The following is a 57,671-nucleotide window of genomic DNA, read 5'->3' as shown; positions in this document are numbered from 1 at the left end:
CGAAAGAGCTTTTCTATTGTGGTGAATGAAAGGATGAGAACCATGGGGCATTCGGCTTGGGAAGGTTCAAATGCCGCATACTGCTCAACCTGTTTCATTTCCCACATGTCCTAGCCTACTATTTCGCAAGCTTTAAATTCAGTTTACTTTCTTTTAGAACCAGTTTCAACCACGGATTTTTTTAATTTTTAAAATTCCACATATTGTTCACTGAATTGTGTGATATTTCTTATAAAATCTAGAATTCAGTAAAGAATGCAGTCTTATGCTAAATCCTGTCTCAATTTTTCTTCACTGTTATTCCACATTTCTTCATTGTGGCTTTTCAGGAAGTCGGACAGTATTTTCTTTGATGGTTCATCCATGTGGTCCACAATAATGTGGCGCTTCATCGATTTATCCATTTTGTTCACATGGTCCGCCAAAATCTTATAGCCACGGCGTTTTTCACGGTTTACGACCATTTCACATGCCGTAACACCGGCAAAATAGGCACCGGATTCTTTATGGTCAATTGTGACCCAGACAAGCCAGTAATCTTTTCCGCCTGCTGAGTCTTCACGGTTCATCGTAAACTTAATACCACGCTCTACTTCACTTTTCGCATGCATTGCTCCAATGTCAACAACTGCTGTTCCTTCTGCGACGTCGACAATGACCGGCGAAACGTTTTCCAGGGAAAGTGAACCGATACCGAATCCTTTATGCCCATCGGTAGGATCATTTTTTATTATTGTAAAACCCATTTTCGGTTTCGGTTTTTCTTCATTTGCCATTGTAAATCCCTCCAAATACGCTAATATAAATACTATACACTATATTTTAACTAGGAGGCGACTATATGCCAATCGTTACAATTAAAATGGTTGAGGGCCGTACTGATGACCAAAAACGCGCGCTCGTTGAAGAAGTTACACAAGCTGTTATTAAAGCAGTTGACGCACCAGCAGAAAACGTATCAGTCATTATTGAAGAAATGTCTAAAAACCACTTTGCAAAAGGTGGCGTACGCTACAGCGACCAATAATGGTTCAATAGCGCTGAATGTCGGTTAATTAATAAATATGAAACACCTCAATCTTCTCCAGGGAAAGAAGATTGAGGTGTTTTTAATTTCGCGCTATCAATTTTTGTAACTCTGCGGAATTTTCCCGTGTATCCTGATGCATGGTCTCCTGCTTATATTACACTTCCTCAATGAGCTGCTTAATTTCGTTGCGCAATGCGGCTGGAATCCGCCCGTCTGTAAATAGCTCTTCGGGATAATACACTTTATGGTCCACTTTAATGCGACCGGCAATCGCTTCAACGATCTGGCTTTCCTCCGATAGTTCACGCTGCATCCCATCCTGCATAAGCAGATAAATCGGCTTCTTCGTCCCTTCAATACCTGGGCGATAGAAGTCATACGGTAAATCCGATGTAGAATCATGCACTAAATAATATTCCGGGTCAATGCCAGCCTGTAAAAATAATCGTTGCAGCTGTGCATATACTTCGGGCTGTTTATATGGATTCAAATTCGTATATTGGAACAGTTTCCGGTTGACGAATCTCTTGCACAAATCCCGTAAAATCTCATCGTCCTCTTCCATCCAAAATTGGAAATACGCCAGCATGATACTTTCATCAAGTGCAATATAGTCTTCCAATGTAACATTTCCTTTGAAAAAAGATATAAATGGCGTCGGTTCGAATTTAAATGGATAATCATTTTTGCACAGCACTTTCACCCGTTTCAAAATATGGTTCAGCACAACTTCCGCACTTCTTGATACCGGATGGAAATATATTTGCAAATACATTTGGTAGCGGCTCATAATGTAGTGCTCGACCGCATGCATTCCGCTTTCTTTTATTACGACGCCATTCTCGCGCGGACGCATAACACGCATGATGCGCTCCATATCAAAATGGCCGTAGCTGACACCTGTATAATACGCATCACGTTGCAGGTAATCCATACGGTCGGCATCGATCTGACTGGAAATCAGGCTGACAACCAGTTCATTTGGATACGTTTTTTCAATCACTTGCGCAACTTTTTCCGGGAAGTCATCTGCCACACGACGGAGTACGGCATTTACCTCTGTATCCCCCAGCAGAATCTGGCGTGTAAAATATTCATGGTCTGTTTCAAATACATTTTCAAATGCATGGGAGAACGGGCCGTGCCCTAAATCATGCAGTAATGCGGAACATAATACGAGTAAACGCTCGGACTCATCCCATTCTTTTCTTCCTTTAAATACATCATCCACAATACGGCGGACAATTTCATAAACGCCCAACGAGTGATTGAACCGGCTATGTTCAGCTCCGTGGAACACTAAATACGTCGTACCAAGCTGCTTGATACGGCGCAGTCTTTGAAATTCTCTTGTTTTGACCAAATCCCAGATGACTTGATCCCGTACGTGAATATAGCGATGGACAGGGTCTTTAAAAACTTTTTCCTCTTGCAGTTTCGTTTTTGCATATGTCGTCAACACAGCTGGCCCACCTCCTTATCTCTTAACATCATTATAAGTGAGTTATCATGGAAATAGAAATGAATCTGCCAAAAACGCAAAAAGGACGTGTTCTGAAATATTTCAGAACGCGTCCTTTTTACGCTGTTACTTTTTCAATTTGTCGAGTACCTTTACCATTAACTCCTCTTCAGTTAATGCGGCAACTGGACGGTTATTTACAAATGTAAATGTTTTTTTGCGGCCGGGGCCACAATATGAATGACAGCCAATTTCAATCGTTGCTTCTGGATCAATTTCCTTTAATTTTGGAATTAACGTCTTTAAATTAACGGCCTGACATTCATCGCAAACGTGGAATAAGTTTGCCATAGTGTCAACACCTCTCTATGAGCTATTTTCGCTGTTTTAACCTATTTGTTATTGTATCTCATTTAGCTTATTTCATTCAAGCATTATCCTAGCAATTCCCGTCAAACTTCTGCTAGGAACATATTTCTCATCATTCTAGCAACAATTTACGATATATTGAATAAATGTTTTCCCCTTTGGACATGATAGATTTACAACAACAAAACTATTATTAATTCAGGGGGAGTTTTTGATGACAAAAACAAGACAAGATGCATGGGTGAAAGAGAATGATGAGCTGTTAGCAGAGGCTGTTTTACGCCATGTAAAAGAAGGAAGTACACAATTAAATGCATTTGAAGAAGCTGGAGATTTACTGAACCGAACAGCAGCAGCTTGCGGTTTTCGCTGGAACGCCGTAGTACGACGTATTTATGAAGAAGAACTGGCACAGGCGAAAAAGGAACGTAAAGAACGTATGCGCATGATGAATACAGCTACAAAACGCAGAACAACACCAGTATACTTACTGCCGTCAAATGAAAATCAGCCAACTTCGATTCCATTATCGGCATTATCACTCGATATCGTCATTGCATACTTAGTACAACTGCAGCATACGAATTCAAATGAGCAGGACTTGTTGAAATGGCGCAAATTGACATCACTATTAACGGAACAGAAAAACCAGCTTGAGCAACAGCTGGCAGCACTACAAAAGGAAAATAAAGCGATTAAAGAAGATTACGAGCAGTTTGTTTCTATTATGAACCGCGCAAGACGACTTGTAGCACTAGAAACAGATACTGAGGCTACTCCTACATTCAAAATGGAGCGTAACGGCAACTTGATTTCCCAAACATCGTTAAATGATTCAGGCGAAGCGCTATATTAGCACCTCGCCTTCTTTTTATTTATTTGCTTATTTATTTGCTTAGCATCGATTCATTGCGCTTGAACACGCGGTCTAAATAATAGTTATACAATTCCATTTCCTCTTGCTGCAATGGCAGTTCAAACAGCTGGCCATTCTTTTGGCTCAATAGATTGCGCAGTCTTTCATTCACTTCGAATACTGTCAGGTTTTGCCCTGTCAGCTGTTGAAGTGAAGCCATCACTTCCGGCTTGATATCCGGATACTCGAATTTCGTTTTCTCGCCTTGCAGACCACTTTCATAAAAACGTTTAATCAGTTCCGCACGCTCACTGCCGCTGCCTTCTACACATAAATAAATTTGAACGGCAATCCCGTTTTTCATACGACGCTGTGAAATACCGGCAAACTTTTGACCACCGATACTTAAATCATATGAACCAGGACAATAAGAACCAACAATTTCATATGCTTCTATTTTCGTTGCAATCTCGGGGAATAACTGACGAATCAATGCAACCATCATTTCAAACGCATTATTAATACTTAACGGCTTGTCCTCATTTATGACAATCGAAATATTTAAAACTCCCGCATCCAATACGACCGCCAGTCCTCCAGAATTGCGGACAATCGGCTCATAACCGCTGTTCTTCAATGTATCCATCCCCTGCTCAATATAAGGCAATCGGTGATCCTGGATTCCGAGAACGACTGCGTCATGATGAACCCACGTACGTATTGTCGAATTGGTCATTTTCTGACCGACAAGATGACAAAGTGTATCATCCATCGCAAAGGACTCTAATGGCGAGCGTTTATTTGCGCTAATCGACTGGTCGATAAAACGCCACATTGTTTGCTGCAAAATATCATTCATATTTTATACTCCTAGCCTAATTTTTCCTCACTTTAGCATACCGTATTTTAAAGTCATGTCAAATTGGTGAATTGACAGAATTTGCAGCTTTGAAATGATATTTTTTATTGAAACTATGCTACACTAATTGTGAATCATTTTCATTTACAAGGAGTGTTTGAACAGATGAATGAAGCAGCAATTACATTAGATGGCTGGTACGCATTACATGATTTCCGCTCAATGGACTGGGCATCATGGAAATTGGTTTCGGCTGAAGAACGCGAAGCCGCTACAAAAGAATTTATCGCATTTTTAGAAGACTTAAATAAAGATACAGGTTCGAATGCTTTTTACTCAATCATTGGCCAAAAAGCGGATTTCATGATTATGACTTTACGTGAAACACCTGAAGAACTGAATGAAATCGAAACAAAATTCGCGAAATTGGCAATTGCCGATTTTACAATTCCAACGTATTCTTACGTTTCTGTTGTCGAATTATCGAACTATTTAGCAGGTAAATCAGATGAAGATCCATATCAGAACCCGCATGTTCGTGCGCGTTTATATCCTGAACTGCCAAAGTCAAAATACGTATGCTTCTATCCAATGGACAAAAAACGCGAAGGCAATGACAACTGGTACATGCTTTCAATGGAAGATCGTAAAAAATTGATGTATGACCACGGTATGATCGGCCGCAGCTATGCAGGTAAAATCAAACAGATCATTACAGGTTCTGTCGGTTTGGATGATCACGAGTGGGGCGTTACATTATTCTCTGATGATATGCTTCAGTTCAAGAAAATCGTTTACGAAATGCGCTTTGATGAAGTTTCAGCACGCTACGGCGAATTCGGCGAGTTCCTGGTCGGAAACTTGCTGGACAATGAAAAACTTGAAAAACTGTTAGCGATTTAAAGACTTATACACCCGTTTCTCCTTGATGTTTGGCTTACCCAAACGACCGAGGTTAAACGGGTTTATTTTTTCTCTGAACATAAAAAGATGAACCGATTGATTTCGGCTCATCTTTTACGTATGATCATCCTGCATTTTTAAAATTATTATAATTGTATTAATAAATAAACCGATGACGATTAGTAGAACCAATAAATACCAATGTATCGGCTGTTCATAAAGAATTGCAACCGCAAAGGACAGTAATGCGCTAATTATTATGCCTAACCAAACCCCTATATTCATGATGTTCCACTCCCGCGCTTTTCGTCAACACCGGCAACAATCTCTCGTATATTTACTTTATTATTACCCTTTTTATTGAAATTTATTACATACCCAACTAATAATCCTATTGTATGTTGCATAGTCAAAAAACAACACTGTTTCGGTGTTCATTTTTTTTATTTATGCATATACTAAATCGAAAAAGGAGGTCACATCGAACGCCTAAACTTCAAATAAAAGGTTTACATGCCGCCCTTCTTTCTCGGTTACAGTGCGGCAGAAGGTGATGCAAGTGCCCTGCTTAGTGTGAAAACAGAGAAACAGCAGCTATTTCTTCGTTTACTGTTTCTTGCACCGACAATTGTAGTATATTAAATTTTTTTATGAAAGGATGCAAAATTGACTTACTATTGGACGTCTCCAATGCAACAGATGAGTCCTGCGACAGTTCCGATGCCTACAACTATGCAAGGTATGCAAGGAGTAGGCTTTCCACGTGAGGAATCCTATATCGAGAATATTTTACGATTAAACAGAGGAAAACCGGGTACGTTTTATTTTTCATTTGATAATGCGGTAGCTGGCAGTAATACACGGGCGGTTCGCGGAGTTGTGGAAGCTGCCGGTCGTGACCATGTAATTTTACGCGATTTAAAAAATAACCATCGCTTCCTGTTCCCGATGATTTACTTCGACTATGCGGAGTTCGATGAAGAATTGAGTTACTTTACACAGCAACCATAAAAAAGTAAGGCGCCTCATCAAGCGCCTTTTTTTGTTGGCGAAATACTTAGGGGGAAAAGTCTTGCTGGGAATATGTATATATAATTGTGTAAAAGTGAAAAGTCATATCAATTCCAGGGTAAATGTATTGTGCTACCAAAACATTAGGAGGAATTAATATGACTCAACTTAATCTTAACCTAAATCTAGAAGAAATTGAAGCAGCGATACTCGGATCTGATATGGACAACATCATTAAATCTTCGGTTATTTTAATGTTAAATCAATACATGGAACATGAACGTGACGCCTATCTTCAAGCAGAAGCCTATGAACGAAACGATACACGGGTAACACAGCGCAATGGTTATTACGAACGTGACTATACTTTGGCGATTGGTAAGATTTCATTAAAGGTTCCTCGTACACGTGACGGAAAGTTTTCGACGACTTTATTTGAACGTCATCAACGGATGGATAAAGCCTTTATTCAGTCGATGATGGAAATGGTTGTACAGGGCGTTTCCACACGTCGCGTGACAAAAATCGTAGAGGAACTCATTGGCGAAACGGTATCCGCCTCTTTTATTTCTACACTAACGAAGCGTTTGGATCCGCTCATTAAAGAGTGGGCCAGCCGTAAACTTGACCATTGTCACTTTGCGTTTTTATATGTAGATGCCATGTATATCAAAGTGCGGGAAAACCGCAAAATTGTGTCAAAGGCGGTTTATATAGCGGCGGGATTAAGAGCGGATGGAAAGACAGAAATCATTGGGTTTAAAGTGGCGAGCGTGGAGAGTTATACAGCCTGGAAAGGCTTTTTCCAAGAGCTTCTGGAGCGTGGACTGAACAAGCCTGAACTGGTTATTTCGGATGCGCATGTAGGCTTGAAGAAAGCCATTTCTGAATGCTTTTTAGGGACAGGCTGGCAACGCTGCCTCTTCCATTTTACACGAAATATTTTTACAAAACTTCCGAAAAAAGATACCCGAGCTTTTCGTCGTAAAGTAGCTGCTATTTTCCGGGAAGATACATTAAAAGATGCCAAGTTAAAATACCAGGCTCTCCAAGATGAATACAGTGAAGTGGATAAATATGAAAAAGCGATGGATGTATTGGAACAAGGTTTCGATGAAGTGACACAATACTATCAGTTTAAACCGGCGATTCACCGCTTTATCCGAACAACGAACCGGGTAGAAAATATTAATCAACAAATTAGACGGAGAGAAAAAGTAATTAGAATCTTTCCGAATCATGACTCGGCAACCCGTCTAATCGGCGCAGTATTAATGGATATTGATGATGAGATAAAGAAGAAATCACCTATGTTTAGTTATAAAAACGTGTATGTAGAAGAATAAAAAAGTGAATAGTAAAGCGCGAAATATAGGATTTCTAGGAAAGGGCTAGCCCTTTCCTAGAAATCCTATATCAACTAACAAAGAGCACATACAAAAACCCAAAAAGCATTTTACACAAGATTCTGCACTTGACTCTTGCTGGAATTTTATTAGAACAAATGTGGGGGTTATTAGAAGATTCGTGTGTGATATTAGAAGAAATTAGTGTGTTATTAGAAGAAACGGGGCGGATATTAGAAGATGGCTGAAATGGCATTGAATTGGAGCTGAACTTGCCCGAATTTGAGGCAGGAAAAGTCTTGCGGGAATTTTATTAGAACAATTGAGTGGTTTATTAGAAGATTCGTACGTGATATTAGAAGAAGTTAATGTGTTATTAGAAGAAACGGGGCGGATATTAGAAGATGGCTGAAATGGTATTAAATTGGAGCTGAACTTGCCCGAATTTGAGGCAGGAAAAGTCTTGCGGGAATTTTATTAGAACAATTGAGTGGTTTATTAGAACTTTGGAGCGTGATATTAGAAGATTGGGCACCGATATTTGAACATTTCGAAGTGATATTAGAACAACTGCACGATATATTAGAAAATCGCAATTTTATTAGAAGAATTCAATTTATATTAGAAGAAAAAACTTTTTATTAGAAGAATTACCTTCTTGTTAGAAATTAACAGCCTTCTCTAGAACGGATCAGCTTTTATTGCCCCGCCCTCCCTTCTCCACAGCGCTTTTTTTATTGCAGTAAAACGTGCAGCAGCAAAAACGGCACCTTTATAAGGTACCGTTTTGAAGAATCATACTTTAAACTGCTGAATTTCCTGCTGGAGTGTTTGTGCATTGTCGCTTAGTGAGACGGCTACTGCATTTACCTGTTGCATTGTAGCGGTCTGTTCCTCTACTGCTGCTGCAATCATTTCCAAGTTGCCGCTTGACTCATTAGAGCTATGGGCAATTTCATTTACCGATGCCGTCACCTGCTCAGCGCTTGCAGAAAGCTCTTCGGAAGTAGCTGAAATTTCCTGGATTTGCATCGACATTTGTGTCACTGCATCTACAATTGTTGTAAATGATTCACCGGCATGCGAAATAATCTTCACGCCGTCTTCCACAGATACTAACGAGTCCGATACAGCACGTTCAACGTTTTCCGTATCTGCTTTAATTTCAAGTGTTAAGTTAACGATAGAATTGGCCGATGATTTCGATTGTTCAGCCAGCTTCCGCACTTCATCTGCTACGACAGCGAACCCTTTTCCATGTTCTCCGGCGCGCGCGGCTTCAATTGCTGCATTCAATGCCAATAAATTCGTCTGATCAGTAATCGAAGTGATTAATTGGGAAATGTTATTAATTTCTTCTGTTTGTTGCGCCAGTTTTTGCACTAGAGCATTTACAGAATTTGTCGATGAACTGATAATGCTCATTTGCTGTTGGGCATCATAAATAATTTGCCCGCCATCTTTAGCTGTCTGTGTCGCATCAACTGAATTTCCAAGTAATTTTTGCGTTGATTCCGCAATTCGTTGTACACCTGCTGCTGTTTCTTCCATTGCACGGGCACTTTCATTTGATGCCTGGGCAGAAATTTGTGCTCTTTCGGCTGTATCATTTACACGAACCGTAACATCTTCCGTCGTCGCCGATATTTCTTCGGTACTTGCCGAAAGTTCCTGCGCTGCCGCATTTACTTGCTCTGAATTAACCTGAATATTTTTAATTAGGTTCGACAAATTGTTTTTCATCGAATTGAACGCATTGCCTAACTGGCCAATTTCATCCTTTGTTTTCACTTGAATATCTTGCTGCGATAAATCTCCTGCTGCAATAATATTGGCCTCATTTACAATACCATTCAATGGAGAAATGATTGTTTTACGAATATATATCATTACAAGTATGCCGATAAGAACACTGATCGCTAATGCGATAGCGGCAACTAAAACAGAAAAGGCAATTGCATCATCGGCTTTCTTGTTGATCGCATCGAGCTGATTTTCCTGATATTCGACCATCTGAGCCGTTGCATCGAACATACCGTCATTTGCCGTGCGCAGCTTCGTATTTATAAAACCGTTTGCGAGTATTTGATCTCCCCGTTCAAAAGCATCCATCATATCAAGATAACCGTAATTAAAGTCATCCCGGTACTTGATGATTTGCTCCATCAGTTCTTTCATCGTTGCGCTTGATACTAGTTCACTTAAATATTCAATCTCCTGATCCAATAATTCGTTATACTGCTTAAAGCTTTCGGCGGATTCCTCTTTTCCGTCAAAAACAAGTGCACGTACATACATTCCTTGCATCGCCACATTAAAACGGATTTTGTCCACGGAACGAATCTGCTCTACCCGGTAGTCGAGTGCTTCATCCATATTTCCCTGTATATTTTTCAAACTTATATAGTTAAGTGCTACTGTAATCATAATTAATATGATCATTATGACTAATGCAGCATTTAACCTTTTTCCTACACTCATGATGATTCCTCTTCTCGTTGTTCATTTAATAAAAATTCTAATGTTGCCTGTCCAAGAACTTTTGCAGCGATAAGCATTGCCCGTTCATCAAAATCAAACCGGGCATGATGATGCGGATATACCGTTTCCCACTCCGGATTCTTTGCTCCCGTAAAGAAGAAAGTCCCTGGAACATGCTGCATATAGTAGCCGTAATCCTCCCCGATCATAAACGGAGGACAAACCGTGACCTTTTCAACACCTGGTGTTTCAGTTGCTATTTGTGAAATAAATTGTGTTTCGGTTGCATGATTGATGACAGGCGGATATCCATCGAAATACTCAAAACTGTAGTCAGCATGCATGCCTAAACATGTCGCTTTCAATAATAATTCGATTTCCTCTTTCATCTGTTTTCGCACCTGTTCATCAAAGGCACGTACAGTCCCTTGAATTTTCACTGTATCCGCGATGACATTGAACGGATTGACCGCTTCAAATTGTCCGACCGTCACCACACCTGATTCAAGTGGTGCAACACGGCGTGAAACAATTGTCTGTAATTGTGTGACAAAATGTGCACCAACTACGATTGCATCAACCGAATGCTGAGGTTCTGCACCATGTCCGCCCTTACCTTGGATGACAATTTCAAAACGGTCTGCTGCTGCCATAATGGCGCCTTCTCGCACAAGCACTTCTCCTAAAGGAGTCGGTGCCCATAAATGAGTTCCAAAAATTGCGTCCACACCATCCAAACAGCCGTCTTCAATCATTGCCTTTGCCCCTCCAGGAGCAAGCTCTTCTGCATGCTGATGGATAAATACAATATTGCCGGATAGATGTTCCCGCATTTCTGCCAAAACTTTCGCCAAAACGAGTAATGTTGCCGTATGACCATCATGACCGCAAGCATGCATTACTCCATCATTTTTCGATTTATAGGGAAAATCATTCAGTTCCTGAATTGCCAAAGCGTCAAAATCCGCACGTAAAGCTACAGTCTTTCCTTGTTTTGCCCCTTTTAATGTGGCTACGACACCACGCCCTCCAACATATTCTCGCACTTCCAAACCTAGTTCACGGTGGAAATTGGCAATATATGCCGGTGTATGTACTTCATGATGAGATAGTTCCGGATGCTCATGTAAATAGCGTCGAATAATTACCATCTCTTCAAAATTTTCTTCTAACTTCAATAATAATTGGTTCATTTTCCTTACCCCTTTACTCTCTTACTTTATAACTATACAATAAATTCAAATAATTTAGATAAAAGTTTTGACTTTCCTAATAAAATAATAAAAAAAGCATATACTTCCATTTCAAGAAGTATATGCTACGAAATTCACTGAGTCTTTTTTACTACTGCTGTTATAATCATAATCCAGCCCACTAAGAAGAATACCCCGCCAATAGGAGTAATAGCCCCTAGTATGCCGATTCCTGTTAACGCTAATACCATTAAGCTCCCCGCGAAGATTATGATACCTGCATTAAAGCAGAACATAGCAATCTTCAACTGCTTCACTTCACCGAAAATAGCTTTCGACATTAAAATACCGACCAAAATAAGGGCTGTTGCATGAAACATTTGATACTGGATAGCTGTATCCCAAATGCCGGCACTGTAATCATCGAGCAAATCTTCCAGTGCATGTGCTGCAAAGGCGCCTAATGCAACTGCCAAAAATCCGTGGATCGCACCGGATATAATTGAACCTTTCATTTCTTTTACCTCTTTCTTTTTCTAATACAGATTTCATCCCGATAATAGGAGGATTCCATTCCGACGGGCATATCTCTCTGTTAAAAATCAAATAACGAGTCACCGTTTGCATCGTCTTCTTCAAGCTTTTGTGCTGGAACTGCGACCGGCTGCGTGTACACGGGTGACGAGATTGTTGCACTCATGCTATTTATGGAAGCAGGTTTTGGCGAACTGATTTTTTCGTCTAAAACGACATCACATAGTGCACGAATTGCCGCAAGTTTTTCACGGGCTTGTTGTTCTGTTGCTGCCTGTGCTGCTTCTGTTGTCAATATTCCAATTTGCTTAACAATCGATTCATACGTAATCATCGCTTTTGCCCACCTTCTCTATTTTTTGGTACAAACTTCAAGCAGTCCATTCCCGAAGACTGTTTTACAACGAGAGATGGCAGCTGTTTTGTTTTAAAGCCGTATGCTGTGCAACCGCGCGGATTAAACTGATCCCATGTCACACGAAAATGCTGGCATTTAAAGCAATCTACTTTCATTTGCCGTTCCCTCTCTTTCTATAAATACTTTACCATGCTTTCAGGCAAAAGTTTAGCTTGTTTCCCCTATTTCTTCGTTAAGCACCAGTCAATCGGCTGTTGACCTAACGACAGGAGTGCTTCGTTTGCTTTTGAATAGGGTCTGCTTCCGAAAAAGCCGCGGTGTGCGCTTAACGGACTCGGATGTGGCGATTGCAAAATAATATGTTTATCTGAAATTCGTTCTATTAACATCCGTTTACTTTGCGCCGGTTTTCCCCATAATAAAAATACAATTGGCTGATCACGTTTTGCGAGATGTTCAATAATAGCATTCGTCAACTGTTCCCAACCTTGCCCTTTATGGGAATTGGCTTTGCCTGCCTGTACAGTTAAAACAGTGTTCAGTAATAATACGCCCTGCTTTGCCCACGACGTTAAATCCCCATGTTCCGGGATTTCACAGCCAATGTCCTGCTGCAGTTCCTTCATCATATTTTTTAGACTCGGCGGCAATTTTTGCCCTTTTTCAACCGAAAAACTTAATCCATGTGCCTGATTCGGACCATGATATGGATCTTGCCCCAATATGACTACTTTTACATCATTGTAATCCGTTAGCTGGAGGGCATTGAAAATATTCTCCTTCTCCGGATACACTGTTGCTTCGTTGTATTGTCTTACTAAAAATGTCTCAAGAAGTTTATAATACGGCTCCTCCGCTTCACGGGCCAATAAATCTTTCCAACTATTCGTTAACTGTTCCATCATAATTTCCACCTCATTTTAAACACTATTGAATTTGCTGCTGAAGTTCAAGCGATGCTCTGGCATTATAGATTTTTCGTTTTCTGACTATTTTTATATAGTCAGCTAGACGTTATACTTAACCTAATTATAATTCGAATATTCACTTTAAGGAGATATGCTATATGACACTTAAAAAAACTTTAACAATTGCCGGTTCTGATACTTCTGCAGGCGCGGGCATGCAAGCCGATTTAAAAGCTTTCCAGGAACATGGCACATACGGAATGGTCGCACTGACAGTTGTTGTGACAATGGATCCGAAAACTTGGAGCCACTCAGTGACACCACTGCCGACAGAATTATTGCAAAAGCAAATCGATACTGCCCTTTCAACTGGTGTTGATGCCATTAAGACAGGCATGCTTTCAACTGAAGAAATTATTCAAATGGCTTCAAAAGCGATTCAGGCTTCAGGTACAGATAAAATTGTCATCGATCCAGTTATGGTCTGCAAAGGCGAAGATGAAGTATTGAACCCTGGCAACACAACTGCAATGATTAAATATTTATTACCCTATGCGACAGTTGTAACACCTAACCTTTTCGAAGCAGGACAGCTGGCAGGCACAACAACGCCGAAAACAATCGAGCAAATGCAAGCTGCCGCTGTGAAAATCCATGAACTTGGCGCAAAAAATGTTGTAATTAAAGGTGGAAAAGCCTTAGTACATGATAAAGCAGTTGATTTGTTCTATAATGGAGTAGAATTTAAATTATTAGAAACAGAAAAAGTTTCTTCTACTTATAATCATGGGGCAGGCTGTACTTTTGCAGCGAGTATTTGTGCAAACTTAGCAAATGGTCTTTCTGTTGAGGAATCGGTTATTGAAGCGAAAGAATTCGTTTCAGCGGCGATTAAACATGGATGGGCTTTAAATGAACATGTTGGACCAGTAATGCACGGGGCAAAACCACGCTTCGGTGCACCTGAAGTTACTGTTACAACAATTCCAAACTATCTACATGCATAAAAACTTCTACAAGTAGAAGTTTGCCTCCGGCGGATGTCACACATTCGGTAATGAGGTCTTTGCGTCAGTGCAAAACCGAATCCGGACGCAATTACGCTAAGGTGTAATTGATTTGGCGTCACACAAGAACTCGATTCTTGTGTGACTTTTTCGTTTCCCCGTCGAATATATTTGACTATACTAATAATAGAAAGATTCGAAAGGAGTTAATAAGAGTGATGAAGGAAGTAAATACTAACGAGCTCCAAGAGTTAATTAATTCTTTTGCGAACAAAGACGTTTTTATCCATCTTGAAACTACAAACGGCTCTTATGCAACACATTACAATGAAAGCTTTTTCAATGCAGGCGCATTTATCCGCAATGTACAAATACGCTATGAATTAGGAAAAGTTGTAGGAGACGCACCGCACCGTGTCGGCCTTAAAATGCCGCATGGCTGGGTTTACGCGCAAGGAATTACACATTTTGAACTGGACGATCAAGGTCGATTACTAATGGCCGGATTAGATAATACTGGAAAGCTGGCGGTTGCATTAGAAATCAGCGAAACGCCATTTGCTTATTAAGGAGGTTGCTTATATGACATTACAAGAAGAACGTCACGTTTTAGTCGTTTATCCGCACCCGGATGATGAAGCCTTTTCAGTTGCAGGTACTTTACGTTTATTCCACAACATGGGAGTTCCAGTTACATATGCCTGTTTAACTTTGGGCGAGATGGGACGAAACTTAGGAAATCCGCCATTTGCAACGCGTGAATCATTGCCGGAAATCCGCCGAAAAGAGCTGATGGAAGCATGTGAAGCAATGGGTATCGGTGATTTGCGTATGATGGGTTTACGTGACAAAACAGTTGAATTTGAAGATGATGAGAAAATGGTCAAGCTCGTTAATGATTTAATTGTCGAGCTGAATCCATCACTAATCTTTACATTTTTACCTGGCTTTGCTGTCCACCCCGATCATGAAGCAACTGGACGCGCTGTGCTGGAAGCCGTACGTCGTATCGATAAAAAGTACCGCCCACGTATTTTAGCTTGTGCGTTTGCGAATGATACGGTCGAAAAAAACGGCGAGCCGGATGTTACAATCGACATCCAGTCTGTCAAAGCAGACAAATTAAAAGCTTTAAAAGCCCATGCTTCTCAAACTGCCTGGATGATTCAAGACGCAGAAAAACGGGTAGATACTGGTGATGTGTCACTGGATAACTGGTTAAATCACGAACAGTTTTATACTGTCACATTTAATGATTAATGCATATTTATAATTTCAAGGACGTTTGCATATTTTTTGATTTGCAGACGTCTTTTTTTCTCTTATTCATCTTTTGCATTTTTATTCGGTTCAATTTTAGCTTATTTCTTCAAAAATATGATGTTTATTACATCTAAACCTTTCGCCCACCTAATTATATTCATTTTTTAATCAGTATAGTTTTCAGAAATATTAATCTTTATGTAAAACAGTAGACAAATGAATAATCACGTTTTATAGTGTATAAATATTCAAACTAACAATCAAAGAGGTTATCATAAATGAAAACAAAATTTTCTTTCTATACTTGGTTTCTTTTTATTGCCCTTTCTGCTCTTGGTGTCTTTCTATTTATTACACCGATTAATACAGAAGACGGCATAAAAGTACCGATTGCAATCCTAGCGAACTTTTTGGCAGGTAGAGTAGAACCGTTCATTCATTGGTTCGCACTTATTGTCTTTATTATTGGTGCAGTGGGATCTATTGTGATGCACTTCATTCCCAAAAAAGAGAAACGTACACTAGTCGATTCTTTATTCAGAGTACATTGGTTCTGGACAGCAATGCGTGTATTTGCAGTTGTATTTGCAAGTATGTATGTTTTCCAGTTCGGACCTGAGAGTTTAACAAGCGACGTTACAACAGGCGTACTACTTGATCCGGCAGCCGGTCTTGTAACTTTCATGTTTGTCCTGTTTTTATTTGCAGGTTTATTATTGCCTTTATTAACAGATTTCGGTTTACTCGAATTTTTCGGTTCGATGATGGTGAAAATTATGCGTCCCCTATTCAAAATTCCAGGTCGCTCTGCCATTGACTGTCTCGCTTCTTGGGTTGGCGATGGCACAATCGGCGTATTGCTTACAAGCAAGCAATACGAAGAGAAAAATTATACAGGCCGCGAAGCCGCAACAATTGCGACAACGTTCTCGGTCGTGTCGATTACATTCTGTTTAGTTGTAGTAGAAACAATCGGCATTGGTGATTACTTTATCGAGTTTTATGCTTCTGTCATTATTTGCGGATTAATTTTAGCATTCATTATGCCTCGTATTTACCCGTTAAAACAAAAAGCGGATACTTTAATTGATGGCAGTGAAGCCCCTGAAAACCGTGAAGATGTACAAGATGGTTTCAATGTAGTAACTTTCGGTTTACACAATGCATTAAATAAAGCCGATTCCAACCGTAACTTAGGTAAAATGATCAAAAACGGTTTTATTAATGTACTGGAAATGTGGTTTGCGGTTACACCGATTATTATGGCATTCGCAACAATTGCCTTAGTGTTAGCCGAGTTTACTAGCTTCTTCCGTATATTAGGAATGCCATTTGAGCCGATTTTAGCGCTTCTGCAAATTCCTGAAGCCGGTGAAGCTGCACAAACGATGATTGTCGGTTTTGCGGACATGCTGTTACCTTCCGTTTTAGGGGCAGGCATTGAATCTGAAATGACACGCTTCTTCATCGCGACAGTATCGGTTACACAGTTAATCTACATGTCGGAAGTCGGCGGACTGATTTTAGGTACGAAGCTTCCATTAAAGCTTTGGGATCTGTTCATAATCTTCTTAATCCGTACAATCATTTCGATTCCAATTATCGCAGCAATCGCACATCTTTTATTTTAATTAAACAATAAAGGGCTGCCGGAAAGTCAGATTTACTACTGACTTTCCGGCAGCCCTTGTTATTTTTATTTCGTGCTCGTGAAGCCGCCGTCGATACGGATGACTTCCCCGTTAATATACTCTGCTTTTGAAGTTAGCAGGAAGGTTACAAGTTCTGCTACTTCCTCTGGTGTACCTAAACGTTTTTGCGGGATTCCGCCTGTAGCATTTTCCTTCATTTGAGGATTTGCTTCATAAAAGGCTTTTACCATCGGTGTTTCGGTAGGTCCTGGTGCGATTGCATTCACGCGCAGCCCGTCTTTCGCATATTCCGCTACCATACTTCTCGTTAACCCGACAATTCCATGTTTCGTTGCCGAATAGGTAACAACGGAGTCCTGTCCAATTACACCGGCACTTGATGCAGTGTTTACAATGGAACCGCCGCCGTTTTTCAGCATTACTTCCGCTACATAACGTACGCCATAAAGTGCCCCAAGCAAGTTGATGCCGATAATCTGTTCAATTTCCTCTATTGTAGTATCTAAATAGAACTTCCCGCTGCCGGATATCCCCGCATTGTTAAAGAAGTAATCAATCGAACCAAAATGCTTCACTGTTTGATCGACATAGTTTTTTACTTCTTCAGCTTTTGATACATCCGCTTTAATGAAAATAGCATCTACGTCATGTGCTTTTACCCGTTCAACTGTTTCGTTTCCGCCTTTATCATTGACATCCACTATTGCAATGTTAATGCCTTCCTGTGCCATACGGAGTGCTGTCGCCTGCCCTAATCCGCTGCCTCCACCTGTAATAATCGCTGTTTTACTCATCGTGTTACCTCCTGAAAATAAGTTTTTGGATGTTGCCAATAAGTTTTCTCTATACGCAAAATTGCCTTGCCGCAATAATTTATTTTTCCCCTTTGTTTTTCAAATAAACATTGAAGGCGATTTACGACTTGATTCACACATAAGCTTTCCCCTCTTTCATTCATCGATATACACTTCAAAGAGATTTAGTAAGGTTTCAGTTTGAAGGCATTCTTGTCTAAATCAATGTCTGATTTCTCTATTAAAACGCTTTCATTATGGCATATTAGTGAATTATCATAATTTACAGAATTTTTACGCCATTACGACATAAATTTATGATAGAATAATATAATCTTTAATCAGATGACGGAGGTTACATGAAAATGGGAGTTACTCAGCCAACTACGATTGCAGTTGAAAACGTATTAATCGCACATCATTTTTTAAAAGATGTTGTTGTACATACACCCCTGCAATTAAATGAATATTTATCAGAAAAATATGGGGCAAAAATTTACTTTAAGCGTGAAGATTTGCAGCATGTTCGCTCATTTAAATTACGTGGTGCCTATTATAAAATTAAAAAAATCGAAACTGAGGCCCGTGAATCGGGCGTCGTTTGTGCAAGTGCCGGAAATCATGCACAGGGTGTTGCGTATGCGTGTGCAAAGCTGGAAATAAAAGCGACGATCTTTATGCCGAAAACAACACCGAAACAAAAGATCGATCAGGTCCGTATGTTTGGCAGAAGCTTCGTGGAGATTGTACTTGCAGGAGATACTTTTGACGATTCTGCGGAAAGCGCACTTGCCTATTGTGAGCAGGAGAACCGCATTTTCATCCATCCATTCGATGATGCAGATGTAATGGCTGGCCAAGGAACAGTGGCAGTCGAAATTATGAATGACATCGAAGAACCGATCGATTATGTATTTGGCAGTATCGGCGGTGGCGGCTTAATGTCAGGCGTTTCTTCCTACATTAAAAACTTATCCCCTTCGAGTAAAGTTATCGGTGTAGAGCCTGCAGGTGCGGCAAGTATGAAATCTGCTTTCCAAAATGGAGCAGTGGTTTCACTGGATACGATCGATAAATTCGTTGATGGGGCTGCTGTTAAATGTGTTGGGCATGATACATATGAAGTATGCCGTCACTATTTGGATGATATTATCGCCGTTCCTGAAGGCAAAGTATGTACGACGATTTTAGATCTTTATAATAAACATGCGATTATTGCCGAGCCTGCAGGAGCATTGTCGGTGGCAGCACTCGACTTTTATGCAGAGCAAATTCGCGGGAAGTCAGTTGTCATCATTATTTCGGGAGGAAATAATGATATCGGACGAATGCAGGAAATTAAAGAGCGTTCACTGATTTATGAAGGGCTGCTGCATTATTTCATCGTAAGTTTCCCGCAGCGTTCAGGAGCATTACGCCAATTCTTAACGGAAGTACTTGGTCCGAATGATGATATTACAACATTTGAGTATACGAAGAAAAACAACAAGGAAAGTGGTCCCGCATTGGTCGGCATTGAGCTTGCACATCGCGAAGACCATGCCGGATTGATTGAACGTATGTGCATGAACGGTTTTGAGTATAAAGAAGTAAATAACGACAGTACGCTGTTTGCTTTGCTTGTGTAAAATAATTTAGCCATTATGCATTAAGGTCGACATAGGAACTGTACGAAAGGAAAAACGGCTCCACTTTGGTTAAAAAGAAAATAGTGGCGCGAAGTGCAGGCGGCAGACTCCTGCGGGAATAGCATGCGCGGAAAATCCAATGACCGGTGCCGCCGTCTAGGCACCGGTCATTTAGTTGGAGCCATGCCCGCGGAAAGCGTCCGCCGAAACGGAGCAGAACGGCTCACAAAGAAAATTTTTTATCATCCCCAACTTTCGGTGAAGAGCCAAAATATAAAAACTCGATTCTCTCAGAGAAAATCGAGTTTTTTTTCTGTCTAAAATTTATCATTTATCCTAATAACGCGCGGTCTGAATTCATTTTTTCACCGCGGATTTGTTCGAACTCGTGCATTAGATCCGGAATCGTCAAGTCCTGTTTACGGTCTTCGCCGACTTCCAGAATGATTTGACCTTTATCCATCATAATGAGGCGATTCCCCAAATCGAGCGCTTGCTGCATATTGTGCGTGACCATCAGTGTTGTCAGCCTGCTTTCTTCGACAAGCTCTTTTGTCAGCTTTGTAATAAGTTCAGCGCGTGACGGGTCAAGTGCTGCTGTATGTTCATCAAGCAGTAAAATCGAAGGCTTCGTAAATGTCGCCATTAGTAAACTCAATGCCTGGCGTTCCCCGCCTGATAATAATCCGACTTTAGCGGATAAACGATTTTCCAGATTCAAATGCAGTTTTTCCAATGACGTTTTAAAAAACTCGCGACGCTTTTTATCGACACCGAAGCGCAGTGAACGCTTTGTGTTACGTGAATAGGCAATCGCCAAGTTTTCTTCAATTGTCATCGTTGGTGCTGTACCTGCCATCGGATCTTGGAAAACACGGCCGATATGGACAGCACGCTTATATTCCGGCAAGCGGGTTAAATCATTGCCGTTAATTTCGACAGAGCCGAAATCCGGTGTTAGCGCTCCGGAAATCATATTCATCATTGTCGATTTTCCGGCACCGTTACTGCCGATAATTGTAACAAAATCACCAGGCGCCAAATGCAAGTTGATATTATCCAGCGCAATTTTCTCATCTGGTGTTCCTTCGTTAAATACTTTATTAATGCCATCTAATTTAAGCAAGGCTCTTCCCTCCCTGCTCAATCTCTACTTTTGCCTGCTGTAATGCGAGACGTTCTTCCAAACGTTTTGCTTTTCTCTTTTTCTCTTTATATTTCCCTACGATTTGCGGAATTACCAGCGCTAAAATAACGATAACCGCCGTAATTAATTTCATATCACCTGAGTCAAGCCATTTTACACGTAACGCCAATGCGTAAATCATTCGGTAAATTATTGCCCCGGCAATAACTGCAAATGTGACACGAACAATCGACTTCGTTCCGAAAATTGCTTCACCGATAATTACCGATGCCAAACCGACAACAATCATACCAATACCCAATCCGACATCGGCAAATTTTGTATACTGGGCAATTAATGCGCCCGATAATGCCACCATACCGTTTGAAATTCCAAGTCCTAAAATGACTAATGAATCGGTATTTGCCGAAAAGCTGCGGATCATTCGTTTATTATCGCCTGTTGCACGGATTGCCAGACCAATTTCCGTTTTTAAGAACCAGTCTACTACTAGTTTAATAATTGCCGTCACAACAACCATTAAAATTAAAACGCCCCAAGTTGTCGGAACAGAAGCTAGACCCATTGATTTCAGTACGTTCGTGATGGCTGTATCAATACCTAGATTCTCCCAGAAAGAACCGAACTTCGAAAAAACTGTTTCTGAATTTAATAGTGGAATATTTGGTCGTGTTACACCAGTATCTGAGCTTAACCCCATAATTCGTAGATTGATCGAATAGAGGGCAATCATCATTAAAATCCCTGCAAGCAGCGGATTGATCTTCCCTTTTGTGTGTAAAATACCTGTCATACATCCAGCAATAAATCCAGCAACTGTTGCGACTAATGTAGCAAGCAGCGGGTTATAGCCGAGCACGATCATCATCGCTGCCGTACCTGCCCCCGTTACAAAGCTTCCATCAACCGTTAAATCCGGAAAATCAAGCACACGGAATGTTAAATAAACCCCAAGTGCCATAATTGCATAGATGATCCCTTGCTCCACTGACCCAAACATAGCTGTAAACATCTCGAATCATCTCCTGACTTTTTTAAAAGTTTTAAGCAAGTCAGCCTAAACATTTTATACCTGTTTAGGCTGACTTGCTTTTTGTATAAATAAATCGATTATTGTACTTCTGCTTCCCATTCAGGCTTGATTTCCAAGCCTAAGTTTTCGGCAGTAGCTTTATTGATTACTAGTTTTAAGTTAGCCGGATACGCAGCCGGAACTTCTGAAGGTGTTTTGCCTTCCAATAAAATTTGTGCTGCCATTTGCCCTGCTTCATAGCCGATATCGTAGTATTCGAAACCGTATGCCGCTAAACCGCCGCGCTCTACTGAATCAAGCTCACCTACAACAAGCGGTAATTTGTTTGCATCTGCCACTTCGATTACAGATTCCAGTGCCGATACGACCGTATTATCTGTGATGATGTAAAATGCATCTACATTTCCTACTAAAGATTCTGCCGCCTGGCGTACTTCAGATGAAGCAGATACTGCTGCTTCCACAATTGTTACGCCTTCTTTTGCAGCAATTTCTTTTACTGCCGCAATTTGTGCCACTGAGTTTTGCTCACCAGCGTTATATACCATCCCGACATTTTTTGCTCCCAATTCCTTTAGGAAAGCAACTGTTTTCGGCATTGTTTCCGGATGTAAATCAATCGTACCTGTTACGTTAGCGCCAGGTGTTGCCATTGAATCGATCAACTCTGCACCAACTGCATCCGTTACCGAAGTAAAAATAACCGGAATATCAGAAGTTGCACTTTTTGCAGCCTGTGCTGAAGGTGTTGAGTTCGCGAAAATCAGATCTACATTTTCCCCGACTAACTGCTGGGCGATTGTCATGTTCGCACTGTTATCATTGTTTGCTGATTTGTCTACATACTCTGCTTTAATACCTGCATCTTCAATTGCCTTTTTAAAACCATCTTTTGCTGCATCTAATGATGGATGCTCAACAATTTGTGTTGTTCCGATCTTAAAAGTTTTATCGCTATCTGCTTTCGCTGTATCTACAGCCTCGCCATTTGACGTGTCGTTCGAAGACGTCTCGCTCTCTTCCCCGCCACAAGCGGCTAATAATAAAAGAAGCCCGAATAATAAAAAGGACAGCTTCATTAAATTTTTTTTCATCTTATTTCCCCCTAGTTAACTTTATCGGTTTAAAGCGCCGAACTTCATTTGGATGAAGTGTTGAAATAATATTACCGCGTCATATTTAGATAGTCAATAACATTTAGAATGTTCTGAATTTATTCTAGGTAATGTGCCTCATTTTGGAATTTTGTTGACCCACTTCAAACCGCTAAGCAACGCGGTTTGTTGAACTTTTTACTCGTGGTAAATTTTTTGATGTTTTATTGAAAAAAAAGTCCTATAAATCTTTACTTTTATTTTCAATATTGCTATGATTGCAGTTGCTTTGCGTGGTTCGTAACCATCCCACGTTAAAAAACTAGGAGGAATTTCATATGAAGGTAAAGTTTATTGCAGCGAGTGCCATTATTGCAGCATTATATATTGCTGTTACAATGCTTGTTGCACCAATTAGCTTTGGGCAAGTACAGTTCCGTATTGCCGAAATCTTTAACCATTTAGTCGCATTCAACCCGCGCTATATGTTAGGTGTTGTTTTAGGTGTATTTATTTCCAATTTCCTGATGTCTTCAATCGGTCCCATCGATTTAGTATTTGGTGTCGGACATACGATTATTACACTTGGAATTTTCATATTCATTTGTAAGTTTGTGAAAAACATTTGGGCTCGTCTGATCATTAATACAACGCTCTTTACGTTTACAATGTTTATCATTGCAGCACAGCTGAATATCGTGCTTGGCTTCCCGTTCTGGGAAACTTGGCTGTTTGTAGCATTTGGCGAATTTGTTGTATTGGCGGTTGGGGCACCGATTATGTACACTTTAAATAAACGATTGGATTTCAAAAAATTAATCTAATATCGATTGTTTCACCAGCTGACTTTTTTATGTCAGCTGGTTTTTTATTTAGCGAAAACAGTTTAGAATTGTTTGACATTTCATTTTTCAGTGTTAGAATAAAGCATAATTCAAATGTTATTTACGGTAGCAGGTTGCGGGAGCGTGACCACCGTTTCGTTTAGTTGAGCTTAGTTGAGTAAATTGTTGAATAAGAAGAGTAGCATTTATCGTTTTGTCCAGAGAGCGTATGGGTGGTGAAAATACGCCAAAAGGTAAATGTGAATGGGCCTTATGAAAGCTGCTGGCGTTAGTCGGCGGACGGTACCCTGCCGTTATCAGGTTTAAGTGGAAGCAAGTTTTTTGGGTTTGCTTCAAACGAGGTGGCAACGCGGTGAAAATCGTCCTTTCGCAAAAGTTAATTCTTTTGCTGAGGGCGATTTTTTTATTCGATAAAGCTTTAAATTCATTACAAGCTTGCTAAATAATCCGAATCGTAAAGGCGTAGATTATTTCAAAAAAGGAGTGTTTCAAATGGTAGTTCAGCAACATTTTCGTACATCAATGAAAAAAGTAAATGGGGATTTACTGACACCGATTTCTATTTTCCAGCGACTGCAAGGTGAACGGAAGTTTTTATTGGAAAGTTCCTCTAAATATGATGGCAATGGACGCTATTCGTTCATCGGTGTCAATCCGCGGAAAACGTATATCGGAACAGATGAACAGCTTTTAGATCATGCGCATCATTCCAATAAAGCCTACACGTATGAAGGCGAGCTGATCCAACTATTAAAGCAAGTGATGCCTCGTGTTTCATCACATACGGAATATCCGTTTACAGGCGGCGGCATCGGCTATATTCACGCATTGCAAAAGCCCTTGCCTGAACTGCAGTTTCATGTATACGACACACTCGTAATTTTTGATCATTTAACAGATGAAATCGCTGTTTTCCATACAAATATTGAAGCAGAGCAAGTAGAACCAAACATTGATCAATTGATTGAACAGCTGTTTACAACACCGACACCTGAACAGTCTTCCTATACATTACAACATGTCGAAAAAGAGGAAAATGGACGTTATCGCGCACAATTTACTGGGGAGGCCCTTTCCCTTTATCGAAAAATGCGTGTCGAACACGCTGCACCATATATGTACTATGTCGAATTTGATGATTGCACAGTAATCGGCACATCAAAATCAAACTACATGCAAGTAAGGGACGGGAATATTTCCGTTACAAATGACGTATCGTCAATCGAACGTTTTAGTACGGAAAATTCGGTACAGCAATTTGCCAATACTACAACGGGTACGTTAAGCCCTACCCTTCATGCAATCGATGTCGTGAAAGGGCTATTACCCGCACAGGGCCTGATTGGTTATATCGGCTTTAATGGTCAGGTCGATTTCACAACACCTGAACAAACGATAATAATTCAAGGAAATGTCGCACAGCTTCACTCGGAAGCAGACGAAGAAGCGCCATTCCACTCTTTACTGAAAGGATGATGAACATGTCTTTACTCCCATACATTGAACAGATTGAACGGAAAGAGCACTTAGTTTTTGAGGAAATGCAGCAGGCGGCACAGCTTATTTTTAATGAGCAAACACCGAAAGAACAGATCGCCTCTTTTTTAACGGCAATGAGTGCAAAAGGAGAAACAGCACATGAAGTTGCAGGCTTAGCTTCTGTTATGAAATCACATGCAGTTGCTGTCGACGTACCCGAAGGTATCTATATCGATAACTGCGGCACAGGCGGCGATGGACTTCAAAGCTTCAATATTAGTACGACTTCCGCATTTGTCTTGGCAGGTGGCGGCATTCTAGTAGCAAAACACGGTAACCGAAAAGTATCGAGCGCTTCAGGAAGTTCGGATGTATTGGAGGCGCTTGGCATTACGCTATTGCCGAATATCGAGCAAACATCCGAGCTGCTCAAACAGCACGGCATCGCCTTTTTACATGCTCCGAACATGCATCCGAAGTTAAAACGGATTGGTGAAGTACGACAGGCAATCGGCAAACCGACGATTTTCAATTTAGTCGGCCCCCTGACAAACCCTGTTCCTTTAAAAACACAATTTGTCGGCATTAACCGACCGAACTTCACGACCGATTATGCGGAAGTGCTTCATATGCTGGGACGTGAACGTGCAATCGTCGTTTCAGGTGCACAAGGAATGGATGAAGCATCACTTGATGGTGAGAATACTTTTGTCCTGTTAGACCGCGGGGACATGATTCCATTTAAACTGCGTGCTGAAGATGTAGGTTTGGCCGCACAGCCCCTTTCTGCAATTCGCGGCGGCACTCCTGCAGAAAATGCGGATATTATGCGCGACCTGCTGAAAGGAAAACAAAGCGTGTATTTTGATACGGTTCTTTTAAATGCCGGCATTGGCTTCTTCGCATATGGGCTTGCCGAAACGATGAAAGAAGGCATCGATATGGCGAAGGACAGCATTATGTCAGGACGCGCTTATGAAAAGTTAGAAAATATCGTTGCTTACAGCGAAAAACAGATGCAGGAGGAACCCGTAAAATGACGATTTTAGACCGTATTATTGACCAAAAAAAGACTGAGCTGCCACAATTGCTCTCGACAAAGCCTGTGTTTTCAACAATTGATAAGGCTCGCCCTTCTTTATACGAAACATTGATATCAGCAAATTCATTGCAAGTAATTTCGGAAATGAAACGTGCTTCCCCTTCCAAAGGCGATATTGCGACAAATGTCGACCCTGTTGAGCAAGCTTTACAATATGAAGAAGCAGGTGCTGCCTGTATTTCCGTTTTGACAGAACGAGCGTTTTTCAAAGGAAGCTATACGGATTTAAATGCAGTTGCAAATGCTGTGAACATACCGGTTTTATGTAAAGACTTCATCATTCATGAAGTGCAGATCGACTATGCGAAGGCTGCCGGCGCATCGGTTGTCCTGTTGATTGTCGCAGCATTAACAGATGATCAGCTGAAATCCCTTTATGAATATGCAACAGAACAACAGTTGGAAGTGCTTGTTGAAGTACATGATGCCGATGAATTAAAGCGTGCCCTTGCCATTGGGGCAAATATTATCGGAGTGAATAACCGGAACCTGAAAACATTCGAAGTTTCATTGTCAGCAACACTAGAAATTGCGCAGCTTCTTCCCCCATCACCGATAGCATTTATTAGTGAAAGCGGAATTTTAGGTCCGGAAGATGCACAGTTTGTGGCGAATGCTGGCGCAAAAGGAATATTGGTCGGCGAAGCATTGATGCGCAGCGGGGATGTCAAAAATTCACTTAAAGCACTACAAATCGACATAACAGCAAAGGTTGGCGAAAATCGATGACAAAAGTAAAAATTTGCGGTTTAAAAGAAATCGAACATGTAGAAACAGCGGTCAAAGCAGGTGCTGATTTTATCGGATTTATGTTTGCGCCCAGTAAACGACGCATTACGGTAGAGGAAGCAGTGGAACTGGCAAAGGCAATTCCGGGGACAGTCAAAAAAGTCGGGGTTTTTGTCAATGAAGATCCGGCCACTATTCGTCAAATTGCAAAAGAAGTCGGACTCGATTATATCCAGTATCACGGGGATGAAACACCCGAACAGATTCAGGAAATCGGGCTGCCGGCAATTAAAGCGTTCTCGATTCGAAGTGAAGAGGATGTGACACGTGCAGCGACATATGATGTGGACTACTATTTGTTCGATGCGCCTGGAACTGACTTCCGGGGAGGAAGCGGAAAGTCCTTTGACTGGATGCTGCTTGATAAAGTGAAAATCCCGCTTGAAAAGGTCATTTTGGCAGGTGGACTAAATGAAGAAAATGTTGGACTGGCGATTATGCTTGTCGAGCCATTTGCAGTAGATGTTTCAAGTGGTGTAGAAGTAGATGGTCGAAAAAGTTCAGCCGCGATTAAGAATTTTATTGAAACAGCAAAAGGAGAGTTGATTTTATGACGACAGTAAAAGGACGATTCGGGCGATTCGGCGGTCAATTTGTGCCCGAGACATTGATGACTTCACTTGAGGAATTGGAACTTGCGTATGAGGAAGCAAAAAAAGACTCCTCTTTCCAGGAAGAACTTGATTATTATTTAAAGCAATATGTCGGACGTGAAACTCCCCTTTATTTTGCGGAGCGTTTAACGAAAAAAGTCGGCGGTGCAAAAATCTATTTAAAGCGTGAAGATTTAAATCACACTGGCGCACATAAAATAAATAACGCGATCGGCCAGGCACTTTTGGCAAAGCGTATGGGGAAGAAAAAAATTGTTGCTGAAACAGGTGCAGGTCAGCATGGTGTCGCAACGGCAACCGCGTGTGCATTGCTTGATATGGAATGTATCGTTTATATGGGAGCAGAAGATGTACGCCGTCAGCAGCTGAACGTTTTCCGTATGGAGCTGCTTGGGACAAAAGTTGTTGCGGTCGAAAAAGGCTCCGCTACATTGAAAGATGCGGTTAATGAAGCATTGCGTCACTGGGTTACTCATATTGAAGATACGCATTATATTTTAGGTTCGGCACTTGGACCACACCCCTTCCCTACAATTGTCCGTGATTTCCAGCGTGTCATCGGGGATGAAACACGTGCCCAAATTTTACAGCAGGAAGGACGTCTTCCGGATACAGTTATTGCTTGTATCGGTGGCGGAAGTAATGCAATCGGAATGTTCTACCCGTTTGTGGAAGATCAGGAAGTGGCATTATATGGAGTGGAAGCTGCAGGTTCAGGTGTCAATACCGACAAGCATGCGGCAGCAATTCATGTTGGGAAAACAGGTGTCCTTCACGGTGCGTTCATGTATTTACTGCAGGATGATAACGGTTTTGTTCAAGAAGCGCATTCAATTTCAGCGGGACTTGATTATCCGGGAGTTGGACCGGAACATTGTCATTTACACGAAACAGGACGTGCTGCCTACCCTTCTGTTACAGATGAAGAGGCACTTGAAGGTGTGAAGCTGTTATGTGAAACGGAAGGAATCTTACCGGCCTTGGAAAGCGCGCATGCCGTTTACTATGCAAGTCAATTTGCCAAGGACCGACCTGCTGATGAAATTGTTGTCGTTTGCTTATCAGGACGTGGGGACAAAGATGTTCACACATTAATGGAGAAACTTGGAGGTGGCGTGAAATGACATTGCAAAAACAGCTTGAAAATGTATTAGCTGCAGGGGATAAAGCATTCGTTCCTTATATTATGGCAGGCGACGGAGGGCTTGAAACATTAAAGCCTACTATATTAAAGCTTCAGCAAATCGGAGTTTCCGCAATTGAAGTCGGCATTCCATTTACAGATCCTGTAGCAGATGGGCCAACAATTGAACAAGCCGGCGAACGTGCACTTGCCAAAGGTGTGACATTGAAAAAAGTACTGGATGAACTGCAAAGCTTTGCACAGGAAATCCATATACCGCTCATAGTTATGACGTACTTAAACCCGATTCTTGCTTATGGGATTGAAGCATTTGCAGAGGATGCAAAACTTGGTGGTGTTCAAGGACTGATTGTACCGGATATGCCATTTGAAGAAAGTGCTTTATTGCATGGTGCTTTAAAGGAAAACGGCATTGCGCTTGTCCAGCTCGTATCATTGATGAGCCCTCCTGAACGTATTAAAAAATTAGCCGCTGCAAGTGAAGGCTTCGTTTATGCCGTTACGGTAAATGGTATTACCGGCGAACGCGCAAGCTTTGCTACAGAACTTGCCGGTCACTTTGCAAACTTGAAAGCAGTGAGCAATATTCCGGTGTTAGCTGGCTTCGGGATTTCTACGACAGAACATATAAAAAGCTTCGGCGACATTGCGGATGGAGTAATTGTCGGCAGTAAAATTGTTACGGCACTCGCTGAGCAAGACTGGGCAACAATCGAAGCGCTTGTACAGGCAACGAAGAAGACGGCTGTAATTTAGTCGTTGCTTATAAAGAGGATGCAAAGACTAGTGAATAAGTGGGTTCCCCCATTTCAATCAGTACCTTTGCATCCTACTTTCTTCTATATATATATTCTGTTTCCTTTATATGGTATCCTTTGATTAAATCTATTTAGTGGGGGTTCAAGATGAATGTAAAGGACTTTTTTGCGGGTTTGTTTTTTGTCGCGATTGCCGGTTATTTTACTTATGTGTTAGTCGATAGCATGCCAAAGCTGTTCATTGACAGCACAACGACTTGGCAATACTTTGTCGCATTCTTTCGTGTTGCACTCATTATTTTCCTTTTCAACTTAGGACTCTCCCTTATGAAACGCTTTTTCGTAGACGGGACGACAAAAAACGGGAACGCTCGGTAATTCGATGCTTTCCCGTTTTTTATTTCATTCCACACTATAGTTGGAGCTGTGGATAAATTTCATTCACATTTTCGCGTAACTTTGCCTTTAAGAATTTCCCGACAGAAGTTTTCGGAATTTCCGTTAAGAAGACGATATCATCCGGCAACCACCACTTAGCAAATTGACCTTCCAAAAATAACGTTAGCTCTTCTCTAGTTGCATTTGCTCCCTCTTTCAGGACAACACATGCCAGCGGACGCTCCTGCCATTTCGCATGTGGAATGGCGATGACCGCCGCTTCAAATACCGCTTCATGCGACATGAGCGCATTTTCCAAATCAACGGACGAGATCCACTCACCACCGGATTTGATCAAATCTTTCGTTCGATCTGTTATTTTAATGAATCCCTCTTTTGAACGAACCGCGATATCACCTGTATATAGCCAACCATTAGAAAATGCTTCCGCTGTACGTTCATCTTTATAATATTCTGCCGCAATCCATGGACCACGCAGACGCAGCTCGCCCATTGTTTCGCCATCCCAAGGTACTTCACCGTTTTCATTGACGATGCTTGACTCTATCCCCGGAACCGTTAAACCTTGCATCGCGCGTGTTTCGATTTTTTCATCCAATGACCAGTCATCCATATGTGACATATCACGTGACATTGAAACAATCGGTGAAGTTTCCGTCATGCCGTATGCCACAATATAATTGACGCCCATTTCTTCATATTTTTTAATAAGCCCTTTTGGTGAAGCAGACCCTCCACAGAAAATAGCTTGTAATGTCGATAAATTACGGGCTCTTTTTTCCTGCTCCTGCAATGCGCCAAGCCAGATTGTCGGGACACCCGCGGTTTTCGTTACATTGTATTGCTCAATGAAATCCAATATTAATGACGGTGTAAACTGAGGGCCGATCAATACTTGCGTCGCCCCTACATTCACTGCTGCAAACGGCATCCCCCAAGCGTTGACATGGAACATCGGAACAATCGGTAAAATTGTGTCACGTTCTGAAATTGCCATCGTATCCACCATTGAAATCGACATGGAATGCAGTACGAGCGAACGATGTGTATACACGACCCCTTTTGGATTTCCTGTTGTTGCGCTTGTATAGCACATGCTTGCCGGCGCATTTTCATCCAAATCTTCCGGGAACGCAAAGTTTTCATCTGCTTCTTCCAGCAATGCCTCGTATGACAGTACATTCGGCAAAGTCGTTTCCGGCAGCTCCCCATCCGCCATAATGATGTAATGTTCAATTGTTTTCAGCTCCGACTGCACTTCTTCAATGAGCGGCACTAAATCTTCATCTATTAAAATTATTTTATCTTCCGCATGATTAATAATGTACGCAATATGTTCCGGTGACAGGCGGATATTAACCATATGCAAAATTGCACCTGTACATGGAACCGCAAAATATGCTTCTAAATGGCGGTGCTGATTCCAGGCAAACGACGCAATCTTGTCGCCGCGCTCCATGCCCAGCTTGGTTAATGCGTGCGCCAGCTTTCTTGTGCGTTTCACCCATTGCCCGTATGTAAGGCGATGAACCTTTTCCTCACTTGTACGTGAAATAATTTCTTTGTGTGCATAATACGTTTCTGCACGCTTAATCATATCTGTTAGAACGAGTGGTGTTTGCATCATCATTATATATTTCCCCCTTTTATGAGGCGTTATCTTTTACCGGCAATCCCCATTACTGATAAAACGCCTCCTAATTTCTCCCACAACATCATTCTAATATAATATACTGAAAAATGAAAATATTTTGTCAATAATGCAGCAATTTCTTTTTTCTGCGGAAAATGGAAATTACTGAATTTCGCTTTTCATAAAGGCTATCCGCAGGCAGCCCTATAAAATAAAAAAGCGAGTGAACTGCTTTTCAACAGTTTCACTCGCTTCTATAAGTTAAATGGCGTTTTGTGCTAGTCGTACTTTCAGCTTTTCCAGCATATCGACCGTCATTTTTTCCAGGTCGTAGCTTGCTTTAAAGCCCCACTCCTCAATCGCTGCTGATGAGTCGATTGCATTTGGCCAGCTGTCGGCAATGGCCTGACGGACCGGGTCCACCTCATAATCCATTGTGAAGTCTGGAATATGCTTTTTAATTTCGGCTGCGATTTGAGACGGCTCAAAGCTCATCGCCGAAATATTGAATGCATTGCGGTGCACAAGCTTTGCCGGGTCTGCTTCCATTAAATCAACAATGGCCTGCAGTGCATCCGGCATATACATCATATCCATATACGTGCCTTCTGCAATATACGATGTGTAACGTCCTTCCGCAATTGCTTTATAGTAAATATCTACCGCATAGTCCGTCGTTCCTCCACCAGGTGGTGTCACATAAGAAATCAGCCCCGGGAAACGGACACCGCGTGTATCCAGTCCAAAGCGCGTGTAGTAGTAGTCGCATAATAACTCGCCTGCTACTTTATTGACACCGTACATCGTTGTTGGACGCTGCAGCGTATCTTGTGGTGTATTGTCCTTTGGCGTAGAAGGACCGAATGCGCCGATTGAACTCGGTGTGAAAAACTGCATATCCAGTTCACGTGCCACCTCAAGTGCATTCATTAAACCGCCCATATTTAAATTCCAGGCAAATACCGGATTTTTTTCTGCTGTTGCCGAGAGTAATGCAGCCATGTGGATCATCGTGTCTGCACCAAAATCATGGGCAAGTGTGTGCATGCGTTTCCCATCTGTTACATCCAATACTTCAAATGGACCTTCATGCTGATCAATTTTTCGAATATCTGTTGCCAATACATTATCTGTGCCATACGTATGGCGTAATTTCTCTACTAATTCCGAACCAATTTGACCTAAAGCACCGGTCACCATAATTTTCTTCAATCTGAAGCCTCCCTATCCTTTAAAAGACATATATTCAGCATATTACCGCTTAATATCCCGTCTACTATTTCTCATCTGTCAGAACAAATGTCCTTGTGGAAAATACATAGAACTATCCTTAAAACTTGACGTTCAAACATTTTCATGAAATTCATTATAGGGTGTTCTTTTACAAAAAACAATATGTTAGAAATATTCTTTTTGAGCGATACATTTGTACGTGTGAAATATTCGAATAGAAAGACTATTTCGGTATTCGTTATACATCGTTTTCAACTTCAACCGGAAATTCTATTCATCCAAGAGTGCTTCATAAATATGGTGGAATTGAATTTTTTCGCTGTTTGTCAATTTTACGTATTGTTCGTGGATGTTGATTCTTTGAATTGACCCGGAAACTGTATAGAGGCCTGTTTGCTCCCATACTTTTAGTTGAATCGGGCAATGCTCTGTGTAGGCTCGCTGCAGGTTACTATTAATTTGTTCTAACTGGGCTTCGTCGAGTTGGGGTCGGGTAACAATTGAGTCCTCTTCTTGCCAATCACGCAATAGTTTGACATGCTCCGGCAGCATCATTGCGCTCCATTTAATTGTTCCTCTATCTTTGTTCATCGCCTTCACTCCCTCTATAAATGTTGATATATCAATGGCTTGCGCCATTTTTGAATGTCCAAAAAATAATTTTTGACACATACATCTATCGTTATTTTGTAATTCTTGATTTATTTAACATTATGTCCGAACGCTTCGCTAAAGGACAAACCATTATATGGTAATGTTTCTCCTAATCCAGTGCAGTATTTTGATGCACTTTTGGATCTCTGCGTAGCTTATGATGACGGACCCTCCCATGTCTCTAGGCGTCTTTTTGCGCGTACATTCCTTCGTTCGGTCTATTCATAAGGCAGAGGCTGGCGATGCTCCTTTGTGGACTCAATTGAATTCATTCAACGGTCGGATGGTGAAAATAATGCCGGCTTCTCCGTGTCATCCTCTTGTTTTTGACTTCTGTTGGTGGCGTTTTAGGCAGCCGTTTGAAGACGGGCGAAATCGTTCATCATTTGGTGTTCGTTAAACAATGTTTTTCTCTTGCACAAGGCATGTAAAACTTTCAATAACTTGCCACACAGTACCACAATTGATTGCTTCTTTCGGAGCGGATTGACCGTGCGCGTTGTGTAATATTCATGTAATTGCTTAAAGGCTGGATTATGCAAGATTAACGGCATCATGACTCGGAACAGAAGGGCGCGTAGTTTTCTTCTACCTCGCTTGGAAATCCGTTTTTGTCCTTTTTGCTGACCAGAAGAGTTTTCACGCAATGTGAGTCCCGCTAGTTTAATTAATTGGCGTGGATGTGTATATTGCGCTAAAGAACCAACCTCTGATAGTAAATCGACAATCGTGACATCCCCGATTCCAGGTACCGATGCTAAATATTCATATTCCATCATTTGTTTGGCTAGCTCTACGAGCTGAGCTGTTAATTCGTCAAGTTGAGCGTGCATCAATTTATGCTGTGAAAGAAGCGTGGCGATTTCGAATTTGGCCATCACTAAACCTTCTGTCAGCCCAATTGAGCTTTCTGCAACCTCGACTAATTGCTTTGCCTTAGGTAGCTGTGGGCTTTTCATGCCGTCTACCTGGCGATATAAAAATAGTAATTCTTCTGGTGATTTTCCTACAATATCTGTTGGCAACGGTGTCATTTCGAGCACCGCATAGGCCATTTTCCCAAAGCTTTTAAACACTTGTGTGAATTCAGGGAAAAAGCGATCCAACCAACGAATAATGCGATTTTGTAAGGCATTTAAATCTTCTTGAATCTTTGAACGTAATGTTGCTCCATTTCGTAACTCAGCCTCGATTCCTTCGAGATGACGGGGATAGCTGAAACGACCGTCTCTCATAAGGCGAGCAATGACTAGCGCATCCTTTTGGTCATTCTTCGTTTGCAGGTTGTCATCTAATTCCTTCGAGCGATTAACGTGCATTGGATTAACCATTACGAATGGAATTCCATAGTTCGTCAAAAACGCAGCTAAGTTCATCCAGTAATGGCCTGTTGGCTCAAACCCAATGAGAATTTCTTGTTTGTCATAAGCTGCTTTGAGCGCCATTAGGCGTTCATAAAAGTTTTCAAACCCAATACGTGATTGCATGATTGGAAATGATTTTTGGAGCACACGACCTCGATCATCAATTGCACAAGCATAATGTTTATGTTTAGCAATGTCGATGCCGATAACTAGAGTATTTTCAGAAACTTGATTAATTTTGTCATTCGTATTAAAATTCATTGGAATGGGTCCTCCCTGTAGATGTATGAGTCAATGACCGTTGACACTCAAGCATCATACAGGAGGGCTTTTTTGTTTTCAAGTCCCCGAAAATCTTTCTAACAGGAATGCTCCTTATTGTTTATGCCCGCCTACTAATTTAGCCCGCGTCAGTGCAGTGCCCGCTTCCGTATAGGAAACCGCACGCAATATCGCTGTTGTGCCGTATTTTGTACGTAAACGGTCCATCGTTTCCCCAAGCCTGCGGTTGCGCCAACGCATCTCATCGAACAGGCTGAGCTGCATTGAATATTCACTTTCAATATTGCTTAATGTAATCGTAACTTTACGTGCCGGTCGTTCGGCGTAAAATTCGTCGAACAGCTGCTTGCACACTTCAAAAATTTTCAGTGTATCGTTTGTCGGCTCATCGATTGTGCGTGAACGGTGAAACCCGCCTCCGAAAGCATCCTTACTGTAACTTAGTCCCAATGAAATCGTCCGGCCGATTTTTTTCGCTTCCCGCGCACGCCTTGCCACATCTTCACACATTTCCAGCAATACGACTAAAATTTCCTTTCGACTGCGATAATCGCGCATCAGCATCTGCCCTTTACCGAAGCTGATCTGTCCTTGCATAATTGGCGCACCGACTGTCGAGTGATCGATTCCCCAAGCATGGTAATAAAGCTGGTTCCCAAGAACTCCGAAACGCTTTTCAAGTAACGCTAAATCAGCATGTGCCAAATCATAGACAGAGTATATGCCCATATGATTCAGCGTTCTTTCTGTACGGCCGCCGATGCCCCACATCGTGGACAGCGGCATGATCGGCCACAGTTTTTCCGGTACATCATTATATGTCCATTTCGCAAATCCCGTCTTTTTTGCTTCGATGTCGAGCGCCAGTTTTGCCATCAGCATATTCGGCCCAAAACCGACTGCACACGGAATTTCAAATTGATTGTAAACGAGCTGCTGAATGTATTTTGCCGTTTCTTCGGGCGGTCCCCATAACTTTTCGGTTCCGGTTAAATCGATAAAACTTTCGTCGACGCTATATACATGAATGGCCTCTTTTGGAACAAACTCGTTGAACAGGCGTGTAATTTCCATTGATATGCGAATAAATAACGACATCCGCGGCTCAAAAAGACGAATATCCGGATGTGGCGGAATTTCGTATAATCGCGAACCTGTACGAATATTAAAGCGTTTTTTCATCGGAGGGGACGCTGCAAGCACAACACTCCCCTTTTGCTGAAAATTTCCGACAATCGCAATCGGGACTTCCATTACATTTAAATTTTCAACCGATGCAATACAGCTTGCATAAAAACTGCGCATATCAATACAAATAATCGAACGTTCCGGCGCATTTTCATACATAAAGCTCATCTCCTTATATCGAACGTTTGTTCTTATATTAAAATGAGACGTGTGAGATGGCAAGTGGAAAGTAGTGGTTGTTTTGGTTGGGGAGAATTTTTTTATTGCATCAGTGAGTTAATTTGCTGCTTAATGCAAAAAAGCGCACCGGCATTCATCCGGTACGCTTTTAAAATTTATTCTTTTATTACTTTTTCATAGAGACCCGGACGGCGATCTTCGTATACAGGGATGCGGCCGCGCACTTCATCGACCGTTGAAAAATCAACCTCAATAATCGCCAGCTCCTCATCGTCTGCACCTGTCCAAAGTACCTCACCCCATGGCCCGATAATCATTGACTGGCCATTGAAGTTTTCCACTTTACGGGCAATACGGTTTACCGCAACGACGAAGCACTGGTTTTCAATTGCTCGCGCCTGCAGTAATATTTTCCAGTGATCGATACGTGGTGTCGGCCATTGTGCTGGAATGAACAGCACCTTAGCACCATCTAACGCATGAGAACGCAGCCATTCCGGGAAGCGAATATCATAGCAAATTGCACCGCCCGCTTCGAGCTCACCTAATGCGAAACGGTTCATGTCACTGCCGGATTCCAAATACAGATGCTCATCCATTAAACGGAATAAATGCACTTTACTGTACTCGCCGACTAATTCACCATCGCGATTGTACGTATACATCGTATTGTAAAACTTATCATCACGCTTCACCGATACTGATCCACCTACAATATGTACCGCCAATTCTTTTGAAAGACTGCTTAAAAAGGCTTTCGTACGTTCACCATTTTCATCTGCCAGCTCTTCCAGTTTTTCGAGCGCATAGCCCGTATTCCACATTTCCGGTAATACGATAATTTCAGCGCCGCCTGCTGCCGCTTCGCGAATAAATTTCTCCGCGCGTTCATAGTTTTCATCTACCTTGCCAAAACCAACATTCAATTGAATACAACCGATTTTCATAACTGCCACCGCCTTAAAAAATTCCGTGCGAATCAATTTTCGCATATTCGTACTCATTGTAACATCTCACTGCAAGTTGTCAAAATCTTCACTTTACTTAAGTGAAGTTTTAGACTAATATTAACCTTACTATTTTTCAGAGGTGATAAAGAATGATCGAATTCTCGAAAAAGCTGCAACAGTTACCACCACAGTTTTTCGCAGCACTTGTAAACAAAGTAAATGAAGCGCTTGCCCAAGGGCGTGATGTGATTAATTTAGGTCAGGGGAATCCGGACCAGCCAACACCGGCACATATTGTGGAAGCACTGCAAAATGCGGCAAATGATCCCCAAACACATAAATATTCTCCATTCCGCGGTATTGCAGAGCTCAAACAGGCAGCTGCGGACTTCTATAAACGTGAATATAATGTCGATATTGATCCCGCTACAGAAGTAGCTGTTCTTGGCGGAACGAAAATCGGTTTAGTCGAACTTCCGCTCGGACTCCTGAATCCTGGCGATTATATGCTACTCCCAGATCCGGGATATCCCGATTACTTATCCGGTGTCGCACTTGCAGATGTCAAGTTTGATACGATGCCGCTTCAAGAGGAAAATCACTTTTTGCCGGACTATGAAACATTGTCCGAGGAAATTAAAAACCGGGCGAAATTGATGTATTTAAACTATCCGAACAATCCTACTGGCGGTGTTGCGACATATGAATTTTTTGAACAGACCGTACAGTTCGCTAAAGAGAATAACATTGCGGTTGCCCATGACTTCGCTTACGGGGCAATAGGCTTTGATGGTGAACGTCCGCCAAGCTTCCTGCAGGCACCCGGTGCAAAAGATGTCGGCATTGAGCTTTATACATTGTCCAAATCGTATAATATGGCTGGCTGGCGCATCGGCTTTGCTGTCGGTAATGCAAAAATGATTGAAGCGATCAATATTATTCAGGACCATCTATTTTGCAGCCAGTTCCCTGCGATTCAGCATGCAGCAGCCGTCGCACTGAATGAGGAGCAATCCTGTGTAGAGGAATTGCGTGCATTATACGAGCGTCGGCGCAATGTACTCGTTGAAGAGGCCCATAAAATCGGCTGGGAAATCACGGCACCAAAAGGCTCATTCTTTGCATGGCTGCCCGTACCTGCACCATATACGAGTGAACTGTTTGCCGATTTTTTACTGGAAAGAGCGGATATTGCCGTTGCAGCCGGCAATGGGTTTGGTGAGTACGGCGAAGGCTATATTCGCGTCGGACTGCTCGTCGATGAAGAACGTTTGCGCGAAGCAATGCAGCGTGTCGCGAAGCTTGGTCTGTTTAAGGAGACGGTTTTGAAATAGCTTTTGATTATTCAGTTATCCAAATGCGGCGATTTATTTGCCGCATTTTTTGTTTTATCCTCACTTTCGGTTAAATAATCCTCAAATCATATTCAGTAATCCTCACTTGCCTTTACTTAATCCTCAATCTCCTCTCAGTAATCCTCAATTGCACTTACTTAATCCTCAACAAAAAAGCTCAGCACCATCTAAAAAGTGCTGAGCTTTACATTGCTTATTTAATTACTTCCAACTCGCGGCCTACTTTTTCGTAAATCGCCAGTGCTTCATCGAGCATTTCTTTCGTATGTGCTGCTGTTGGCATATTGCGCACGCGGCCTGTTCCTTTTGGCACTGTCGGGAACACGATTGCTTTTGCGTACACACCTTCTTCAAGCAAGCGTTTCGAGAATTGCTGTGTCAGCTTTTCTTCGCCAATAATACATGGTGTAATCGGTGTTTCCGATTCCCCGATATTAAAGCCAAGTTTTGCTAGGCCATCTTTTAAATACTGACCGTTTTCCCAAAGCTTGTCATGCAACTCAGTCGATTCCATAATCATCTCTACAGCACGTGTAATCGCCGCAACATCCCCTGGCGGTAATGCTGTTGAGAATAAAAATGGACGGGAACGGACCTTTAGCCAGTCGATCAGATTTTTCTTCCCTGCTACATAGCCGCCAACAACACCGATTGCTTTTGACAATGTACCGATTTGGAAGTCGATATCGTGCTGCAGACCGAACTGCTTCACTGTTCCGGCACCTTTACCTGTAACACCTGAACCGTGTGCATCGTCTACATACGTAATTAAATCAAACTCTTTTGCGATTTCCACGATTTCCGGAAGCTTGGCAATATCGCCATCCATCGAGAAAACACCATCAGTAATGACCATTACTTTATTGTAAAGGCCAGATTCTGTTGCATCTTTTGCTTTTGCGCGTAAATCATCCATATCTGAATGGGCGAATGGGATAATTTTTGCTTTAGATAAACGGCAGCCATCGATAATTGAAGCATGGTTTAATGCATCCGATAAAATCGCATCATTTTTGTCCATAACAGCAGAAATTGCCGCCATATTACAATTGAAGCCTGATTGGTAGCTGATCGCTGCTTCTGTACCTTTAAATTTCGCCAATGTTTCTTCCAGTTTTACGTGTAGATCGAGCGTGCCGTTAATTGTACGAACAGCCCCTGCACCAACACCATATGAGGCGATTGTATCCTGAGCAATTTTTTTCAGCTCATCGTTCGTCGCCAAACCTAAGTAGTTGTTTGATGACAGGTTTACAAGCTGTTTGCCTCCAACTTTAATAATCGGGCCATTTGCTCCCTCTACCGGATCGATTTCGTTGTATAAACCTTGTGCTTGTAGTGCCAGTAAGTTTTCATCCAAAAAGGTGTCTAATACGTTTGACATGCGCGTTCATCCTTTCAATATCTATTTCCATTATATTTTAGCACAGAGAATGAAAATTTTATGTAAGTGGCTCTCCGATTATCTCCTCAAGCTTTCTTTTAAAGAAAAATAGTGAAGGCTGAATGACATAACCTGTGCCGAGCGCTAAAATAACTGTCCCGAAACCAACAGGACCACCAAGCAGCCATCCGGCACCTGTCGCAAATACTTCCATTACGAGCCGCCCTGTTTTCACAGAATAGCCTTTACTCGCAATAATCATCATAATCGTATCACGCGGACCTTCGCCAAGACTTGCCGCAATATAGAGTGCACAACCAATGCTCATTACAAAAAAGCCGGCTGTAAAATACGAAAGTTCCAGTATAAAAATACTCGTCTCTGGCAGAAGCCAGTTGAACAAATCAATAAATGAACCGATGAACAGCATATTTAAAAACGTCGCAAGCTTCGGAATACGTTTCAAATAAATAGATGTTCCGATAATAATCGTCAGACCCGTTAAAATCGACCAGGAACCGATCGTCAATCCAACTTGCTTATAAAGACCAATATGGAAAACATCCCATGGAGCTGTTCCGACAACATTCCCTTTAATCGTCATCGTAATACCAAGCGCCATGATCATCATCCCTACAAAAAAACTTCCCCATTGCCATTTAAATTTCTTCGACACAACAATCCTTCTTTCTATTTAGAGACAATCGATGCAAATTGCCCGTTCGTTGCCTTTTTCAAATCTTCCGGTGCAAGTTTAATCTGCATCCCGATTTTTCCTGCACTGACAAATATATAATCTAGTGCAGTTGCCGCTTCTTCAATAATTGTCGGAAACAGTTTTTTCATGCCGATCGGCGAGCAGCCCCCCCGAATATAACCGGTTAAGCCAAGCAGCTCCTTAACAGGAAGCATCTCGATTTTCTTTTGCCCTGCCACTTTTGCTGCGGCCTTTAAATTCAATTCCGCATCTACCGGAATGACGAAAACAAAATAATTGCCTTTTCCTGCAGTTGCGACCAGAGTTTTATAGACATGAAGGGCAGGCTGGCCGATTTTGCCGGCAACGGTCAATCCATCCACCGCTTCCCCGTCGTTAATCGTATACTCAAAGATTTCATGTATGATTTTTTTCTGCTCAATTAAACGGACTGCATTTGTTTTTGCTTGCTTCTTCGCCAAAAAGACCACTCCATATTCTTAACTTTGGAAATATTATACCATTGAATGATTTGTTAAGTGCTATGCTTTAATACGCATTTTATAATTTACTTAAATGTAAAAAACCCACTCCATCTGAGCGGGTTTATTATCATGCAGTTTTCGAAAAAACAGATTCCTCTGCTGAACGGTAACCGTTGTTCACCATGGCAATATGTGCGCTGTATTTTTGTGCAGCTATATTGAATGAACGCTGGAATAACCTCTTTTCCAACTCTCGGCCAAATACAGTTTGCTCTTCTGGATTACGTGCAAAATCTTGCTTGAACTTTTCCGGTATTGTATAGGAAAGACTTTCGTTGGAAAACGAGACGAGTTCCTCTGGTTGTACTTGCTCTGTATGTTGGTTTCGAGTGTTTGCCGGCATTTGCGGAATGGAAGTTGATACTTTTGCTGCTGTAAGTATATCTTGAGGTGAAGGGACAGTCGATGCTAGACGCATATTATCCAATATTGGTGTTTGTGTATACGTGATGTCATTTACTGCTGCAAGATTTTCGGCCTGCTTGGCATTGTCCTGCATCAGCAAATCTTTTTCTGTTTTACCGGAAAGCAAGTTTTCCAGTACTTTTAGCAGTGGGTTTTTACTTGGATCCGTATATTGTGCATGCTTTTTATATGCTTCGCCCGCCTCTTTGCGGAGCTGGGAGCGTTTTCTTTCCTCTGATTCTGAACTAATGCCTCGTACCAAGCTATTAATCTTCATCTTCTTCACCCCTTTTGTAAAAGTTACATTAATTTTTTATTAATATACCAACATATCCAGCTTTTATATAGAAGGTATTCACGAATTGTTCATATTCAGAACTTTCCTACCAACCTACCTTGTATTCTCAACCTATACAATGGCCTATCCATTATTTTTAATACAAGTACCCATTACCTATAACAAAAAAACCAATCTTTACACTGGCTTTATAATATGAAAACAATTTCCGTTTAAAATTAAGAATCATAACTTCAGGTAGGAGCATTCCATGAAAACATTCGTAAATTCAACGCCGAACAATTCAATTGATTTCAAGGGAATGATGCAGCGGTTTCTGTTAAGGAGCAAAACGATCCGCCATCTCTCCCGGTCATTAGCATTGAAAAACATCATGGCACAGGAGGCAATGAATACATATTTTCAGCCTATTTATGATGTAAAAAACAATACGACATTTGGTTTTGAAGCATTGAACCGGCCTCTTGCGCTGAAGCTTTTTCAAACGGCGGATATTTTCTATGAATTTGTCGGACAAACGGATAAAGTCTTTTTGTTCGAATGCTTTTGCCGGAATCTTTCGCTCGTTCGCTATCACAAAAAATTGCTCAATTACAATTCGACGAAAGATATCACATTGTTTATCAATATCCATCCAAATGTATTGCTCGATAAAAATTATCATAGCGGTGAAACGAGGGCTTTGCTGGAAAGATTGGGTATTTCCCCTGAGCAGGTTGTATTTGAGCTGACGGAGCGCAGTGCTCTCGGAGATTTCGAGGAATTTGCACGGGTCCTTTCCCACTACCGGTCACAAGGTTATTGGATTGCGGTTGATGATGTCGGTTCAGGCTACAATAGTCTAAAAACATTAATTTACTTAAAGCCGGAATTTATTAAACTGGATCGTTCACTTATTCAAAATATCAATCAGCATAAAGCGCAGCAGCAGCTTTTAACAGTCATTTTAAATTATGCGATCGAATCGGGGACAAAAGTAATTGCTGAAGGCATTGAAACAAAGGCGGAATATGAATTTATCCAATCAGTTGGCGTTCATTATGCGCAAGGCTACGCAATTGGGCGCCCTCAAGAGGATTTAGTAGAAGGAATAAATCCGAGCCCTGAATGAATCGGAAAATCTAATAGGCGACTGAATATCACTTATTAGATGTTCAGTCGCCTAAATTTTATTGGTTAATACCTATTGAAATTCACCGATCGATTTATGGCTGCCCCAGACGCATACTTTCTATACAACTTTGTAGGTCATAACGTGCTACTTCTTCCATGTAATTTATTTCAAACTAAAATATCTTTATTCCAAGATAAATTTACCCTATAATTATATTAGTTCACAATAATTTCTGTTTAGATGCAGAACCCATTAAGTCTGCCTGTTTTAGTATACGGGTAAGACACTATCATTTTTTTCAAGCACTATTGGAGGTTTATAGAAATGAAGATAAATAAAGGAGTATTCTTTGTACTGCTCGGTGCAGGATGCTTTGGATTTACACCGGTTTTTGCCAAAACAGGGTTCGGCTATGGCTATTCCCTTGGTCAAATCAACCTTGTCCAAATGGTCATTTCCTTTCTGCTGTTATGGTCGATCACTTTCCTGAAAGGGTTCGGGATGAAGGGGCTGACTAAAAAGAACATCCTTCCTATTATGATTACCGGCTGTTTTATCGGTTTAACAAGTATTTTTTATTATGGTGCAATGCAGTATTTGCCTGCTTCACTGGCTATCATTTTAATGTTCCAGTTTGTTTGGATCGGCATTCTGTTCGAATGGGCTTTCAATAAAATTAAGCCCGCGCCAATTACTATTTTTGCGATTGTTCTTATTTTAATAGGTGTATTTTTTGCATCGAATATTTTAACCGGCGATATACAAGGCCTACCGATTAAAGGATTTGTAATGGGTATATTGTCTGCCTTTACTTATGCTGCCTTTATCTTTTTCAGCGGGAAAGTTGCTGTTGAAGTACATCCACTAACCCGTACTTCTTTAATGGTGACGGGTTCCACGATCTTGGTATTTCTTATCTTTATGAAGGACATCCCTGCAGTATTTCCTCTTGAAGGAAACTTGGTGATGAGTGCTGCCGGGGTTTCATTGTTTGGAGCCGTATTGCCGCCGCTGTTTTATGCAGTTGGTGCACCACTCATTTCAGGAGGTTTGGCGAATATATTAACTTCTGTTGAACTGCCTGTAGCGATTTTATCGGCAAGCATTATTTTGGCTGAAACGGTCACAGCTTTGCAATGGATTGGAATCGTACTGATACTCGTAGCGATTGTATTAAATGAAATCGGTCCAAACATCATTCGGATGAGAAACCGTACAAAAAGAACAATTCTTCGTCCACATAATAAAAATTAATCAGAATGCTAATCAACCTCTGTGCAAACAGCAGTTGATTAGCGTCTTTTTATGTACAAAACAAAAAAGCTTATCAATAATTTTCTATTGATAGGCTAAATTGATAGTTCCGCATATCTATTTATTATTTGAAGAGATTCAGCATTGCGCCTACTTGTCTCATTGTATTAATTCCATTCGTTATTGTCCCCACATGGCCCATCACTGTATTTAAATTATCGGATAGACCGCTAAAGCGAGACCCTTGCTGCTGTTGTTGTTGTTGTGGATAGAGATTGAATTGCTGTTGCCCCTGTCTTGGATTTACAGGATATGGCGGGTAAAAAGCTTCCCTCGGTCTTGCAAATTCATTTGGACGAGGCATTCCTATCTGCTGTCTTCCCATTTGTGGTGGAGGACCAAATTGTTGTCCATTTGGCGGAAACATCCCAGATCTGAAATTTTGCCCAAAAAACGGCATATTATTCACCTCCTTGTTAAGTTTGACCTCTAACCTAGTATATGTTCATGATTTTTCGCAATATAGACATTTGAAATACGCAGATGAAACGTTAATTGTTCAATGTAATCCCCCTCACCGTAAGATTTTTGGGACTTTCAGCCGTTTTTCCGCTTCAATTAAGTTTATTTAAATTCGGTCATATGCAACATTTAATTCCAATTCCTTTTATGGTATTAATTGTTAGTAAACAATGCATAACAAGTCATTTTACATGAGAGAGGGACAAAAGAAATGCTGAATTTAAAAACGATTACAAAAGACAATTGGATAAATGCAATCTCGCTAAAAGTACGGGAAGATCAAGTGAAGTTTGTCGCCTCGAATGCAGTGTCACTGGCACAGCTGAACTTTCTGGAAAATTTCCATGCAAAAGGCATTTACTATGGTGAAGAAATGGTCGGTTTCACCCTTTATGGGCTGGATGAAGATGATCATGAATACTGGATTTACCGTATGATGATCGACCAAAAACATCAGGGGAAAGGTTATGGCAAAGAGGCCGTTCAGCTCATAATAGAAGATATTCGAACAATGAAAGAGCCTCACCATCAAACGATTACCCTCTCCTATGAACCTGACAATGCGCATGCAAAGCGCATCTATGAAAAAATGGGCTTCCAGGAAATTGACGGCCTTGTTATTGAAGGTGAGCAAGTAGCGCGCTATACGTATTAGGAGAAACAGCAATGCGGATAATAAAGATTGTGTTACTGGCGTTACTGGCAATTCCGGCGTTCTTTATTTTAATACTGACGATTGCTTCATTTGATTATTTTTACTACCCGATTATAGGCTACCAAGCGGAAAATGCCGCCGAAGCTTCTCTTGAAGAAAAATATAACGAAGACTTTGTGATTGATGAATCCACCTACTCCAAACCATTGGGCAATGATTACGGGAATTATCATATTATCGCCTATCCAAAGTCAAGTACACGGGGAAATGTGGATTCCGGTTATTAAGAAATAACAGGTAAGATTTTGATTCTAACCCGAAAATTAAAACGGAGCCCGGTACAAACCCGGACTCCGTTTTCGTTAGTTTTAATGAAACAACTACCTAACGCTTTCTGAATGCAACTCAAGTTGTACAAGGTTTTTTTCTAAAGCCTTTTGCATAAAAAGACTCGGTTTTCCTACGCTGTACAATTGCAGCACGTGCATTGCTCTTGTGCAGGCTGTATAAAAAATTCTGCGTAAACTTTCATCCCCATATACGTTTTCAGATACGTTGTAAATGATGACCGCTTCAAACTCGATCCCCTTCGCTAAATAAGAAGGGATGACTACAACCCCTTGCTCGAATTCCGCAGTACCGCTTTTTATCAGCTTAATTCCGTCAATTTTATTTAACGTCTCAAATGCTGTCTTACTTTCTTCTGCTGATTTACAAATGACTGCGATACTGCCATAGCCTTCACTTTGCAATTTCGAAATGCTGGACATAATGCGTTCGTGCAATTGTGTATGATTTTCCACTTGGTTTAATAACGGCAGCTCTCCAGCACGTTCAAACGGAATGATCTCTTTCCCATTTGCAATGAGACTCCGTGTAAATTCAATAATCGGCTTCGTCGAACGATAACTTCGGGTCATGTTGATCACTTCCGTCTGTTCTTCCCCATAAAGGTGGTTAAGCATTTGAAAATCTCCAATTCCACTTGCATGAGCAAAAATAGCCTGATTAAAATCACCTAGCACCGTCATTTTGGCAGAAGGGAATAAGCGCTTCAGAAATTCAAATTGAAATGGCGAATAATCCTGTGCCTCATCAATGAGAATATGCTTGATCGAACGGTTCGTTTGAAAACCTTGGATCAATTCCTGCAAAAACAGAAATGGTGTCGCGTCTTCATAATACAGCGTTCCCGATTCCAACATTTGAAGGGTATCTTCACATATCGCTTCCCATTCATCTGGTACTTCTCCATTTAATTGCTGTTGCATCAATAATGGATCTGTAAAAAGCTGTTTATAAACGCCTTCTAAATCAATAAAGTCCAGTGTTTGAATTTGTTTTCTCACTGCCTTCAATTTCAGGCGGACGATTACTTGAATAAGCGCGTCATGATCCATTTCGTAATCTCCCTGCTCTTCTCGTTCAAAGCCATTTTTCTTCGCTAAATATTTGTGGATTTTATGGTACGTCTCATCGCTCAGTAGCTCAATTTCCTCCTCTACCCATGGCTGAGAACGTTCTGTTTTTTCTAGTTCTTTAATTTTACTCATTAGCCAGTCTTTCAGTTTTTCAAGTCTGCTTTGAAAGCTCAGGGAAATATGATCCCGATAAAACTTCTCCGACAATTGCTGTGCCGAAATGATTGTTTTCCCTCTGAACTTAATATCTTTAAATAGCAGGTCCGATTTTTCCAAAGTTTCTCGGTATAATTTTATCGCCTCAACATATTTGACAGATGCTTTGAATTGAATGCCTTTTATTCTTGCGCTATACGAAGGGCTATTTGCTGCAGTCAGCACATATTCCAATTGGTGATATGGATTTTCTAAGTGAAAATCTTTACTTAAACGGTGATCCAAATATTCCTGGAATGTAACTTGCTGCATATTTTCTTCCCCAAGCTCCGGAAGTACGTTGGAAACATAGCTATTAAACATAGCATTTGGTGAAAATAATATAATTTGGTCGGCTTTTATACGGTCCCGGTATTTATATAATAGAAATGCGATTCTTTGTAATGCAGCAGAAGTTTTACCACTGCCTGCTGCACCGTGCACAATGAGCATACGCCCTTGATCATGGCGTATAATACGGTTTTGATCCTTTTGAATCGTTGCTACGATACTTTGCATATACTTATCCGCGCCTTTTCCAAGCACCTTCTGTAAAATTTCGTCACCAATCGTGAGACTAGTGTCAAACATCGATTGCAGTTTCCCGTTACGAATAACATATTGCCACTTTTTCTCGAGATCGCCGTAAACCTTCCCACCGGGCGTTTTATACTGTGCAGGACCAGGCTCATAATCATAATAGACACTTGAAATCGGTGCTCTCCAGTCATAAATCAGGAAGTCCTCACCACTTGCATCCATCAAAGATGAAATCCCAATATAAATTTTCTCCTGCTCCGAAAAACCTTCTTCAAGAAAATCAATTCGTCCAAAATAAGGGACCGACTTCATCCGATGCAGGACAGCTAATCTTTTGGATGCGTGATGATGCGTACTTTCTCCAACAGCTAATGCCTGCGCTTCTTGTCTTAAGTTAATAACGGTTTCCAAAAAATCATCAAACGAATCCGTATTCACTTTGATTTCATCCCAAAAATGCTTACGTGTATTTACCACTTCATTTCGGAGCTTTAACGTTTCTGATTCCAGTTGATGTGTTTGATCATTTATTACGTTCACGACACTGTTTAACCGCTTTTGTTCGTCCAGGAAATCTGCTTTCATAACATTCACTCCTTGAAAATATTTAAGAGTTGACTAATAAAGAATTTTTATATATAATTAAGGTAAGGAATAATATACGCATATTTATTGTTTTTTTGCGCATATCTATATAAATTTACCACGTGTCAGCATTTTTTACAATGCATTTGGCAGGTGTATTTTTTTGTTTAAAAATAGTTCTACTTTAAATAAGCTGCACAGCAGAAAAAATCACTTACGATTCACTTTCTTATTGTACCCAGAAAAAGAACCCCCTAATTCGTTGGGCATCAACAATTAGGGGGTTCTTTTCAAAATCGCAGCCACTTCGAATGGAGACTCACGATTTGTTATTCATTTTAAAACCGATTAGGGAACTTTATTTAACTTCTTTTGTCCATTCGGCTACTTTAGCTTCATTTTCTTCAATCCATTTTTTTGCTGCATCTTTCGGATCCATGCCTTCCATAATATCGTACATAACACTTTCTATATCTTCCGGAGTCCAGTGGAAATTATCGAGAACACTGTATGCCTCAGGGTTATCTTCCTTGAATCCATTCCGCGCAAATGTACCGATATACTCTTCAGTTCCATACATCCCTTTTGGATCATCTAAATATTTCAGATCAAATAAGTTAAATTTCCAGTGAGGAGACCAGCCTGTCACTATAATTTCTTCTTCATTCTGAATTGCTTGCTTAAGAGCCCCTGTCATCGCTACTGAAGAAGAGCTGAGTACCGTCCACCCTTCAAGGTTAGGGTATATCTCATACGCCTTTTCTGTAGTTCCCGTAATATTTGCTCCTGGTTCAATGCCCGTTATCGTTTTACCTGCCTCATCAGTTAAATCTTCGATAGAGTCCACATCCATATAACTCGGGACTACTAACCCGATTTTTCCACCTGCCAGATTTTCACCTAAATCATCTATACGACCTTTGTACTTCTCAACTTGCGGAGCATGCGTCTGTGGCAGCCATGCTGAAACCATGCCATCAACTTCCCCATTGGCAAGAGCTTCCCACATAATTCCGTTATCTAAAGGCGTGAGGGTTACATCGTATCCTAAATCTTCCAGAACTTGCCCTACTACATGAGTGGAGGCAACTTCAGTCTCCCATTCTACATAAGCTAAGTTGACGGCTTGTTTTTCTGTACCATCAACTTCAGAAGAACATGCAGCTAGCAATAAACTTAATGCTAAAATTAATCCTAGCTTTGGTAAACTAATGAATTTCATAAAATCTTCCCTTCTGATTGTTTTACTGACCGTGAATTTTATGTAAAAAATATCTAACAACTTATAATTATAAATGGGTTGTTACTTTTGTCAAATCGCCATAAAAAAACGCCTAACCGTTTCATCAACAATTAGACGTTTTTTCAAATTCAATTATGAAGCGAACAGTTAATAGCCATTCACAAAGTCGGAAATGGTTTCTAATTCTTCTTCGGTAAGTTCCCTTTTTATATAGTCGCCGTATTTCTTCACAATTTTCGACTGATCCCCATTACAATCCTCTGTAAATTTCGCAATCGTTCTAAGCAAAGCGACTTCTTTATCGAAATCTTCTTTTGAGATTGGCTGTTGATGTGAAGGAATATAAGTTTCTGCATCAAACGTTTCCAGTAAATCTAATACCCGTAACGTTTCACTAATTGTATAGTGTACTTTTTCGGCATACATTCTCGGATAAATGCAGTCTCCTAGGAACAGAATCTTCTCTTCTTTAATGTACACAATGACAGAATCTGCAGCATGGTCCCCTCCGACATGCTGTACGATACAAGTGACACCACCCAGATCTATCTCTGCTCTGTTCTCTATCGTTATATCCGGCAGCGTAATGTTAATGTTCCGGTGATTACTGTATTCTTCCTTAATTGCTTTCGCACAAAATTCAATTTCCACGCCTTCTTTTACTCGTGCATCGATGGCTCCATCTGACCACGAAAACGGGATAAGCTTCTCCATTTCCTCTTTAGTCTCTTTGGACGCAATTGAAACAGTATTTGCTAATGCGGAAAGTCCAAAAATATGATCCCAATGCCAATGTGTCAGGACAATTAAATCCGGATCAGGAATTCCCCTTTTTATAAGTTCCCCCAGAAAATAATTCACATGTTCTTCCGAGTTGCCTGCATCAATCATTAATGTCTTTTTACTGCCAACCACCATCCCTAAAATCGGACGGTCAGTCAACGATACAGGAGTGATATACCAGAAACTTCCCCCTATTTTATGTATAGCGTGCATAAGGTCGCCCCTTTCTACTTATATTTTGAGTCAATTGATGATTCTATTTCTCATATTTCATTATATAGATGGAACCTAACAAACAGGCTTACTATTTTATAAATCATCATTCTTTAAAAACAGCTATTGTCCGATTACGTAGTAAGTATATTGTTTTTGCATCAATAATAATCCAAATTTTCAGTATAACAAATAAATACTATTCTAAATAGATAAAATTACTACTTTATATTTGTTTCATTCGAGTACTTTTTCTGCTATTTAGACCGCCGAACAACTGGTAGGATACAAAGAATATAAGCGCTTATATTCTAAAATAGTTAATAGGAGGTATTTATGAAGTCTAAAAAAGGTGCACTTGCATGGATATTGGTTCTTGTTCTCTCGCTTATAACGGTCACATTTGCTGGTGCAAAGGCATTGTATGAAACAAAACCAGTGCCGGCAGAAGAAAGACATAACATTTCCGAAATCATTCATCAGAGTAGTAAATGGGAAAAGGTTGCTACTGGCAGCGGGTTCATGGAAGGTATTAACTTCGATCGTAATGGAAACATCTGGTTAGTCAGCCCGACAACTGGTGAAATTCTAACAATAAAAGACAACAAAGTTAAAACAGTTTTAGGAAATAAAGATACATTAATGCCGATTGGGGCAAAGTTCCACAAAGATGGCCGCTTATTTATAACGGATGGTAAAGGGGAACTTTATTCTTACAATCCTGCTACCGGTGAACGCAAAACCGTTATCAATTCTTACGATGGGCAGCCTTTAAACGGTTTAAATGACCTTGTTTTTGATGAAACGGGCGGACTTTATTTTACTGAGCCAATGGGTTCCAGTGCTACTCATCCAACAGGTCGTGTCTTCTACCTACCTCCTGGCGAAACGGAAGCAATCCTCTTCTCGGAGAATATTGCTTATCCAAATGGAATCGCAATTTCAGCAAACGGCCAGCGTGTCTATATTTCGGAGTTTGATAAAAATCAAATTCTCTCTGTCCCTTCTGTGAATGCCGAAAATTCCCCTGAATCACCGTTTATTTTCGGTCGTTTTGAAGGTGGAATCGGTCCGGACGGATTAGCCGTAGACGCTGAAGGCAATCTGTACGTAGCCCATTTCCAAGCCGGAGAAGTTGTAGTGCTTGATGCAGATGGTTTTAAATACGGAACAATCCGCCTTCCTGAAGATGCAGGAACATTCGCAACCAATTTAGCTTTTTATGATGGATATCTCTATGTAACGGAGTCATCAAAAAATGAAGTTTGGCGTATTCAAGTGAAAAAGAAGGGTCTGCAGCCATACGGGTTAAACTAGACTCGCTTCTAATTATATTTCTTTGGGTTAGATAACCTTCATCTCTTGAAAAAAGTGGGTGGAATATAACCCAAAAATGCCATTCTTCTCTGAGAGAGAAAAATGGCATTTTTTTGCTGAGCGTTAAAAATTGATTTCCATTCCGGGACGCTTTCCGCGGGCGTGGCCTGAGCCTGTAGTCTCAGGCGTCACGCTATTCCCGCTGGAGTCGCCCTGCATTCCAATCAATTTTTCAATATATCCGTTTTTTTAATAAAGGCGGCTTCCCTCTTATTTAACGGTAATCCTACTTATGTCACTGCCTTTCTTTTCAAGTTCTAATAAATATTTCGTCACGCTGGCAATACTTTAATTTAACGTTTTCTTTCTACTTTTTCATCTTCTCCCCAGCATTCCACTTCACCTATATTAGGTACGTTTTTCTTATAGAATACCGGATCTTTGCCTTGCTTGCGCTGATTTAAATAATCATTAACAACCGGTTTGGCTACTTTCCAAAGTTGGAGAACAGCAATTAAGTTGATAATTGCCATAAAAGCCATAAATAGGTCCGCTAAATCCCATACAATCTGTACTTTTGCAATTGAACCAAACATAACGAAAAGTACGACGAATACACGGAATACTAATAAGCCCGTTTTGGACTCTTTTATAAAACTAATATTCGACTCACCATAGTAGTAATTTCCGATAACTGTACTAAAGGCAAACATAAATACAATGATCGCCAGGAAGCTTCCTGCCCAATCCCCTAAACTATCAACTAAAGAGGCTTGCGTTAAATTGACTGAAGTTGCGTCAGACTGCAGATATGCATCGCCTAATAATACGATTGCTGCTGTTGCTGTACATACAACCAATGTGTCAATAAATACACCAAGCGCTTGGATCAGTCCTTGCTTAACCGGATGGGAAACATCTGCTGTTGCTGCTGCGTTAGGTGCAGATCCTATCCCTGCTTCATTGGAGAATAATCCGCGTTTAATCCCATTCATAATTGCCGCACCGATCATTCCCGCAAATGCTTCTTCCAATCCAAAGGCCGACTTTATGATAAGGAGAAAAACACCCGGAATTTCGGTAATATTGAGGACTACAACAATAAGTGCGATGATAATATACAAAATTGCCATAACAGGAACAACTATTTGAGTAAAACTTACAATCCTTTTTAACCCACCGAAAACAATAACCCCTGTTAAGGCAGCCAATACTAACCCTACAACAAGACGATTGGCACCGAAACTCTCTTCAAATGCAATGGAAATCGTATTTGCCTGGACGGAATTAAAAATAAAGCCATAAGTAATTGTAATAACAACGGCAAAAAGAATGCCCATCCATCTTTTATTTAAACCTTTTTCCATATAGTAGGCAGGGCCACCACGAAATAACCCGGTACTACTATCTTTAACTTTATATACTTGTGCTAATGTACTTTCAATCAGTGCAGATGCTGCCCCGATGAGCGCAATCATCCACATCCAAAATATCGCACCGGGACCGCCAAGAGCAATGGCCGTAGCAACACCCGCTATATTACCTGTTCCGATACGGGAAGCAGCAGATATGGTAAAAGCCTGGAAAGAAGAGATACCTTTTTTTCCTGACTGATCTGTTGGTGCCGCTTCTGTAATAAGTTTAAGCATTTCTTTGATTAATCGAAACTGAATAAACTTAGTTTTGAACGTTAAAAATATACCCGTTCCTACTAATAAAACTATTAATACATATGAATATAATATTGTATTTACTTCTCCCAATATATTGCCAAACCAATCCATTGTTTCACATCCTCTATTTTTTCAACTTTTCTATTGGCCCTACTACTCCGATAACTTTAAAAATACTTTATCTTCCCGAATACAAATTCACTTCCCTGCGCAAACCGTTAGCCAATATCATTTTTTCAACATATCTTTACTACCCAATGTCGACTTTTCCTATTTTATACTCACTTGAATTTTTAGTATACATTTTTATTCAGGTGCATTAATTTACCAGAAGTACAGTTCCCCTCACTCACTGCTCTATATTTATTCTCTTTTTTCTGCAGGTGTTAAATAATTTTCCTTCAAATAACATGCTAATTGTATTTTCAAAGCGTCCTCCTGTAGTTGCAAAGAGATATTTAACATCTGCTCAATCCGGTTTAGGCGCTGGTACAAGGTGTTGGTGTGGATATGTAAATGCTGGGCTGTTTGCTGAATGGAACGGTTAAACTTAAAATAGGCAAGCAATGTTTCATATAGGTGGATTTTATTCGACTGAACTAATAGCTCCCCAATTTGTTCATGAATGAAGTTTTCCAAATCTTGTGGCGGGATTTGTAAAACTAACTGATTGAGTCCGATTTTATCGTAGCTTGTAATCGTCCATTCATCACGGACTTGTAAAAAGCGTAAAGTTTGCAGTGCTTCCTCGAAAAGAACAGAAACAGTCTGAAGCGTCTTATACTGTTTACTGATGGCACAACGGAAAAGCGGCTTATGCTGTAAATGCCAACTTTTTTGAAGCCTTGAAAATGTTTCGTTTAATGTTGTAAGTGTTATTGGTGACGGTACACCGATTAATAAAGTGATTTTATTTTTTTCATAAAACAGTAATTTCCGTTCACCTGAAAATTTTTCTTTCAGCAGCGAGATGAACTGATGCAAATGCTGATCAATCGATAACATGTCCGCCGTTTGTTTGAACTCGATAATACAGAGCCGGTAGTAATCCTGCATATCCAAATCCATGTGGTATGCCGTTGATGCAATTGATTTTTGATTCGGTGCATCAATAATTTGGTGGAATGTTTCCTGGATTCTTTTATTATGGAGTTCAAGAACATTTTTATTGCGTAAAATTTGCAGCGTTAATATATTGGCCCCCTGCTCCAATGTTTGCCGATCTTTGTAGGCAATGACGTCTTTCTGTTCAATAATCATACTCCCTAAACAAATATCCAAATTATAGAGAGGATAAACAATAAAACTGCGGTCATTTTTAAGTCGGTATTCAAATGGATTCATTTTAAAGAGTAATTGTTTTCTTATTTTAGTTTTTGTGTGATGGGGAATGGACAGATTATCTTCGAAAAAAACATCATCATATGCATCATAAAAACCGATTGGCATTTGCGTTAAATTTTGCAGTTCATTCAAAATGACGGATATCGGTTCATTTTGCAAGAGCAATTGATTTAATCTGGCATGCACGTCATAGCGTTGTTTAAGAAGGGTATGTTTTGTCTCTAATGCTAGGGATAATTCGTGCGCTTCTTTTACTTTTTCAATCATCTGTTCATAATACTGGGCTTTTTGAATGGCCACCCCTACCTGATCGGCAAAGGCTTGAAAAAATAATAGATCTTCTTGTGTGAGGTCTCTTTTCTTTTGGAGTTGGTGAAGGATCATGATGCCAATTGGCTTAGTATCAACCGTTATCGGTACACAAAGAGCTGCCTGCGGGACATTTGCACTCTTTAAAATTGTCTGTAAGTTACGAGGGCTTACATTTTGATGGTACATAGCAGCCATAATTTCATCGTAACTGTTAAAGAACTCACCGATTCCTGTCGCAAAAACACGACCTGTTATGGCCTCATTTGGCTTTGTTTGAAATTGCTCAATTAGCGGAGGAAAATGAATATAGGTTTTAGGGATAAGGCATTGTTTTTGTTCATCAAAAAGCATTAAATACCCCGCATCCGCTTCAGGAATAACGTCCAGTGCATGACGCATGATTGTATGTAATACTTCATCAATATGGAGTTTGGATGTGATCGTCCGGATACTTTCCACGAGGATAGATAACTGTTTATTGGATAGTGTTAATTGACGTAGAATTGCTTCTTGTCCATCTGACATAGACATTCCCCTCTTTCTTAAATATATAGAATATTCCATAATTTTATTTATAAATATAGAGGATTACACATTGTTTCGCAATACGTAAACAAAGTATAGTGTAAAAAAACTGAATTGTCCGTCAATTAAAAGGAGGGGTCTTTTTGAACTTAGCATCAGAAATTATGGATCATCCGGTGTTATGGGTTTTATCATTTGTCGTTGTGCTTATCGTAATTTTCCAAGCCATTGTCTTTATACGTATATCGAAAAAAGTTGCACCGGAAGTCGGCTTAACGAACAAGGAAGTCACTTCTATTATCCGAACAGGTGCAATCAGTTCACTCGGTCCGTCATTTGCCATTATCATCGTTGCCATTTCATTAATCACTTTAATTGGTGAACCAACAACAATGATGCGAATCGGTATCGTGGGGTCCGCACCAATCGAGACGGTAGGAGCAAGTCTCGGAGCGGAAGCGGCAGGTGAACAGTTAAGCGACAAAAACTTCTCGGCACAAGCATTTACAGCAGCAGCGTGGACAATGTGTTTAGGCGGCATGGGCTGGCTCCTTGTAACAGCACTATTCACGAAATCCCTTGGCCGTCTTCAAGGTAAATTAACAAGCGGCGGCGGTAACCGGGCAAAGTGGTTGAGCGTCGTTTCGACTGCAGCAATGATTGGTGCTTTCGGGTATTTTGGCGGGGGCCAGATCGCAAAAGGCATGAATGAAACGATTATTTTTTTAGTCGCTTTAGTTGTCATGCCGGCTATTATGTGGGCCGCACAACGGTTCAACCTGAATTGGCTCCGTGAATGGTCGCTAGGATTAGTTATTTTAGTCGGTATGAGCGTCGGGTATTTTTTAGTTTAATAGAAGGAGGATGATGAAAATGGTCGTTTTAGAGCGTCACACAACAGTTGCTTCACCTGCAAAAAGCGAGGAAAACTTTGCAGCGTTTCATAGTCAGGCACATTTCTGGGGGCGACTTACTATTTGGGGTGTTATCATTTGTACGATTGCCCTTCCCCTCTATTTATCATTTGGCCTAGGGTATCATCCAGGTTGGTCTGTCATTTTAACAGGATTTTTAAGTTACGGGTCTGTTGTAGCAATCATCTGGTTTGCCCCCTCTGTTAGGATAGATGTCGTACCGAGCTTACGTGGTATAGTAAAGTAAAAACACGGAGGTCGAGACGAATGACAATGAAAAGAGAACGTATCCGCTACACGGCTGAACAAAAACAAGCCGTTGTTGCACGCATGATGCCACCACAAAACGAAGCGGTAGCGAAAATAAATGAGGAAACAGGCATTACAGAAGCTACCCTATATAAATGGCGCAAGGAAGCACGTGCAGCAGGTAGTGCAACACCTGGCAATGGTCAAACAAGCGATAAATGGAGCAGCCATGATAAATTTTTAGTAGTAATGGAAACCTTCTCGATGAATGAAGCTGAGTTAGCGGAATATTGTCGTCGAAAAGGCTTATATCGTGAGCAGATCGAAGCATGGAAAGAAGTTTGTCTTCAGGCAAATGGTCAGGCATTTGATCAGGCAAAGCAGTTGAATGGGCAATTAAAGGAAGAAAAGCAACGGGCAAAGGCGTTGGAGAAGGACTTACAGAAGAAAGAAAAGGCATTGGCAGAAGCGGCAGCCTTATTACTCCTTCGAAAAAAGGCCCAAGCGATTTGGGGGGACGACGAGGAAGAATGACCTGCCCGTCAAATCGCAAACTCGCAGTAGAATTGATTCAAGAAGCGAACCG

The 57,671-nt window shown here is 40.9% G+C and carries 58 protein-coding genes, 1 pseudogene, 1 riboswitch and 1 other annotated feature (1 of these 61 cut by a window edge); of the genes and pseudogenes, 28 read left to right on the top strand and 31 right to left on the bottom strand.

Annotation, left to right across the window (positions count from 1 at the left end; all coding sequences use genetic code 11):
• Positions 1-263: 263 nt before the first annotated feature.
• Positions 264-776: a YwhD family protein gene (locus MKX73_RS09775; protein WP_340717261.1), complete on the bottom strand. Its 513-nt coding sequence runs from the start codon at positions 774-776 to the stop codon at positions 264-266.
• A gap of 65 nt (positions 777-841) precedes the next feature.
• Here MKX73_RS09775 and MKX73_RS09770 point away from each other — a divergent pair, with 65 nt between their 5' ends.
• Positions 842-1,027 carry a 2-hydroxymuconate tautomerase gene (locus MKX73_RS09770; RefSeq protein WP_340717260.1) on the top strand — a complete coding sequence of 62 codons (186 nt, stop codon included), beginning with the start codon at positions 842-844 and terminating at the stop codon, positions 1,025-1,027.
• A gap of 157 nt (positions 1,028-1,184) precedes the next feature.
• Here MKX73_RS09770 and MKX73_RS09765 read toward each other — a convergent pair whose 3' ends face one another.
• Together MKX73_RS09765 and MKX73_RS09760 are read right to left on the bottom strand one after the other, a co-directional pair.
• The gene (locus MKX73_RS09765) at positions 1,185-2,492 is read right to left on the bottom strand and encodes an HD domain-containing protein (RefSeq protein ID WP_340717259.1); all 1,308 of its coding nucleotides are present in this window, start codon (positions 2,490-2,492) and stop codon (positions 1,185-1,187) included.
• Positions 2,493-2,618: 126 nt separating this feature from the next.
• Positions 2,619-2,843, bottom strand: coding sequence for a DUF1450 domain-containing protein (locus MKX73_RS09760; protein ID WP_008404549.1), 225 nt, complete (start codon positions 2,841-2,843; stop codon positions 2,619-2,621).
• 232 nt (positions 2,844-3,075) lie between these two features.
• Between MKX73_RS09760 and MKX73_RS09755 the strand changes: the two genes are divergently transcribed.
• Positions 3,076-3,717, top strand: coding sequence for an RsfA family transcriptional regulator (locus MKX73_RS09755; protein WP_339175085.1), 642 nt, complete (start codon positions 3,076-3,078; stop codon positions 3,715-3,717).
• 31 nt (positions 3,718-3,748) lie between these two features.
• On the opposite strand, the gene MKX73_RS09750 is transcribed toward MKX73_RS09755, so the two are convergent.
• Positions 3,749-4,576: a lipoate--protein ligase family protein gene (locus tag MKX73_RS09750; protein ID WP_340717258.1), complete on the bottom strand. Its 828-nt coding sequence runs from the start codon at positions 4,574-4,576 to the stop codon at positions 3,749-3,751.
• 165 nt (positions 4,577-4,741) lie between these two features.
• Here MKX73_RS09750 and hemQ point away from each other — a divergent pair, with 165 nt between their 5' ends.
• Positions 4,742-5,479 carry a hydrogen peroxide-dependent heme synthase gene (gene hemQ, locus MKX73_RS09745; protein WP_340717257.1) on the top strand — a complete coding sequence of 246 codons (738 nt, stop codon included), beginning with the start codon at positions 4,742-4,744 and terminating at the stop codon, positions 5,477-5,479.
• 114 nt (positions 5,480-5,593) lie between these two features.
• On the opposite strand, the gene MKX73_RS09740 is transcribed toward hemQ, so the two are convergent.
• Positions 5,594-5,764, bottom strand: coding sequence for a hypothetical protein (locus MKX73_RS09740; RefSeq protein ID WP_340717256.1), 171 nt, complete (start codon positions 5,762-5,764; stop codon positions 5,594-5,596).
• Positions 5,765-5,992: 228 nt separating this feature from the next.
• On the opposite strand from MKX73_RS09740, the gene MKX73_RS09735 reads away from it, so the two are divergent.
• From MKX73_RS09735 to MKX73_RS09725, 3 genes are all read left to right on the top strand, one after another.
• Positions 5,993-6,121, top strand: a complete 129-nt coding sequence (locus MKX73_RS09735) for a hypothetical protein (RefSeq protein ID WP_340717255.1) — start codon at positions 5,993-5,995, stop codon at positions 6,119-6,121.
• Between the two features lie 48 nt (positions 6,122-6,169).
• The gene (gerQ, locus tag MKX73_RS09730) at positions 6,170-6,490 is read left to right on the top strand and encodes a spore coat protein GerQ (protein ID WP_340717254.1); all 321 of its coding nucleotides are present in this window, start codon (positions 6,170-6,172) and stop codon (positions 6,488-6,490) included.
• A gap of 158 nt (positions 6,491-6,648) precedes the next feature.
• Positions 6,649-7,836: an IS256 family transposase gene (locus MKX73_RS09725; protein ID WP_340717253.1), complete on the top strand. Its 1,188-nt coding sequence runs from the start codon at positions 6,649-6,651 to the stop codon at positions 7,834-7,836.
• A 795-nt stretch (positions 7,837-8,631) separates the two neighbouring features.
• On the opposite strand, the gene MKX73_RS09720 is transcribed toward MKX73_RS09725, so the two are convergent.
• From MKX73_RS09720 to MKX73_RS09695, 6 genes are all read right to left on the bottom strand, one after another.
• Complete coding sequence (locus MKX73_RS09720; protein ID WP_340717252.1) at positions 8,632-10,317, bottom strand: methyl-accepting chemotaxis protein; 1,686 nt, start codon at positions 10,315-10,317, stop codon at positions 8,632-8,634.
• Entirely contained in the window at positions 10,314-11,510 is a 1,197-nt protein-coding gene (locus MKX73_RS09715; protein WP_340717251.1) for a M20 family metallopeptidase, read from the bottom strand. Before MKX73_RS09715 ends, MKX73_RS09720 begins: the two co-directional genes overlap by 4 nt.
• Before the next feature lie 134 nt (positions 11,511-11,644).
• Positions 11,645-12,025, bottom strand: coding sequence for a DUF423 domain-containing protein (locus MKX73_RS09710; RefSeq protein ID WP_340717250.1), 381 nt, complete (start codon positions 12,023-12,025; stop codon positions 11,645-11,647).
• 80 nt (positions 12,026-12,105) lie between these two features.
• Positions 12,106-12,378: a YwdI family protein gene (locus MKX73_RS09705; protein WP_340717249.1), complete on the bottom strand. Its 273-nt coding sequence runs from the start codon at positions 12,376-12,378 to the stop codon at positions 12,106-12,108.
• Positions 12,375-12,557 carry a uracil-DNA glycosylase gene (locus MKX73_RS09700; RefSeq protein ID WP_079524592.1) on the bottom strand — a complete coding sequence of 61 codons (183 nt, stop codon included), beginning with the start codon at positions 12,555-12,557 and terminating at the stop codon, positions 12,375-12,377. The genes MKX73_RS09705 and MKX73_RS09700 overlap by 4 nt, the downstream gene beginning before the upstream one ends.
• A gap of 66 nt (positions 12,558-12,623) precedes the next feature.
• Positions 12,624-13,307, bottom strand: coding sequence for a uracil-DNA glycosylase (locus tag MKX73_RS09695; RefSeq protein ID WP_340717248.1), 684 nt, complete (start codon positions 13,305-13,307; stop codon positions 12,624-12,626).
• Positions 13,308-13,468: 161 nt separating this feature from the next.
• Between MKX73_RS09695 and thiD the strand changes: the two genes are divergently transcribed.
• The 4 genes from thiD (at position 13,469) to MKX73_RS09675 (ending at position 17,211) form a co-directional block, all read left to right on the top strand.
• Positions 13,469-14,317 (top strand): bifunctional hydroxymethylpyrimidine kinase/phosphomethylpyrimidine kinase, encoded by an 849-nt coding sequence (thiD, locus tag MKX73_RS09690; protein ID WP_340717247.1) that lies wholly within the window; start codon positions 13,469-13,471, stop codon positions 14,315-14,317.
• A 218-nt stretch (positions 14,318-14,535) separates the two neighbouring features.
• Positions 14,536-14,886, top strand: a complete 351-nt coding sequence (locus MKX73_RS09685; protein ID WP_340718880.1) for a YojF family protein — start codon at positions 14,536-14,538, stop codon at positions 14,884-14,886.
• 13 nt (positions 14,887-14,899) lie between these two features.
• Entirely contained in the window at positions 14,900-15,577 is a 678-nt protein-coding gene (bshB2, locus tag MKX73_RS09680) for a bacillithiol biosynthesis deacetylase BshB2 (RefSeq protein ID WP_340717246.1), read from the top strand.
• Between the two features lie 281 nt (positions 15,578-15,858).
• Complete coding sequence (locus MKX73_RS09675) at positions 15,859-17,211, top strand: YjiH family protein (RefSeq protein ID WP_340717245.1); 1,353 nt, start codon at positions 15,859-15,861, stop codon at positions 17,209-17,211.
• Between the two features lie 65 nt (positions 17,212-17,276).
• On the opposite strand, the gene MKX73_RS09670 is transcribed toward MKX73_RS09675, so the two are convergent.
• Positions 17,277-18,026, bottom strand: a complete 750-nt coding sequence (locus tag MKX73_RS09670; protein WP_340717244.1) for an SDR family NAD(P)-dependent oxidoreductase — start codon at positions 18,024-18,026, stop codon at positions 17,277-17,279.
• A 359-nt stretch (positions 18,027-18,385) separates the two neighbouring features.
• Here MKX73_RS09670 and ilvA point away from each other — a divergent pair, with 359 nt between their 5' ends.
• Complete coding sequence (gene ilvA / locus MKX73_RS09665; RefSeq protein WP_340717243.1) at positions 18,386-19,654, top strand: threonine ammonia-lyase IlvA; 1,269 nt, start codon at positions 18,386-18,388, stop codon at positions 19,652-19,654.
• Positions 19,655-19,985: 331 nt separating this feature from the next.
• Here ilvA and MKX73_RS09660 read toward each other — a convergent pair whose 3' ends face one another.
• The 3 genes from MKX73_RS09660 to MKX73_RS09650 form a co-directional block, all read right to left on the bottom strand.
• Positions 19,986-20,780 carry an ABC transporter ATP-binding protein gene (locus MKX73_RS09660; RefSeq protein ID WP_079524586.1) on the bottom strand — a complete coding sequence of 265 codons (795 nt, stop codon included), beginning with the start codon at positions 20,778-20,780 and terminating at the stop codon, positions 19,986-19,988.
• The gene (locus MKX73_RS09655; RefSeq protein ID WP_340717242.1) at positions 20,773-21,813 is read right to left on the bottom strand and encodes an ABC transporter permease; all 1,041 of its coding nucleotides are present in this window, start codon (positions 21,811-21,813) and stop codon (positions 20,773-20,775) included. The genes MKX73_RS09660 and MKX73_RS09655 overlap by 8 nt, the downstream gene beginning before the upstream one ends.
• A 98-nt stretch (positions 21,814-21,911) precedes the next feature.
• On the bottom strand, positions 21,912-22,928 hold the full coding sequence (locus MKX73_RS09650; RefSeq protein ID WP_340717241.1) for an ABC transporter substrate-binding protein: 1,017 nt from the start codon (positions 22,926-22,928) through the stop codon (positions 21,912-21,914).
• A 287-nt stretch (positions 22,929-23,215) separates the two neighbouring features.
• Positions 23,216-23,260, top strand: a riboswitch (PreQ1 riboswitch).
• 6 nt (positions 23,261-23,266) lie between these two features.
• Between MKX73_RS09650 and MKX73_RS09645 the strand changes: the two genes are divergently transcribed.
• The 8 genes from MKX73_RS09645 (at position 23,267) to MKX73_RS09610 (ending at position 30,037) form a co-directional block, all read left to right on the top strand.
• Positions 23,267-23,752 carry a QueT transporter family protein gene (locus MKX73_RS09645; protein ID WP_339175063.1) on the top strand — a complete coding sequence of 162 codons (486 nt, stop codon included), beginning with the start codon at positions 23,267-23,269 and terminating at the stop codon, positions 23,750-23,752.
• A 177-nt stretch (positions 23,753-23,929) separates the two neighbouring features.
• Positions 23,930-24,143 (top strand) — a binding site (T-box leader).
• 122 nt (positions 24,144-24,265) lie between these two features.
• A complete protein-coding gene (locus tag MKX73_RS09640; protein ID WP_340717240.1) occupies positions 24,266-25,249 on the top strand; it encodes a metal ABC transporter ATP-binding protein in 984 nt (327 codons plus the stop codon).
• A 5-nt stretch (positions 25,250-25,254) separates the two neighbouring features.
• Positions 25,255-26,292 carry an anthranilate phosphoribosyltransferase gene (gene trpD / locus MKX73_RS09635; protein ID WP_340717239.1) on the top strand — a complete coding sequence of 346 codons (1,038 nt, stop codon included), beginning with the start codon at positions 25,255-25,257 and terminating at the stop codon, positions 26,290-26,292.
• Entirely contained in the window at positions 26,289-27,083 is a 795-nt protein-coding gene (gene trpC, locus MKX73_RS09630) for an indole-3-glycerol phosphate synthase TrpC (RefSeq protein ID WP_340717238.1), read from the top strand. The genes trpD and trpC overlap by 4 nt, the downstream gene beginning before the upstream one ends.
• Positions 27,080-27,697, top strand: coding sequence for a phosphoribosylanthranilate isomerase (locus tag MKX73_RS09625; protein WP_340717237.1), 618 nt, complete (start codon positions 27,080-27,082; stop codon positions 27,695-27,697). Before trpC ends, MKX73_RS09625 begins: the two co-directional genes overlap by 4 nt.
• The gene (trpB, locus tag MKX73_RS09620) at positions 27,694-28,881 is read left to right on the top strand and encodes a tryptophan synthase subunit beta (protein WP_340717236.1); all 1,188 of its coding nucleotides are present in this window, start codon (positions 27,694-27,696) and stop codon (positions 28,879-28,881) included. The genes MKX73_RS09625 and trpB overlap by 4 nt, the downstream gene beginning before the upstream one ends.
• A complete protein-coding gene (trpA, locus tag MKX73_RS09615) occupies positions 28,878-29,657 on the top strand; it encodes a tryptophan synthase subunit alpha (protein ID WP_340717235.1) in 780 nt (259 codons plus the stop codon). The genes trpB and trpA overlap by 4 nt, the downstream gene beginning before the upstream one ends.
• Before the next feature lie 149 nt (positions 29,658-29,806).
• A complete protein-coding gene (locus MKX73_RS09610; protein WP_340717234.1) occupies positions 29,807-30,037 on the top strand; it encodes a sulfate permease in 231 nt (76 codons plus the stop codon).
• A gap of 34 nt (positions 30,038-30,071) precedes the next feature.
• On the opposite strand, the gene MKX73_RS09605 is transcribed toward MKX73_RS09610, so the two are convergent.
• The 6 genes from MKX73_RS09605 to MKX73_RS09580 form a co-directional block, all read right to left on the bottom strand.
• Positions 30,072-31,685, bottom strand: a complete 1,614-nt coding sequence (locus tag MKX73_RS09605) for a long-chain fatty acid--CoA ligase (protein ID WP_339176559.1) — start codon at positions 31,683-31,685, stop codon at positions 30,072-30,074.
• 267 nt (positions 31,686-31,952) lie between these two features.
• Positions 31,953-32,903: an L-threonine 3-dehydrogenase gene (locus MKX73_RS09600; protein ID WP_340717233.1), complete on the bottom strand. Its 951-nt coding sequence runs from the start codon at positions 32,901-32,903 to the stop codon at positions 31,953-31,955.
• A gap of 291 nt (positions 32,904-33,194) precedes the next feature.
• The gene (locus MKX73_RS09595; protein WP_340717232.1) at positions 33,195-33,515 is read right to left on the bottom strand and encodes a YolD-like family protein; all 321 of its coding nucleotides are present in this window, start codon (positions 33,513-33,515) and stop codon (positions 33,195-33,197) included.
• A gap of 410 nt (positions 33,516-33,925) precedes the next feature.
• Positions 33,926-35,203 carry an IS110 family transposase gene (locus tag MKX73_RS09590; RefSeq protein ID WP_340717204.1) on the bottom strand — a complete coding sequence of 426 codons (1,278 nt, stop codon included), beginning with the start codon at positions 35,201-35,203 and terminating at the stop codon, positions 33,926-33,928.
• A gap of 114 nt (positions 35,204-35,317) precedes the next feature.
• Positions 35,318-36,571: a Y-family DNA polymerase gene (locus MKX73_RS09585; RefSeq protein WP_340717231.1), complete on the bottom strand. Its 1,254-nt coding sequence runs from the start codon at positions 36,569-36,571 to the stop codon at positions 35,318-35,320.
• Positions 36,572-36,747: 176 nt separating this feature from the next.
• Entirely contained in the window at positions 36,748-37,539 is a 792-nt protein-coding gene (locus tag MKX73_RS09580; protein WP_340718879.1) for a carbon-nitrogen family hydrolase, read from the bottom strand.
• 152 nt (positions 37,540-37,691) lie between these two features.
• Here MKX73_RS09580 and MKX73_RS09575 point away from each other — a divergent pair, with 152 nt between their 5' ends.
• Complete coding sequence (locus MKX73_RS09575) at positions 37,692-38,876, top strand: pyridoxal phosphate-dependent aminotransferase (protein ID WP_445783309.1); 1,185 nt, start codon at positions 37,692-37,694, stop codon at positions 38,874-38,876.
• A gap of 214 nt (positions 38,877-39,090) precedes the next feature.
• Here the strand turns inward: MKX73_RS09575 and MKX73_RS09570 are convergent, their stop codons facing one another.
• The 4 genes from MKX73_RS09570 to MKX73_RS09555 all read right to left on the bottom strand — a co-directional run bounded on the left by MKX73_RS09570 (position 39,091) and on the right by MKX73_RS09555 (position 42,205).
• Positions 39,091-40,281 carry a glycine C-acetyltransferase gene (locus MKX73_RS09570; RefSeq protein WP_340717230.1) on the bottom strand — a complete coding sequence of 397 codons (1,191 nt, stop codon included), beginning with the start codon at positions 40,279-40,281 and terminating at the stop codon, positions 39,091-39,093.
• 58 nt (positions 40,282-40,339) lie between these two features.
• On the bottom strand, positions 40,340-40,957 hold the full coding sequence (locus MKX73_RS09565; protein WP_340717229.1) for a YczE/YyaS/YitT family protein: 618 nt from the start codon (positions 40,955-40,957) through the stop codon (positions 40,340-40,342).
• A gap of 14 nt (positions 40,958-40,971) precedes the next feature.
• Positions 40,972-41,460, bottom strand: coding sequence for a Cys-tRNA(Pro) deacylase (gene ybaK, locus MKX73_RS09560; protein ID WP_340717228.1), 489 nt, complete (start codon positions 41,458-41,460; stop codon positions 40,972-40,974).
• Positions 41,461-41,590: 130 nt separating this feature from the next.
• Positions 41,591-42,205: a hypothetical protein gene (locus tag MKX73_RS09555; protein WP_340717227.1), complete on the bottom strand. Its 615-nt coding sequence runs from the start codon at positions 42,203-42,205 to the stop codon at positions 41,591-41,593.
• Between the two features lie 271 nt (positions 42,206-42,476).
• Between MKX73_RS09555 and MKX73_RS09550 the strand changes: the two genes are divergently transcribed.
• Positions 42,477-43,337, top strand: a complete 861-nt coding sequence (locus MKX73_RS09550) for an EAL domain-containing protein (RefSeq protein WP_340717226.1) — start codon at positions 42,477-42,479, stop codon at positions 43,335-43,337.
• A gap of 327 nt (positions 43,338-43,664) precedes the next feature.
• Complete coding sequence (locus MKX73_RS09545) at positions 43,665-44,594, top strand: EamA family transporter (RefSeq protein WP_340717225.1); 930 nt, start codon at positions 43,665-43,667, stop codon at positions 44,592-44,594.
• Positions 44,595-44,718: 124 nt separating this feature from the next.
• Here MKX73_RS09545 and MKX73_RS09540 read toward each other — a convergent pair whose 3' ends face one another.
• The gene (locus MKX73_RS09540) at positions 44,719-45,054 is read right to left on the bottom strand and encodes a hypothetical protein (RefSeq protein WP_340717224.1); all 336 of its coding nucleotides are present in this window, start codon (positions 45,052-45,054) and stop codon (positions 44,719-44,721) included.
• A 273-nt stretch (positions 45,055-45,327) separates the two neighbouring features.
• Here MKX73_RS09540 and MKX73_RS09535 point away from each other — a divergent pair, with 273 nt between their 5' ends.
• Both MKX73_RS09535 and MKX73_RS09530 read left to right on the top strand, forming a co-directional pair.
• A complete protein-coding gene (locus tag MKX73_RS09535; RefSeq protein WP_340717223.1) occupies positions 45,328-45,771 on the top strand; it encodes a GNAT family N-acetyltransferase in 444 nt (147 codons plus the stop codon).
• A gap of 11 nt (positions 45,772-45,782) precedes the next feature.
• Positions 45,783-46,058: a hypothetical protein gene (locus tag MKX73_RS09530; RefSeq protein ID WP_340717222.1), complete on the top strand. Its 276-nt coding sequence runs from the start codon at positions 45,783-45,785 to the stop codon at positions 46,056-46,058.
• A 93-nt stretch (positions 46,059-46,151) separates the two neighbouring features.
• On the opposite strand, the gene helD is transcribed toward MKX73_RS09530, so the two are convergent.
• From helD to MKX73_RS09515, 3 genes are all read right to left on the bottom strand, one after another.
• Positions 46,152-48,512: an RNA polymerase recycling motor HelD gene (helD, locus tag MKX73_RS09525; protein WP_340717221.1), complete on the bottom strand. Its 2,361-nt coding sequence runs from the start codon at positions 48,510-48,512 to the stop codon at positions 46,152-46,154.
• 358 nt (positions 48,513-48,870) lie between these two features.
• The gene (locus MKX73_RS09520; protein ID WP_340717220.1) at positions 48,871-49,734 is read right to left on the bottom strand and encodes a glycine betaine ABC transporter substrate-binding protein; all 864 of its coding nucleotides are present in this window, start codon (positions 49,732-49,734) and stop codon (positions 48,871-48,873) included.
• Between the two features lie 168 nt (positions 49,735-49,902).
• Complete coding sequence (locus tag MKX73_RS09515; RefSeq protein ID WP_340717219.1) at positions 49,903-50,751, bottom strand: MBL fold metallo-hydrolase; 849 nt, start codon at positions 50,749-50,751, stop codon at positions 49,903-49,905.
• A 336-nt stretch (positions 50,752-51,087) separates the two neighbouring features.
• Between MKX73_RS09515 and MKX73_RS09510 the strand changes: the two genes are divergently transcribed.
• Positions 51,088-52,068 (top strand): SMP-30/gluconolactonase/LRE family protein, encoded by a 981-nt coding sequence (locus tag MKX73_RS09510; protein ID WP_340717218.1) that lies wholly within the window; start codon positions 51,088-51,090, stop codon positions 52,066-52,068.
• Between the two features lie 353 nt (positions 52,069-52,421).
• Here the strand turns inward: MKX73_RS09510 and MKX73_RS09505 are convergent, their stop codons facing one another.
• On the bottom strand, positions 52,422-53,852 hold the full coding sequence (locus MKX73_RS09505; RefSeq protein ID WP_340717217.1) for an alanine/glycine:cation symporter family protein: 1,431 nt from the start codon (positions 53,850-53,852) through the stop codon (positions 52,422-52,424).
• A 252-nt stretch (positions 53,853-54,104) separates the two neighbouring features.
• On the bottom strand, positions 54,105-55,922 hold the full coding sequence (locus MKX73_RS09500) for a helix-turn-helix domain-containing protein (protein WP_340717216.1): 1,818 nt from the start codon (positions 55,920-55,922) through the stop codon (positions 54,105-54,107).
• A 143-nt stretch (positions 55,923-56,065) separates the two neighbouring features.
• Between MKX73_RS09500 and MKX73_RS09495 the strand changes: the two genes are divergently transcribed.
• The 3 genes and pseudogenes from MKX73_RS09495 to MKX73_RS09485 all read left to right on the top strand — a co-directional run.
• Positions 56,066-56,776 carry a DUF5058 family protein gene (locus MKX73_RS09495; RefSeq protein ID WP_340717215.1) on the top strand — a complete coding sequence of 237 codons (711 nt, stop codon included), beginning with the start codon at positions 56,066-56,068 and terminating at the stop codon, positions 56,774-56,776.
• 19 nt (positions 56,777-56,795) lie between these two features.
• Positions 56,796-57,083: a hypothetical protein gene (locus tag MKX73_RS09490; protein ID WP_340717214.1), complete on the top strand. Its 288-nt coding sequence runs from the start codon at positions 56,796-56,798 to the stop codon at positions 57,081-57,083.
• Between the two features lie 26 nt (positions 57,084-57,109).
• Positions 57,110-57,671 (top strand): annotated as a pseudogene (locus tag MKX73_RS09485) (IS3 family transposase) (it continues 985 nt past the right edge of the window).

Source organism: Solibacillus sp. FSL W7-1436 (genome assembly GCF_038007305.1).
Classification (GTDB): domain Bacteria; phylum Bacillota; class Bacilli; order Bacillales_A; family Planococcaceae; genus Solibacillus.
This window is presented reverse-complemented; position numbering and strand designations above follow the sequence as displayed.

Coding starts and splice junctions, on each gene's coding strand:
- MKX73_RS09775 (WP_340717261.1), bottom strand. CDS start 776: ATGGCAAATGAAGAAAAACCGAAACCGAAAATGGGTTTTACAATAATA.
- MKX73_RS09770 (WP_340717260.1), top strand. CDS start 842: ATGCCAATCGTTACAATTAAAATGGTTGAGGGCCGTACTGATGACCAA.
- MKX73_RS09760 (WP_008404549.1), bottom strand. CDS start 2,843: ATGGCAAACTTATTCCACGTTTGCGATGAATGTCAGGCCGTTAATTTA.
- MKX73_RS09755 (WP_339175085.1), top strand. CDS start 3,076: ATGACAAAAACAAGACAAGATGCATGGGTGAAAGAGAATGATGAGCTG.
- MKX73_RS09750 (WP_340717258.1), bottom strand. CDS start 4,576: ATGAATGATATTTTGCAGCAAACAATGTGGCGTTTTATCGACCAGTCG.
- hemQ (WP_340717257.1), top strand. CDS start 4,742: ATGAATGAAGCAGCAATTACATTAGATGGCTGGTACGCATTACATGAT.
- MKX73_RS09740 (WP_340717256.1), bottom strand. CDS start 5,764: ATGAATATAGGGGTTTGGTTAGGCATAATAATTAGCGCATTACTGTCC.
- MKX73_RS09735 (WP_340717255.1), top strand. CDS start 5,993: ATGCCGCCCTTCTTTCTCGGTTACAGTGCGGCAGAAGGTGATGCAAGT.
- gerQ (WP_340717254.1), top strand. CDS start 6,170: ATGCAACAGATGAGTCCTGCGACAGTTCCGATGCCTACAACTATGCAA.
- MKX73_RS09725 (WP_340717253.1), top strand. CDS start 6,649: ATGACTCAACTTAATCTTAACCTAAATCTAGAAGAAATTGAAGCAGCG.
- MKX73_RS09720 (WP_340717252.1), bottom strand. CDS start 10,317: ATGAGTGTAGGAAAAAGGTTAAATGCTGCATTAGTCATAATGATCATA.
- MKX73_RS09715 (WP_340717251.1), bottom strand. CDS start 11,510: ATGAACCAATTATTATTGAAGTTAGAAGAAAATTTTGAAGAGATGGTA.
- MKX73_RS09710 (WP_340717250.1), bottom strand. CDS start 12,025: ATGAAAGGTTCAATTATATCCGGTGCGATCCACGGATTTTTGGCAGTT.
- MKX73_RS09705 (WP_340717249.1), bottom strand. CDS start 12,378: ATGATTACGTATGAATCGATTGTTAAGCAAATTGGAATATTGACAACA.
- MKX73_RS09700 (WP_079524592.1), bottom strand. CDS start 12,557: ATGAAAGTAGATTGCTTTAAATGCCAGCATTTTCGTGTGACATGGGAT.
- MKX73_RS09695 (WP_340717248.1), bottom strand. CDS start 13,307: ATGATGGAACAGTTAACGAATAGTTGGAAAGATTTATTGGCCCGTGAA.
- thiD (WP_340717247.1), top strand. CDS start 13,469: ATGACACTTAAAAAAACTTTAACAATTGCCGGTTCTGATACTTCTGCA.
- MKX73_RS09685 (WP_340718880.1), top strand. CDS start 14,536: ATGAAGGAAGTAAATACTAACGAGCTCCAAGAGTTAATTAATTCTTTT.
- bshB2 (WP_340717246.1), top strand. CDS start 14,900: ATGACATTACAAGAAGAACGTCACGTTTTAGTCGTTTATCCGCACCCG.
- MKX73_RS09675 (WP_340717245.1), top strand. CDS start 15,859: ATGAAAACAAAATTTTCTTTCTATACTTGGTTTCTTTTTATTGCCCTT.
- MKX73_RS09670 (WP_340717244.1), bottom strand. CDS start 18,026: ATGAGTAAAACAGCGATTATTACAGGTGGAGGCAGCGGATTAGGGCAG.
- ilvA (WP_340717243.1), top strand. CDS start 18,386: ATGAAAATGGGAGTTACTCAGCCAACTACGATTGCAGTTGAAAACGTA.
- MKX73_RS09655 (WP_340717242.1), bottom strand. CDS start 21,813: ATGTTTACAGCTATGTTTGGGTCAGTGGAGCAAGGGATCATCTATGCA.
- MKX73_RS09650 (WP_340717241.1), bottom strand. CDS start 22,928: ATGAAAAAAAATTTAATGAAGCTGTCCTTTTTATTATTCGGGCTTCTT.
- MKX73_RS09645 (WP_339175063.1), top strand. CDS start 23,267: ATGAAGGTAAAGTTTATTGCAGCGAGTGCCATTATTGCAGCATTATAT.
- MKX73_RS09640 (WP_340717240.1), top strand. CDS start 24,266: ATGGTAGTTCAGCAACATTTTCGTACATCAATGAAAAAAGTAAATGGG.
- trpD (WP_340717239.1), top strand. CDS start 25,255: ATGTCTTTACTCCCATACATTGAACAGATTGAACGGAAAGAGCACTTA.
- trpC (WP_340717238.1), top strand. CDS start 26,289: ATGACGATTTTAGACCGTATTATTGACCAAAAAAAGACTGAGCTGCCA.
- MKX73_RS09625 (WP_340717237.1), top strand. CDS start 27,080: ATGACAAAAGTAAAAATTTGCGGTTTAAAAGAAATCGAACATGTAGAA.
- trpB (WP_340717236.1), top strand. CDS start 27,694: ATGACGACAGTAAAAGGACGATTCGGGCGATTCGGCGGTCAATTTGTG.
- trpA (WP_340717235.1), top strand. CDS start 28,878: ATGACATTGCAAAAACAGCTTGAAAATGTATTAGCTGCAGGGGATAAA.
- MKX73_RS09610 (WP_340717234.1), top strand. CDS start 29,807: ATGAATGTAAAGGACTTTTTTGCGGGTTTGTTTTTTGTCGCGATTGCC.
- MKX73_RS09605 (WP_339176559.1), bottom strand. CDS start 31,685: ATGATGCAAACACCACTCGTTCTAACAGATATGATTAAGCGTGCAGAA.
- MKX73_RS09595 (WP_340717232.1), bottom strand. CDS start 33,515: ATGAACAAAGATAGAGGAACAATTAAATGGAGCGCAATGATGCTGCCG.
- MKX73_RS09590 (WP_340717204.1), bottom strand. CDS start 35,203: ATGAATTTTAATACGAATGACAAAATTAATCAAGTTTCTGAAAATACT.
- MKX73_RS09585 (WP_340717231.1), bottom strand. CDS start 36,571: ATGTATGAAAATGCGCCGGAACGTTCGATTATTTGTATTGATATGCGC.
- MKX73_RS09580 (WP_340718879.1), bottom strand. CDS start 37,539: ATGAAAATCGGTTGTATTCAATTGAATGTTGGTTTTGGCAAGGTAGAT.
- MKX73_RS09575 (WP_445783309.1), top strand. CDS start 37,692: ATGATCGAATTCTCGAAAAAGCTGCAACAGTTACCACCACAGTTTTTC.
- MKX73_RS09570 (WP_340717230.1), bottom strand. CDS start 40,281: ATGTCAAACGTATTAGACACCTTTTTGGATGAAAACTTACTGGCACTA.
- MKX73_RS09555 (WP_340717227.1), bottom strand. CDS start 42,205: ATGAAGATTAATAGCTTGGTACGAGGCATTAGTTCAGAATCAGAGGAA.
- MKX73_RS09550 (WP_340717226.1), top strand. CDS start 42,477: ATGAAAACATTCGTAAATTCAACGCCGAACAATTCAATTGATTTCAAG.
- MKX73_RS09545 (WP_340717225.1), top strand. CDS start 43,665: ATGAAGATAAATAAAGGAGTATTCTTTGTACTGCTCGGTGCAGGATGC.
- MKX73_RS09540 (WP_340717224.1), bottom strand. CDS start 45,054: ATGCCGTTTTTTGGGCAAAATTTCAGATCTGGGATGTTTCCGCCAAAT.
- MKX73_RS09535 (WP_340717223.1), top strand. CDS start 45,328: ATGCTGAATTTAAAAACGATTACAAAAGACAATTGGATAAATGCAATC.
- MKX73_RS09530 (WP_340717222.1), top strand. CDS start 45,783: ATGCGGATAATAAAGATTGTGTTACTGGCGTTACTGGCAATTCCGGCG.
- helD (WP_340717221.1), bottom strand. CDS start 48,512: ATGAAAGCAGATTTCCTGGACGAACAAAAGCGGTTAAACAGTGTCGTG.
- MKX73_RS09520 (WP_340717220.1), bottom strand. CDS start 49,734: ATGAAATTCATTAGTTTACCAAAGCTAGGATTAATTTTAGCATTAAGT.
- MKX73_RS09515 (WP_340717219.1), bottom strand. CDS start 50,751: ATGCACGCTATACATAAAATAGGGGGAAGTTTCTGGTATATCACTCCT.
- MKX73_RS09510 (WP_340717218.1), top strand. CDS start 51,088: ATGAAGTCTAAAAAAGGTGCACTTGCATGGATATTGGTTCTTGTTCTC.
- MKX73_RS09505 (WP_340717217.1), bottom strand. CDS start 53,852: ATGGATTGGTTTGGCAATATATTGGGAGAAGTAAATACAATATTATAT.
- MKX73_RS09500 (WP_340717216.1), bottom strand. CDS start 55,922: ATGTCAGATGGACAAGAAGCAATTCTACGTCAATTAACACTATCCAAT.
- MKX73_RS09490 (WP_340717214.1), top strand. CDS start 56,796: ATGGTCGTTTTAGAGCGTCACACAACAGTTGCTTCACCTGCAAAAAGC.